Below are 57309 nucleotides of genomic sequence, written 5' to 3' on the forward strand. Positions count from 1 at the left end.
TACGCTTCAAATAAACAACCTTTTTTCCAACCGCTTCAAACATGCGTTTGACTTGATGGAATTTACCTTCTGTTATGGTGAGTTCGATTTCCGATCCATCACCATTTTTTAGAATCGTAAGCTCAGCTGGCTTTGTTACATAGCCATCATCCAAGGTGACACCTTTTTTAAAGTAAACTCGATCTTCGTCAGTTACTTTACCATCAATTTTGGCGTAGTACGTTTTCGGTACATGTTTTTTCGGTGAGAGCAGTTCATGTGCAAGTTGTCCGTCGTTCGTAAGGAGGAGTAGGCCTTCCGTGTCCTTATCCAGTCGTCCTACAGGGAAAGGTTCGAAATGGATATGCTCCTCATCAAGTAAATCAAGGACTGTATCGTGAAGATGATCTTCGGTAGCAGAAATGACACCATCAGGCTTATTCAACATGAGATAGATGTGTTCCACATAGACGACTTCCTCCCCTGCCACCATGATGACATCTCCGTCTGGAGCAACATGAGTTTTCCCATTTTTCACACGGTCACCGTTCACCGTCACCAAACCGTTTTTCAATAGCTTTTTTACATCTTTACGACTTCCATAATTCATATTGGCTAACAATTTATCTATTCTCACGAAACGACCTCCCAGCAATTGTAAATCAGTAGCTTAATTTTTGATTAAAAGTGTATAATAAGGGAAGATAGTCCAAAAGGAGGGGTACCTTTGAAACAAATGATCGGCTTGCTTGCGACAGGTAGAAAAAAATTAGGTCATTCAGCACCAGTGCTTGATTTTTATACGAGCCCATTGTTTCAGAAATCCGTTGAATATGCAAAAAGGCACTATGATCGATTTTATTTCTATAACGCAAAAGACGGATTATTACTACCAGATCAAACGTTGGAACCGTATGACCTATCCATTAAAACGTTCTCGATCATGGAGAAGAAGGTATGGGCAAGAAACGTTATTGATACCTTTCAAAAGTATGAATCTCCTGATGACATCGTTGTTTATCTTCATGGCGGGAAGGTTTACCGGGACCATCTGGAACCTCAGCTTGAGCAAAGAGGTTACGATTACGAGATACCGATGAAGGGTCTTGGAATCGGGCAGCAATTGGCATGGCTCGATGCACAGATGAAGGGCGCTTCATCAGATTAGAATTCAGCGGCATCATAATTAATCCACTATTAGTTTATCCTACAAAGAATCTCTCAAATCGCAGCTTAAAAAAAGAGAGACCTGAAAAGGCCTCTTTAATTTGCACGTAATCGACGACGGAATATCCGGTCGATCCGATCTCCAAATATGTGTTGTAGGAGCCCTGAGAAGTAGCTCATATAAAGATAAACTCCTGCTCCTGCAATTACACTCACCGATAAGACAGCTACAGAGGTCCATGTGCTGCTGTAGTCTGTACCTACTAATGATTCGACTCCCCATTTGGTCAGCAGTACCGTGATGACCATCATACCGATGAACATCCCAATCAGAGTCGCTCTCTTGATGATCGGACGGAAAGAGAACTGTGCCGCTTGTTTGATGATTAACAGATTAATCGTAATCGATAACAGGTACCCCAGGTTAGTGCTGATGATTGCACCAATGATCCCAAAAGATGAAATCAATACATAATTCAAGCTGATTTTTATGAATACACCGGCCAGTAAACTATAAACCGCGAATCGCTGCTTGTTGATCCCTTGCAGGATCGCTGCAGTAACCGTGAATAACGCAAACAAGATCGCCGTCGGTGCATACCAGCTAAGAACATAGCCACCAATCTCGATGTTGCTTGAGAAAAGGAACGAATATGCCGGCAGTCCAAGGAGTGCTAGTCCGATTCCCGCAGGCAACGTCAAAAACAGGATGATTTCAAAGGTTTTCGTGATCTGGCTTTGCATGACTTTGAAATCCTTCTTCGTATAAAGGGACGTAATCAAAGGGATGACCGTCAAAGCAAGACCCGTTGATAGCGAGACAGGAATCATGATCAACTTTTGTGAATACGTCTGCATGACAGCATAGAATGCTTCTGCTTTCGCTTGACCATACCCCAGGCCGCTCTGCAAGGCTTTATTAATCGTGAACATGTCGATGACCTGATACAAAGGAATCGCGAGCCCGACTGCTACGAAAGGGACGGCATAGCGGAGAAGCTCCATGTATATTTTCGGTAAAGAAATTTTATGATCAACACTGTCCTCCAGAAGCTTGTTCAAATGCTTCCGACGTCTTCTCCAATACCATACCAAGACCATTAGAGAGGATAATGCGCCGACGAAAGCGGCAAATGTCGCAAACCCGACAGCAGTGCTCACCTCTCCGTTGAAGACCTTCATGACGAGAAACGCACTGACTAAAATGAATCCGACACGTACAATTTGTTCAACAACCTGGGACATACCTGTAGGCCCCATCGATTGGAAGCCTTGAAAATATCCTCTGATCATACTCATCAACGGTACGATGATCAAGGCAATTGATACAAGTCGGATGACGAATGTGACATCTTCAATCGAATTTCCTTCTTTTCCATCGCTGCCTACTTGCATCTGGGCAATCCATTCAGCTGAGAAGAACAGCGCCAGAAAAGCGATAAAGCCGCTTAACGTCATAACAACGAGTCCGGATTTCAAAAGCCTCCTGCTCGTGATGTAATCGCCTAATGCATTATATTTTGATACAAATTTGGAAACGGCTAATGGTAGCCCTAAGGTCGATATGCTCAGAAAAATCGCATAAGGGATGTACGCATAGCTATAAAGTGCTCCCCCGGATGCATCGTCCGTTTCGACGAGCCATTCAAACGGAATGATGAAAATTAAGCCGAGAAATTTAGAAAAGAAAGTAGCAGCAGTCAATATAAGGGTGCCGCGAATCAACTTTGACATATATACTTCCAACTCCCAAAGACGTTACATGTAATCTTAAGTATTTTACCATAGTAACATGGCATTCGTGAAAGCTTTTCGATTCGTAACCGTACCGGCTCTCAGTCTTCTCATTGATTTCTTTTTCATATTAAACATGGTATCTTACATTGTAGTGAAGGAAAAGTAGGTGTTTTATGATCATGAAATACGATGTCATCATAATCGGAGGAGGGCCATCCGGTCTCATGTCTGCTGTAGCCAGCGCTTCCAACGGGGCTTCCGTCTTGTTAGTCGACAAGGGGAACAAACTCGGAAGGAAGCTTGCGATATCCGGCGGTGGACGATGTAATGTGACGAACCGCCTTCCGATTGAAGAAATCATCAAGCATATACCCGGTAACGGGAAATTCTTATACAGTGCCTTTAACATTTTCAATAATGAAGATATTATTGCCTTCTTCGAGGGCTTGGGTATCCAACTGAAAGAAGAAGATCACGGCAGGATGTTCCCTGTCAATGACAAAGCACAATCCGTCGTGGATGCCATGCTTAAGAAAATCAAGGAGCTGGGCGTTGATATCCGGACGAAGACGAAGGTAAAGAACGTGCTTTATGATGAGCAACGCGCGAAAGGAATTCTTCTCGAAGATGGCGAAAGAATTGACAGTGATGCTGTCATCATCGCTGTCGGCGGAAAGTCCGTTCCTCATACGGGATCAACCGGTGATGGTTATGCTTGGGCGAGGGATGCCGGGCATACGATTACTGAACTCTACCCGACTGAGGTTCCTTTGACCTCAGATGAAGATTTTATTAAAAACAAAACGCTGCAAGGACTTTCTTTACGAGATGTGGCTCTCAGTGTTTTGAAACCGAACGGTAAACCGATCGTCACCCATCGGATGGACATGATTTTCACCCATTTAGGTATTTCCGGCCCTGCCGTGCTCCGTTGCAGTCAATTTGTCGTAAAAGCACTTAAGAAAAGCAAAGACGGCAAAGTGAACATGCAAATCAATCTTATGCCAGACAAAAACCAAGAGCAAGTGTTCCAGGAACTGATGAAAATCTTGAAGGACGAGCCGAAAAAGGCGATCAAAAATGCATTAAAAGGGTGGATTCCAGAGCGGTACCTCCACTTTTTACTCGAACGGGCAGAGATTCCACTTGAAACCGTCTATTCCCAGCTCTCTCACTCTGCTCTACGTGATTTTGCAGGCCTCGTAACAAGTTTTACATTTACTGTAAACGGAACATTACCGATTGAAAAAGCCTTTGTCACAGGTGGAGGCGTTTCGACTAAAGAGGTGGAGCCTCAGACGATGCGTTCAAAATTCATTGATAACTTGTACTTTTGCGGTGAGATATTGGACATTCATGGATATACGGGAGGATATAACATCACGTGCGCATTCGTCACAGGACACCTTGCCGGCACGAATGCAGCCATGGATCGTACTTAGGAGGATCGTAGATGGTCGATTTTCAGGTTAAAGGCGATTATGCACTTACTACTGAAAAAAATGTCATGGATGTACCTCTTATTCATCACTATTTACGTCACGAATCCTATTGGGCGAATGGAATCGATTATAAAACCGTAGAAACCTCGATCCAGCATTCATTATGCTTTGGCCTTTTCTCTTATGATCATGAAAATGAGGAAATCGGGGCTCAAGTGGGATTCGCTCGCGTCATTACGGATTATGCAACGTTCGGGTATTTGGCGGACGTTTTCATCCTAAAAGAACACAGGGGAAAGGGTTTATCCAAATGGTTGATGGAGAACGTGATGACTCACCCTGATCTGCAAGGATTAAGAAGATTGATGCTCGTGACCCGGGATGCACAAGGACTCTATCGCCAGTACGGTTTTGAAGTATATGAAAACAAGGATAATGGTTTGATGGGGATCCGTCGAAAGACTGAAGAGGTATATAACAAGAGCTGATTTACTCAGCTCTTTTTTATTTGGAAATGGGATTATTCCTTATAGAGAATCAATGCAGAGAAGCTGTAGAGCGTTTCAAATTCTTCCGATTCCTCATCAGTCGCAATGGATACCTGGTATTGGATTTCGATGAATTTTGATGGTAGTAGGGTTGCAAGGAAATCATTCACTGATTCCTCAAGATCCTCTTCATGCTCTGCCTCGAAAATTTTCACCTTTAACATGCAAAAACACCCCCAGGGAATTTCACTTAACGTAAAATTCACCCAGGGGTGTGTCAAATCCTTTGACGAAAGTCTTCTACTTTTGTCAGGATATCAGGATACTGTGACGTAATAGATAAACTTCTTCGTTTTCTTTTTCAAAATGCGCGCGGCCATTGCAGCGGCGATTTTCGATTCCGCAATGACGACGATATCTTGATCACAGATGTCTTCTTCCTTCGTCGTACGAGGCAAATAAGATAATGGAATGTTCTTCGTCGTCATATGGAATGGATTCCGATGGGATAATTGGTAATCCCGGATATCAATCATGCAATATTCGTCCAACGCACCTTGCTCAAACGTTTTGAGCTTTATATAAGGAAGGATATAGGAGAAAAAGAGATACGCTGCTGCAACCAGCAAAATCATTTCCCATATCATTAGTGTCTCACTTCCCCTTTCTTTTCGGACATGTTACTTCGTGTCGCCTTCCCACTCAAGCATGCCGCCAGTCATGTTCTTCACTTTATAGCCTTGTTCCTGTAGGAAAAGGCTCGCATTTTCACTACGTCTTCCAGAACGACAAACCATGATATGCTCTTTGTCCTTCTCGATTTCATCCAAACGCTCTGGAATTTCAGAAAGACGGATATGCTTCGCTGCAGGAATTTTTCCTGCTGCAACCTCTTCGTCCTCACGCACATCTATAATTGAAACGTCATTTCCTTCTTTCAACAGCTTTTCAACTTCTTCAGGTGTAATGGTTTTAACCGTATAGTCCTCCATCCAAATCATTCCTTCCATCTATATTAAATCATTTATATCTTTGCTCTTTCGTCACTTATTTTAATAACTTCACTAAAAAAAGTAAAGGGATTGATTTTGGAAGGTGGAATTCCTGAAAATTTGAGGCGGATTCCTGAATTTCGTGGTGGAATTCCTGAAAGTTGAGGGTGAATTCCTGAAAATTGAGGATGAATTCCTGAAAAACTACATCCAATTCCTGAATTTGGTAAAAAAGACCCGCAAGAGTGATTCAATCATTTTAAAAAAGGATTGCTCCATGCAGGAGCAATCCTTCCTCATTCGTATTAATTTGCCACGATGTTGACCAATTTGCCTGGAACCGCGATGACTTTGCGGACCGTCTTTCCTTCGATGTTTTCTTTTACTTTGTCGTCGGAAAGTGCGATTTCTTCCATTTGTCCTTTATCTGCATCTGTCGGTACCAACAATTTCGCACGTACTTTTCCGTTGATCTGGACGACGATTTCCACTTCGTTTTCCGTCAACTTGGATTCATCGAATGTTGGCCACTCGGAGTATGCGATGGATCCTGTGTTCCCTAGTTTCTCCCATAGCTCTTCTGTAATATGAGGAGCAACCGGAGACAGCAATTTGACGAATCCTTCCATCAACGCTTTCGGTAATACATCCTGCTTATACGCTTCGTTGATGAAGACCATCAACTGGGAGATCCCGACGTTGAATCGCAACTCTTCATAGTCTTCGGATACTTTCTTCACGGTTTGATGATAGATGCGCTCGAAGTCCTCGGAAGCTTGAACATCCTGGATCTTACCAGAGATCGAGCCATTCTCTTCAACAAACAGTCGCCATACACGATCCAAGAATCGGCGGGAGCCGTCCAGTCCACTTTCGGACCAAGCGATGCTCGCATCCAATGGTCCCATGAACATTTCGTACAAGCGCAACGTGTCACCGCCATGTGATTTTACGATATCGTCAGGGTTCACGACATTCCCCTTCGACTTACTCATCTTCTCGTTGTTCTCCCCAAGGATCATACCCTGGTTGTACAAGCGTTGGAACGGCTCTTTCGTCGGCACAACACCTACATCATATAAAACCTTATGCCAGAAGCGCGCGTACAATAAGTGAAGGACTGCGTGCTCCGCTCCACCAATGTACAAGTCGACTGGAAGCCAATGCTTCAGCTTCTCTTCAGACGCCAACTCGTCGTTGTTCGTCGGATCAATGTAACGCAAGTAGTACCAGCAGCTTCCTGCCCATTGCGGCATTGTATTCGTTTCTCGACGACCTTTTTTACCCGTTTCCGGATCGACGACGTTCACCCACTCTTCAATGTTCGCAAGCGGTGATTCGCCTGTTCCGGAAGGCTTTATGTTGCTTGTTTTCGGAAGGGTCAACGGCAATTCTTCTTCAGGCACTGCGCTCATCGTGCCGTCTTCCCAATGGATGATCGGAATCGGCTCGCCCCAGTAGCGTTGACGGCTGAACAACCAGTCACGTAGACGATACGTAATTTTCTTCTCACCTTTGTTGTTCTGTTCTAACCACTCGATCATTTTCGAAATCGCTTGTTCCTTGTTCATTCCGTTCAAGAAATCGGAGTTGACGATTTCGCCATCTTCCGTATATGCCTCTTTCGAAAGGTCGCCACCTTTTACAACTTCAACGATTGGAAGCTCGAACTTCGTCGCGAATTCATAGTCACGCTCGTCGTGCCCAGGTACCGCCATGATGGCACCTGTTCCGTAGCTCACTAATACGTAATCCGCGATCCAAACCGGGATTTGCTCACCATTCGCAGGATTGATGGCATAAGCGCCTGTGAATACTCCGGTCTTTTCTTTCGCAAGCTCGGTACGCTCCAAGTCACTCTTCGTGCTAATTTCTTTTTTGTAAGCTTCAACCGCTTCTTTTTGCTCAGGTGACGTAATCTCGTCAACATAGGCGTGTTCTGGCGCCAATACCATGTAAGTCGCACCGAACAATGTGTCAGGACGAGTCGTAAAGACGGTCACTGTTTTGTCGGAGTTCGCGATATCAAACGTGATTTCCGCTCCTTCAGATCGGCCGATCCAGTTACGCTGCATTTCCTTCAAGCTTTCCGGCCAGTCCAATTCTTCAAGGTCTTCAAGTAAGCGATCTGCATACGCCGTAATCTTTAACATCCACTGCTTCATCGGTTTACGGATGACCGGATGTCCACCACGTTCACTTTTACCGTCGATGACTTCCTCGTTTGCAAGGACTGTTCCCAATGCAGGGCACCAGTTGACCGGAACCTCGTCGATATAAGCCAAGCCCTTTTTATAAAGCTGTAGAAAAATCCACTGCGTCCACTTGTAGTAATTCGGATCCGTCGTGTTCACTTCGCGATCCCAGTCGTAGGAGAATCCTAATTCCTTGATCTGACGGCGGAACGTGTTGATGTTCTGCTCGGTAAAATCAGCCGGGTCATTCCCTGTATCCAATGCGTATTGCTCTGCTGGAAGACCGAATGCATCCCATCCGATCGGATGAAGCACGTTGTAGCCCTGCATCCTCTTCATTCGCGCGACGATGTCTGTCGCCGTGTACCCTTCCGGATGCCCGACGTGAAGCCCCGCACCCGATGGATAAGGGAACATATCCAACGCGTAGAATTTTTTCTTTCCTGGTTCGAATTCCGTCTTGAACGTTTTGTTCTCTTCCCAAAACGATTGCCACTTGCGCTCAATTTGCTGATGATCGAAAGCCATTAGTAAGCCACTCCCATTCTTTTATATGTTTTAAGTATGATTTCATCTGGTATGTTTGTATATCTAAAGGGTGCAGGACCCTCTGATGATGTGGTAGTTGTTCCATTCCTGAATTTTCAGGTGTAATTCCTGAAAGTTTAGGGTTAATCCCTGAATTTTCAAGGTGATTTCCGGAAAAATTGCTTTCAATTCCTGAAATTCTGCCCATAATTCCTGAAATTAGTACAAGTTTACTATCGCAAACGCAGAAATCAGAAGCTCATCAACTTCCCCCTGTGGAAAGAGGAGCGATGAGGTCAAGGCGTCGCAGTCCGAGAACCGGAGTAACGAGTTAACGACGAAATTCGCCGTTCATCAATCGCCAGAGAAAATAATAAAAACCTCCCGCCACTGATCTAAAACATCAGGGACGAGAGGTTGAATAAACAATAACCTTCCCGCGGTACCACCCGCATTAGTGCATAAATGAAACGTGCACTCACTCAAGCTCCTTATCGCGGAGAAACGATAAACGCTACTTCGGATGTTCACGTTTATGGCTCGGAGGCGAGTTCAAATAGTGTTCGGGTTGGCTTTCCAGCAGCCGCCAACTCTCTAGGACCGTTGACTATTTTACTATTCCTCTTCTTCGCCTTGAATTTGTGAAGAATGTAATTTGTATTGTATGCAGGTTCTCAGAAATTGTCAAGGTTTTTTCTGAAAATAGACATCTATCAGGATAGGCGTTTTAACCCACTTTTATACATCTCCGAAAAAATCTTCTACCAGCTTTTTATATGTATAAAAGAATGGGGGAATCTCGATACCCTCCAGACCGACAAAGGCATTTTCCACGATACTCTTGTAATACCACCTTTGCTTCGTCTTGTCCCCTTTGAACTTTTCCCATATCGCATCACCCTCGGATTCGTACGCCTCGATGACACTTTTAAGATTGTCGAGTTTATCCGCGACAATGAGTGCTTTCATCTCAAATGGGGCCTCTTTTATATAATCGACCGTATGTTGTTTCCGTTCTAGCCAGGATCTGCTTTTATCTTCCGTATTTCCTTGTACGATATCCACTACTTTTCGTCCGAATTCGCGTTTGATATCCTCAAACTCAAGCGCTGTATCCTCCACTGCGTCATGCAGATACCCCGCTATAATCAGATCTTCGGATAAGCCTGCTTCCTTTAACGTTTCAGCTACAGAAATCGGATGGACTACATAGGGTTCACCAGTCAATTTACGAACTTGACCGTCATGAGCTTGCTTCGCTAATGCTTCCGCTTTCTTGCATTTTTCCATATGAACACCCCTTTATGTAGAACCGACCTTTATGTTTAATCGCTTCATGACCATTACGGTAAGAATAAGCCAAAGTCCACCTGCTGTAAAACCTCCAACGATATCACTTGGAAAATGGACCCCCAGGTACACCCTGCTGAAGCCAATCAAACCAACCAACATCCACGTCAATACAAGGATATAGCCTGCTTCCTCTCCTTGATTTCGCAAATGCTTCCAAAGGAGATAGCCGAGAAAACCGATGAAGGCGGCTGAATTCATCGAATGACCGCTTGGAAAGCTCAATCCACTTTCATGGATCAATGGAAGCTCATTCGGTCTTGTCCTGTTATAGATCGTCTTCAACCACTTATTCATTTCTCTGGCCCCGATCAAGTTGAAGATGATCAATAAGGAAAGCTTGGGGTTTCGTTTAATAAGAAAATAAATGACCAATATGTACATCAAAGGTAAGGTTACATACTTCGAGCCCAGGTCAGTGATGAAGAACATTGCTGGAGTCAGCCATTCGGTCCTGAAATACCAAACATGCTTCATCAGCCATAAATCAATGCTAGTCAGATTATTATAAGAATAGCCCAGGAAAAGAAACACACACAATAATACTACTGAAATAATGAAAAGCTTTTGCCACTCATCTGATCTTCCCTCCATTGTCCCACCCCTTTCTTCTTTTATTCTATTACTCAGCACCGATTTTATTTTTCAAAATAAAAAAACCGTCTGTGACGGTTTTCTAGGCAACTTGCGATGAAGCTTCGGGAACAATTTTCCGATCATGAATGACCGCGATAAACAAGCTGATGATCAGCAAAAAGAAGATAACGTAAAACATCGATTGAATGCCGGTCAAATCCACAATCAATCCTCCGACAATTGGGCCGAACATTCGACCTCCAGTTGCCGTGCTGTTGACCACCCCCTGGTAAAAACCCTCACGCCCCTTAGGAGCAAGTTCACCAGCAATTGTCGGTACCGCTGGCCAGACGAGCATTTCTCCGATCGTCAGTATGACCATTGCGGTCATCAGCCCAATAAAAGCATGTGACTGCGAGGCAACGAGGAAAGAAATCATGAAAATACTGATTCCCACGATAATTTGGGTTTTCGTAAATCTTAGCCAATTTTTCACGACAAACGAAAGCAACGGCTGCCCTAACACGATGAGTGCACCATTAACTGTCCATAGCAGGCTATAATGACTTAATGAAATGCCGATGTCCTGAGTAAACGAAGCAATGGTGGACTGCCATTGGACGTATGCGAGCCAGCAAATGAAATAGGCGATACAAAGCCATATGAGCGCTCGGAACCGCGACTTACTTTTGATAACGAGCCGTTCATCGAGGACACTTTTAACAACTGGCGAAGCCGAATTGTGGGTAAGGTTGCGATATCCAATCACAGCAATGACAAAAAAGATGAGATACATGACCGTATTGCCGATGAAAATCCAGGTGAAGTTGAAAGAGGCGAGCAGCCCTCCAGCTGCCGCACCAACTGCAACACCGACATTTTGTGCAACGTACATCGCATTATAAGCCTTTCGGCCGCCTTCCTTCCAAACCGTCCCTGCGTATGCGTACATCGACGGAAAAACCATTCCGCCCCCGAATCCGAGCAATATCAAGAAAATCAGATATGGAATAAAGCTGTGAAAAAACACAAGCCCTAGTGAACTGGTAAACGTGACACCGATCCCAAACAAAATGGACCGATATCCTCCAACTCGATCAAACAGTGCGCCACCTATCAAGTTACCAATGACACCTGCCCCCGCATTGCCCATCAGGACAAGCCCAGCAATCGTCAACGTCTTTCCAAGATGGTCGTGAATATATACCGTGTTAAGAGGCCAAAGAAAAGAAGCACCTGTCACATTGATGATCATACCGATTACTAACAACCAAAGAGGCTTTGGCACCTATAAACGCCCTCCGTTCAACATGCTCAACTGTAAAAATTTATGTGATTGAATCATAGAAATTGTATTCCTTTTTCACCGGAAGCACAATGTTTTTTTCACAAGTCAAACTCGGTTTGGCGTGTGTCATGGCCCCATGCTAAAATAGCCCTATCAAATCATTTTTTACTAGAAAGGGAAGCTTATGTCGATACCTTCTCATTTTGGAGATAAACGCTATTTTACTTGGAATAAACATTTAAAGGAGCATTTTGGTGAAAAGATCATCAAGGTTCCGATTGATGGTGGTTTTGATTGTCCGAATCGTGACGGTACTGTTGCATCGGGTGGTTGCACCTTTTGCTCTCAGAGTGGATCGGGTGATTTTGCAGGAGACAGGCGTGATGATCTGGTGAAGCAATTTCATACGATTAAGGAACGGATGCACAGGAAATGGAAAAACGGAAAATACATCGGGTATTTTCAAGCGTTCACCAATACACATGCCCCTGTTGAAGAATTGCGAGAGAAGTTCGAAGTGATTCTGGAGCAGGAAGGCGTCGTCGGGCTCGCTATTGCAACACGTCCCGATTGTCTGCCGGACGATGTCGTCGAATACCTAGCTGAGCTGAACGAGCGCACGTACCTTTGGATCGAGCTCGGATTACAGACGGTCCATGAAGAAACAGCACAGCTGATCAACCGTGCACACGATTATGCATGCTACGTTAAGGGAGTGAATAAGCTTCGGAAACACGGCATTCGCGTGTGCTCCCATATCATTAATGGGCTTCCACAGGAAACGCCTGAAATGATGATGGAAACCGCACGGGAAGTCGCTAAGCTCGATGTCCAAGGCATCAAAATCCATCTATTACATCTTTTAAAAAAGACGCCGATGGTCAAGCAGTATGAAAAAGGGCTTGTCGAGTTTCTTGATTTTGACACGTATATCAAGCTCGTCTGCGACCAACTTGAAATCCTCCCGCCCGACATGATGGTCCATCGCCTTACTGGCGACGGTCCAGCTGAGTTGATGATCGGACCAATGTGGAGCTTAAACAAATGGAATGTATTGAATTCGATTGAAGCTGAGCTTGAAAGCCGCGGCAGCTTTCAAGGGAAATTTTATCAGCCTACTGAGGTGACAGCTCCATGAATCTAAGCCGAGTATTGCCCTATGCGAAAGAGTTACTGGAAAAGGTTATAGAGCCTGGTGGTGTTGCAGTCGATGCAACTGTCGGAAACGGGCATGACACATTGTTTTTAGCAAAATTGGTTGGTGAAAACGGTCGTGTCTACGGCTTTGACATCCAAGAACAGGCCATTGAGAAGACGCTTGAACGGTTGAAGGATGAAGGGATGGCGGATCGCGCGGAAATCCATTTGAGAAGTCATGCAGACATCAAGCAGGTTGTGCCTCAAGAAAAGCACGGTCAAATCCATGCTGCGGTATTCAACCTCGGTTACCTACCGGGAAGCGATAAAGAAGTCATTACCAAGCCTGACTCCACTTTAAACGCGATTGAAGGATTGCTAGACATTTTAAAGCCAGGTGGATTGATTGTCCTCGTCGTCTATTACGGCCATGAAGGTGGTAACGAAGAGAAAGAGGCACTCATGACCTATTTACACGAGCTCGATCAAACGAAAGCCCACGTCCTGCAATATCAATTTCTCAATCAGAAAAACAATCCTCCGTTCCTCATCGCCATAGAAAAAAGGTAAACGGAATAAGCATAAAAATTTGTCCTTCATCATGTTGATGAAGGACTTTTCTTCTTCTCTCTTGCGCTGTTTTTAACCCCTGGAGGAAGGTTTTTTCCGTCGGGGGACGGTCGTCCATCCTCTCAAGATGTTTTTACTTTACGATAAACGTAGCTGTTCCAGTAGAAGTAGTATGCTGGGAATCCACCCGCACGCATCAGCTTTTTGAATACACTTTGTACAACTGGTTGATTTTTCACCTTTGTATCCGTTGAATACATTCCGAGCAACCCTCTCGTTATCAACGAATGAAATCTGGAATGTGGCAAAGCTTTTGCTGCTTCATCCGCTTTATTAAAAAAGTGAAGAAGGCGATTCATCATTTCTTCTTTCGTTTCATAATAGAAACAGAAGTTGAGATCTCCTCCCGCCTTGTCCTCTTCTTGATCGATCAGATAATCCATCATGATGTGAAGGCCTTGAATCCATGGGAAGTACCCGTCTTTTATATTCCTTACTAAATCTGGTGAAATGTCCTCATTCGTCGCATAGGAAACGAGGCAGAAAATGCCGATCGTTGAACCCGCACACGCAGAAAATTCATACCAGCTCATCGGAGGGAGCTGTGCTTCATTATCCTTATGCCATTGCTGCAATCGGGGAACACGTTCATCATGGACGACATGTTTATGTATTTGCAGGTTACTGTAGTGCTCCTCTAGCTCAATCAATGCATTTGCAATCTGCTCATAACTCGGAAGCTTTGATAAAGCCTGCTGACACACCTGGACAAGGTCATGGAGATATCCGCCATCATTCTGATCTTCTCGAAGAGCATAGTAATTCTCAAGAGAAGCACCAGGTGTCAGAGCATGTTCCATCGACCGGTGTAATAGCGCAAAATCCTCCGGGTCCAATGATGTACTACGATCACATAGGTTGTCCAAATAATCGCTGATCGTCTGATAAGCAACGATGAAGCGGATGACTTCACCTCTCCACTCTGCATCCGCTGCTAATAACGAATAAATTCCGCCTCCCTCACAATGGAACGTTTTCGACCCTATACTTTCTAAGGCTTGTGTCCTAAGTTCATCATTCGGAATATGCTCAGCCCTCTTTTTCCAGAAATTCAATTCCTCATGGACATATGGGAGAACCTGTTTATAAATTTTTTTCATTAACGACCAAGGTTGAGATGGGACGGTCATATTCTCACTCCTTATGACTGTTTTGTCTGATCACAAGATTCAATTCGACATACTGATGAATATATTCGAAAACGAGCTCTCTTTCTGGATCATTGAGCACTTCATGATATAATGCCGGCCATTCCTTATAAGCTTTCTCCATTATATCCAAGCTGTTGAACCATTCACGCACTTCCTGTTTATCGACAATCAGATCATTTCCACCCTGCACGACTAATAGAGGAATGTCAGGAAAACGGTGCACGGATTGGAATGCTTGTTTCATCGCATTCATCAGCTCACGGTACCAGCGGATCGACACCTTCCTAACCAGCAATGCATCTTCAGCATCGCGCTTCAATACGTCTTCTGATCTCGTCCCTTTCGGCGGACCACCTCGACTTGAACGTAAACGGAGACTCGGATAGATTTTGTTAATTACTCTAGATACCGAATCCAGCAGTACAGGTGGTTTTTCAACGATACCTAAAGCAGGAGAGGATAATAGGACAGCTGCAAGCGGCATATCCTTTTCAGTAACAGCCCGAATGACCGCCAATCCACCCATGCTATGGCCAAACAAGTAAATCGGCAGATCGAAAGCTTTTGCCGCATCCACCCAAGATTCAATGGTTTCTATATATTCGTCAAAGGAATGAATATGGCCTCTATTCCTTCTCGTTAATCCTTGACCTGGCAAATCCCCCATAACAACATGAAATCCTTTGGATACCCATTGGGAACAAAGCCATTCATATCTTCCGTGATGTTCGCCTGCCCCATGGACCATGACGATGATTGCTTTTGCATCTTCTTTCGCTTCCCATATCCACATCGCAGATCCCCCTTTCAATCTTTCAAATAATTTGCTAAACTGCTAATGATTTCATACAAGATATATCTATTCCCTAATGAAAGAGGTTGATACCTTTGATCTACCCTTATAAAGGTTCAGAGCCTGATATTGACCCTTCCGTGTACGTTGCGGATGGCGTAATGATATCTGGCGATGTGAAAATTGACGCCCAATCATCTGTCTGGTTCAATACGGTAATCCGTGGCGACGTAGCCCCGACTTTTATCGGCAAGCGCGTCAATATCCAGGATCTATCGATGCTCCACCAAAGTCCGAATGTACCCCTGATCATTGAGGATGATGTAACGGTCGGACACCAGGTTACATTACATAGCTGTACCATCAAAAAAAAGGCTTTGATCGGTATGGGCTCACTCATCCTTGATGGTGCCGAAATCGGAGAAGGTGCCTTCATCGGCGCAGGAAGCCTTGTACCCCCTGGTAAAAAAATCCCCCCTAACACTGTTGCTTTCGGACGTCCTGCAAAAGTAGTGCGGGAATTGAATGACCAGGATTTACAAGAGATGGAGCGCATCCGTACTGAATATGTAGAACGTGGTCAATATTATAAATCGCTTAAGCGTTGAATTCTATGATATTTCCATCTGGATCCTGTACAAAAACTTGATGCCAGCCGGTTTTACTGGCTGGTTTATCTAAATATGTACAACCTGCTCGTTCAAGTCGTTCAATCAGGTCATCAATCGATCGGACCCGGACTGCAAAATGAGAGCTTCTACTATTCAATGTCGGTTTCTCTTCTTCAGATAGAGATTTATTCACAATCAAGTGGAGCTGTGTTCCTCCTAGCGAATACCAAATGCCATCAAACTCGAAGTCCGGCCTTTCAGGACTGATCTCGAATTGTAGGACTTTTTCGTAAAAAGCTCTTGCCCTCTTCAGCTTTCTCACTTCTAATGATACATGGTGAATTTGCTCATACACAATGCATCCCTCCTTCTCTGTACCTATATGCCCGCTTTCAACATTTTATCATCCCTATTTTCAAATGTGTAATTTCCATACTCCACCAATCTCCATAAAGATTTTACATTGTTTTGACATTCCCCTAATAGTTCAACGTTATGATTTTGTTAAATCACGATTCAAAGGGGGAAACAGGTTGTCTAGAGTAATCGGATGGCTTCACGAACGGGAATGCTCACTTTTTCATTGGGTGAACAATAAGTGTCAGCATACCTTCTTCGGTAAATACTTCATGACAGTGACGCATGCCGGAGGTGCAACAGGATCGATCGTGATGTGCTTGCTTTTGATGAGCTTGAACGATGGAGAATTAAGGATGATCGGCTTCCAATGCTTACTTGCGCTTGCCATCAGCCACCTCCCAGTACAGGTGAGTAAAAAGCTCTATCCACGTAAACGACCATATCAGGTACTTCCGAATACGATCACGATTTCAAAGCTGTTGAAGGATCATTCATTTCCTTCTGGCCATACGACAGCAATCTTTTCGGTCGTTACACCTCTTGTCCTATGGAATCCACTTTTTGCTGTCCTTTTCATCCCGTTATCTCTGTCTGTCGCAATCTCCAGAATCTATCTCGGTCTGCATTATCCATCTGATGTGTTTGCAGGCATGCTTTTAGGTATTGGAAGTGGGCTGCTCGTCTCTTCCATTCTATGAATCATGTTCAGGGGGGATAAATACAATGAAAATCGCACTCTTTTCTGATACGTATTACCCGCAAGTCAATGGCGTTGCTAACACGTTACATCGATTGGTCAGCTATTGGGAACGACAAGGGATTGACTGTAAAGTGATCGTTCCAAAATCCGGTACCACTGAGGACCTTTATGCCTCTCAGACACATTCGTTGCCAAGCATGCGCTTCCTCTTATACAAGGAATGCCGTGTCGCACTTCCTTACAACCGCGGCGTTACCCAAGAACTGTTGGCGTTTCAGCCTGATTTAATCCATGTCGCTACTCCGTTTTCTACTGGGCTTTTTGGAATGAATCACGGTAAAAAATATGGCGTGCCTATGGTTGCTTCCTATCACACCAATTTCGATCATTACCTTTCGTATTATCACTTACAATGGGCGACGAACTGGTTATGGAAATACTTGCACTGGTTCCATTCCAATTTCGATCAGACTTATGTCCCCTCTCATGACACACTTGATCATCTGACCAAAAAAGGGTTCGACAAGCTTTCGATTTGGGGGCGAGGTGTCGATACAGCACTCTATCACCCTGGTCGTTGTTCGGATGAATTCAAAAAGAAATACAACATTCCGGGGACTCATCTCTTGCTAACTTACGTAGGCAGATTAGCGCCTGAGAAAGACATCGAAACGTTCATCAACATCATTCGAACCTTTCCTAAGGAATGGCAGGATCAGGTGAGTTGGATGATCGTCGGCGAGGGACCGAGTGAAGAAGTCATGAAGGAAACGTTACACTCCTATTCAAATGTACGATTTACAGGATATTTGAGAGGGGAGGAACTTTCACAGGCTTATCGTGCATCTGATCTATTCATCTTCCCTTCCCCTACAGAAACGTTTGGGAACGTCGTATTGGAATCCATGGCTTGTGGTACCCCTGTCATCGGTGCAGATTCCGGTGGCGTGCGAACCATCATCCAGGATGGCACGAATGGATATCTCGTGACCCCCGGCCGCTCTCAAGCCTTCATTGATCGAATCTTATTTCTATTGAAGCATCCGAAAATCTTGAAACGATTTGGGAAGATGTCTCGTGAATATGCTCTAAGTCAATCATGGAATACCATTTTTGCAAAGTTGACGAAGGAGTATATGGAGATCGCTGAACGCAAAAAGAGAATTCATTCGGCATCATAAGTGGATGAATTCGTTTTTGTAGATAATTTCTGTTTTTTGTAGATAATTTTTTATTTTCGTAGATAATTTCAAATTTTCGTAGGAAATTTGAAATTTTTGTAGATAATCACGCGTACACCCTCTTCCTAACATTCATCAAGGCAATTAATGCTCGTTTTTATCACGTTTTCTCCTAAAAACAAGGCCATTCAATAAAAAAAACGTCTTAAACTGACAATTATTCGCCTTAGCATTAAGAATGTTGTTGATTTTGAACAGCCATTAATAAAAAAAATGGCTGCCACCTTCAGGTGACAGCCATTTCATTCATTTATGCGTTGTTCTTCAGTATTTCTGCTTTGTCCGTACGCTCCCATGGAAGGTCGATATCTGTACGTCCGAAATGTCCATAAGCAGCTGTCTGCTTGTAGATTGGACGACGTAGATCTAGCATCTTGATAATACCTGCTGGGCGGAGATCAAAGTTCTCTCGAACAAGCTCAACAAGTCTTGCTTCCGCTACAGTACCAGTCTCGAATGTATCGATTGAAATGGATACAGGCTGAGCTACACCGATTGCATAAGCCAATTGAACTTCACACTTCTCAGCAAGACCAGCAGCTACGATATTCTTCGCGACATAACGAGCAGCATACGCAGCAGAACGGTCCACTTTCGTCGGATCCTTACCTGAGAATGCTCCACCGCCGTGACGTGCATATCCGCCGTACGTGTCAACGATGATCTTACGTCCAGTCAGTCCTGCATCCCCTTGTGGTCCACCGATAACGAAACGGCCAGTCGGGTTGATGAAGTATTTTGTATCTTCATCAATCAATTCAGCCGGAACGACTGGATTGATAACATGCTCTTTCAAATCACGTTTGATTTGCTCAAGTGTCACTTCTGGATGGTGTTGAGTTGAAATGACAACCGTATCTACACGGACAGGCTTATCATCTTCATCATATTCAACAGTGACCTGTGTCTTTCCGTCAGGACGAAGGTATGGTACGACTTCGTTCTTACGTACCTCAGTCAGACGACGACTCAACTTATGGGATAAAGAAATTGGTAACGGCATGAGTTCAGATGTTTCGTTACAAGCAAATCCGAACATCAACCCTTGGTCACCAGCACCGATTGCTTCAATCTCTTCATCAGAGATTGTTCCTTCACGAGCTTCGAGTGCTTGGTTGACACCTTGTGCGATATCAGCAGACTGTTCATCAATGGATGTCAAGACCGCACAAGTTTCATAGTCGAAGCCGTACTTCGCCCGCGTATATCCGATTCCTTTTACCGTTTCACGAACGATCTTCGGAATATCGACGTAAGTAGAAGTGGTAATTTCACCTGCAACAAGGACAAGACCTGTGTTGACAGATGTTTCACACGCAACCCGGGCATTCGGGTCACTTGATAGAATTTCGTCCAAGATCGCATCCGAAATCTGGTCACAGATTTTATCCGGATGGCCTTCTGTAACGGACTCAGAAGTAAATAGACGTCTGCTTTTTGACATTACGGAACCTCCTCGGCGATACACGAAAAATATCGCTGATAATTGATACGGTACTCATTCCGTACGGAAAAGTGCAATAAAAACCCAAGATTTTATAATTCGGATGAAGGATGAACTCATATCTTGAGTTGTTTAAAGTCCACTTTGGACAGAACGTTCATCAATCGGCGAGGATGGTTAAACACCCCTCGTTCTTACCATTCCGGGATTACGTTGCACTAATACTGATGAAAGTATTCGAATTTTCGTTGATTGCGAAAAAAAAACCTTTCCCTTTTTAGAGGAAAGGTGGTTCGTTGTAAACCTTTCACCCTCTTATTTTTCAGGTTAGCACCTTTTCACCTATTGGTGTCGGTTGCTGGGTTTCATTGGGCCTGTCCCTCCACCTACTCGGAATAAGAGTAGCCGTTCTCGCAATATCATATCGCAGTACACCTGCTATGTCAACGAATTTGAACATACAAACACCCTTCAGATGATTATTCTTTTTCCTTATTAAATATGAAAATTCCGAATACTTTTAAGAAAATCCTCTATGGCCGCCTATTTCATTTGACTTCATGTTTCGTTTGTCACAAATAAGGAAAAATAGTATACATTATTAAAATAAATATGTTATACTAATTCAGACGATAATGGATGTCTTGGAATTATTAAATATTATCTTGAAAAGGATGGGTTTACATGAATACGGCACAATTTACATCTTTAACTGATGAACTTATAAGTAAATCTACAACTCATAAGAACTTACCTACACCAACATTGGTCGAAAAAGCGATCTTTCGTGGAGAAGGTGTCCTATCCTCAACTGGTGCTCTCCAAGTTGAGACAGGAAAATATACAGGACGTTCCCCGAAAGACAAATATATCGTCATGGAACCTTCAGTAAAAGATAAGATTGACTGGGGATCTGTCAATCAACCGATTGAAGAAGAGAAATTCAATAATTTATATAAAAAAGTGATCGAATACTTAACAAAAAAGGATGAGACTTTCGTATTTGAAGGATTTGCGGGAGCAGATAAGGCATACCAGCTTCCTTTACAAGTCATCAACGAATACGCTTGGCACAACCTTTTTGCCAGACAGCTTTTCATACGCCCAAATGAAAGCGATTTAAATGGCTTCACACCAGAATTCCAGGTCATTTCTGCACCAGGATTCCAGGCTGATCCGGCTGTTGATGGAACAAACTCAGAAACCTTCATCATCATCTCATTCGAAAAGCGTGTCGTCTTGATCGGTGGTACAGAATATGCTGGAGAAATCAAGAAGTCAATCTTTTCAGTCATGAACTACATCCTGCCTGAAAAAGACATCCTATCCATGCACTGTTCAGCTAATGTCGGGCAAGAAGGCGATGTGGCTTTATTCTTCGGTTTAAGCGGAACAGGTAAAACGACACTTTCTGCTGATCCTAACCGACGTCTGATCGGTGACGACGAACACGGTTGGGCAAACAACGGTGTCTTCAACATTGAAGGCGGCTGCTATGCTAAGTGCATCAACCTCTCTAAAGAAAAAGAACCACAAATCTGGAATGCAATCAAATTCGGCACTGTTCTCGAGAACGTCGTATCAGATGAAGAAACGAGAGTCGTTGATTATGATAATACGACTTTGACGGAGAATACCCGTGCCGCTTATCCGATTGATGCGATTCCAAATGTAATCATGCCGAGTGTGGCAGGAAACCCGAACACGATTATTTTCTTGACTGCAGATGCTTTCGGTGTCCTTCCTCCAATCAGCAAACTTACGAAGGAACAAGCAATGTACCACTTCCTATCTGGATATACAAGTAAGCTTGCAGGTACGGAGCGAGGCGTCACAAGCCCGCAGGCAACATTCTCAACATGCTTCGGTTCACCATTCCTTCCGCTGCATGCTGAACGTTATGCAAAAATGCTTGGTGAAAAGATCGCCCAGCATGATGTCGACGTTTATCTCGTGAACACTGGCTGGTCTGGCGGTGAGTATGGTGTGGGTAAACGTATGAATTTATCCTACACGCGTGCAATGGTCCAGGCTGCTCTTGAAGGGGAGCTACGCTCTACGGAAACGGTGAAGGATCCATTCTTCGGATTGCATATTCCGACTCGTTGTCCGGGTGTCCCTGGTGAAGTCCTTCAACCGAGAAAAACATGGACAGATCAGAATGCTTATGACGAAAAAGCGAAAGAACTCGCATTGAAGTTCAAAGAAAACTTCAACAAGTTCCCGAATGTTAGCGAAGAAATCAAAAAGGCTGGACCACTCGTATAATCGAAAATGCAAGAAGCGACCCAAATTTGGGTCGCTTCTTTTTGTCATGCTCCATTTATCGTTGTTTTTTCATCCAGCTGCACAGATCCCGGGTTACTTGAAGCTTCTTTTCAGGGGTGAAATGATGGTCGTCTTCGATGTACCAGGTTTCATACCGTTTATCATGCTCGTACAGCTTCCTTTCCAGCAAACGCGCGTGTTCAAAGGACACATTTTCATCATAGATGCCATGAATGATCAGAACCGGAGCTTCAAATCGTGGCACTTCGCTAAGTGGTGTACGCCATTCATATCGATCTGGATACTTGTAAACGGACCCTCCGACAACCCGCTTCAACATTTTTCGTAGTCCTTTCCGTTCCTCATACGTAAGCTTCATATCCGAAACACCGCCCCATACGACAACTGAACGGATAATGTCAGGGTAATATCCCGCGGTGAAAAGCGCCATTGCGCCTCCCCTCGAAAAACCGAATACATGTAAAGAGGATGAATCCACGAAAGGAAGATCATCCAAAATACGCAGTGCCGAAAAAGCATCATGCCGATCCTCGCCGCAAAAATCCTCCTGCCCTTCCCCTCCCTCATTCCCCCTGTAATGAGGGGCGAAGACGACAAAGCCCTGGGAGGCAAATTGGATGATCCGCGCTATCCTCACCTTCCCAACCTGCTTGATCCCTCCTCTGAGATACAAAAGTCCTGGTAGAGCTTCTTCTGAAACAGGTTGAGCCAGTAAACCCTTCACAAGAAAATCCTGGCTTTTATACGTGATTACATATAATTTTATTCCAGGATGTGGTGACGGAAAACGTTGCACATCCTCGATCCGATTCGACTCAAACATAGACACACCTCACAGTATTTCTAGGCGAACACACATTATAAGCATCAATCATACACTATCCCATCTAAGTTTGTGGAGGGATAGGAATGTTCAAGAAAATAAAACGTCATATCGCTGGAGCTGCTTCCTTCATACTTGCATTCACATTACTGGCAGCAGGCTGCTCAAACAGCTCCTCAAATGATAAAGTGCGAGTTGCAGAGGTTACTCGATCCATCTTTTATGCACCACAATATGTGGCGATTGAGAAAGGCTTTTTTAAAGAAGAGGGGATCGACCTGGAGTTGACCACGACCTGGGGCGGAGATAAGACGATGACCACGCTGTTATCGGATGGAGCGGATATCGCCCTTGTCGGTTCAGAGACGACCATTTATGTCTATGCTCAAGGAACGACAGACCCTGTTATCAATTTTGCCCAGCTCACTCAAACAGACGGTACATTCCTTGTCGCGCGTGAAAAGCCGGATACTTTTTCTTGGGATCAGCTGAAGGGAAGTACCTTCCTTGGCCAACGGAAGGGCGGCATGCCTCAAATGGCAGGTGAATATGGCCTGAAAAAGCACGGGATCGATCCTCATAAGGATTTGAACCTTATCCAGAATATCGAATTCGCAAATATTGCGAACTCCTTCGCATCCGGCACAGGGGATTATGTACAATTGTTTGAACCGACTGCCAGCATATTTGAAAAAGAAGGCATTGGTCATATCGTTGCATCGTTCGGTAAAGAATCCGGTAAGATTCCGTATACCACCTATATGGCCAAACAGAGCTACATGGATGAAAATAACGATGTCATCGAACGATTCACCCGTGCTCTATACAAAGCGCAGCAATGGGTTGATACTCACTCCGCTAAGGAAATCGCTCAAGTTATCAAGCCTTATTTTGATGATACCCCGCTTGATTTAATTGAAACTGTGACAGAACGGTATAAGAATCAACACAGTTATGCCACCAATCCGATCCTTGATGAAGAAGAATGGAACAACTTGCAGACGATCATGGAAGAAGCGGGTGAACTTCCTAAACAAATCGATCATGCGATACTTGTAAATACCGAAATCGCTGAAAAAGTTGCAAAGTAAGGAGTGATGGAGGTTGTCATTCTTAACCGTTCATCAATTGACCCATGCCTACTTTTCAACCCAATCGAGTACAACAGCCGTAGAGGATATAAATATTGATATTGAGGAAGGAGAGTTTGTTTCCTTCCTCGGCCCAAGCGGCTGCGGAAAAACGACTTTATTGTCCTTGATTGCAGGTCTGTTCAAGCCTACACTCGGCACGGTGAATATGAAAGGGAAAGAAGTGCGGAATGTCAAAAATCAAATCGGATATATGTTCCAGCAGGACTATCTCTTCCCCTGGAAAACGATTGAAGAGAACATCTTGCTAGGCTTGAAAATCCAGCGAAAGTTGAATGATACGAGCAGGACCTTTGCATTGGAGCTATTGGAACAAATGAATCTCAGTCATACCCGTACGAAATATCCTCATGAGCTTTCAGGTGGAATGCGTCAAAGGATTGCACTCGTCCGGACATTAGCGACCCAGCCTGTCCTGCTTTTATTAGATGAACCATTTTCAGCGTTAGACTATCAAACGAAGCTGAAATTAGAAAACCTTGTCTTCAGGACGTTGAAGGATCACGATAAAACAGCTTTACTCGTGACCCATGACATTGGTGAAGCCATTGCGATGTCAGATCGGGTCATCGTTTTATCAGCAAATCCAGGTAGAGTTAAATCGATACACACCATACCTGATCAGCTTAAAAAGCTGGATCCCTTTGATGCAAGAGCTCATGCAGACTTCCATGATATCTTCCAGTTGATCTGGGAGGAGTTGAATGAACTTGAAAACGAAAGTTGAACTTGCATATGAACAATTCAAAAATCAAGTGAAACGCAGGAAAAGGCAGGTCATCGTCACCCAATTTACCTTATTCCTTTTATTCATCGCTTTATGGGAAATTGCTTCATCGATGGCATGGGTCAACCCCTTGTTGTTTAGTTCACCAAGTAAAATCGTTCACTTGTTCATCGATAAGATCGGGGATGGGACCTTGTTCGTCCATATTGTCGCGACCACAGGAGAAACGCTCGTCAGCTTCGTCATTGCAACCATTTTAGGTACCGCATGTGCTGCACTATTATGGTGGTTCCCGTTTGTTTCGAATGTGTCTGACCCATACTTGGTCGTTTTGAACGCAATGCCGAAAGTCGCGCTTGGCCCCATTCTGATTGTCGCCCTCGGTCCAGGATACGTTTCGATCATTGCCATGGGTGTGTTGATCTCCTTCATCATTACAACACTTGTCGTTTACACCGCTTTCCATGAGACCGATCAGAACTATATCAAAGTTATTGAAACTTTCGGGGGAAACAAAAAACAGACCTTTAAAGAAGTCACTCTGCCTGCAGCCATTCCGACCATCATCTCTACCTTGAAGGTGAATGTCGGGTTGTCCTGGGTCGGCGTCATCGTCGGTGAATTCCTCGTCTCCAAAAAAGGTCTAGGTTATATGATTATATATGGATTCCAGGTGTTCAACTTTACACTCGTCTTACTAAGCTTGTTCATCATCGCTGTTTTGGCCACAATCATGTATTCCGGTGTAGGCTTTCTCGAGACGAAGCTCCTTAGGCGTTAATTGGTCGAGATTTGATTTTCATGGATGAATTGCAAGCTTCGCTCAAGCACTTGGTCTTTCATCATAAAACTGAATTTACCGTTCTCTTTTAACGATTCGGGTAATTCCTTCATCAATAAAGGTCCGTTCGTTTCAAAGTAATGGGCCTTTATATCCATCTTTTCAATCGTAGCAAAATAGATGTTTTTGATGATCGTACCACCCTTGCCTTTGACCCGGTATTGCCCAAGATAAGTAAGTTCGTTCACCGTTGCACCCGTTTCTTCATACACTTCCCTCACGGCTGCTTCCTCAGCCGATTCGCCCTTTTCCACTTTCCCCCCTGGGAATTCAATCCCTCTTCTCGGATGTTCCGTGAGCAGCCACTGATCCTTAAAGCGGCAAATGATCCAAACATGCTTTGGTGTCGGGGAATAGGGTTGTTCAGTGAACGATAACTCGACCGTGTTCTTATAATAATCTTCAAAAGTATATTGATTCATATTCAAAACTCCAATTTGTCTGCCGTAATATACAAATTCTCCTTATTCATATTTTACATGAAGTTGTTCGAAATTACAGTGCCACGCATATATTCGTAAAACTCGATTAATCGACAAAAGGAAAGACTTTTCCCATTTAACATTGTGTACCACATTTAAAGCTTAGTAGCAACAATGTTAAGCAGAAAAAGTCAGACATTGTACGAGCCAATCGTCATTACTATTTAACGTTGACGGAGGTAATGATCCACTTGCTATCTTTTTTTGAATAGTCGATTTGAATGGTATAGGTACCATAGAGATCTGTTTCGTTTACTTGTTTCAGCTGATAATGTTCATCATCCAATTTCTTCAGCTCCGAAGGTTCTCCAGTGACGATCCATGGCGGTAGCTCGGTAGGGATAATATACAAGCCTTCTGACTTTTCCTCATACAAACCATCCACATAGTATTCCGTCACTTCCGAAGAAGCATAATCTTTCATATGCTCAATTAATTGATCTTTCGTTTCGAAGCTTGTTACTTTACCATCTTCGTTCGTTGACTGAATCATTTCGGTCATGAATGAATCCGCAAGCTTTATAAAGTCTCCTTTGGTAGGGTTTTCATGGTCTGTCTTAGCCTCTGTCGTAATCGTTTTCACTTTCGTGTCACTTGAAACTTGCGAAGCAGCAGTTGAATGAATGTCTGAAACATTTATATGGCTTTTCGCAAAGGACTTCTTTGGCAGATCATTGACTTGATATGTAGATGTACCTGCAGGGTGACTGAACCAAAATATACTAAACGCGATAATGAAGCCTGTAACCAGTGGTAGTATACCCTTTCTCATTTTCCTAACGCCCCTTTTTGAAAAGTTGAGATTCACTATTATTATTGTGAACTAGTTTTACTTATGCTATACCTTTTTCAACCACCACTCAAACATGCGTAAAGGATGCTAACTAGAAAAAGCTTATTAAACAATTCAATACGGGATTCAATTAACCTTCCGTGTTTTTCCTATTTATGCCACAAGGCCCGTGAAAATCGTTCGCCATGGTTTTCACGTTTCTGTTCGGTTTTGTTGAACTCTATTTATTTTCAAAGAATAATGTTTAGATTTGACGAAAAATAAAAAACCATCACCTTTTAAAGGTAATGATTTCTTATCCACTCTTTAGTTCCTTGATGATATTCTCACAGTTCTCCGTAAAATCCTCGAAGCCTAATCGATCGACTCTGAAGATCGGGGATTCTACCTTGACATGCGCATCGAGTATTTCAATTTGTTGATAAACTTTGAACAATCGATCGGCTAGATGTGTATCAAGTTTTGCGATCTCGAACTTCACCTTATCCCATTCATCCAGATGGAACATGTAGATGTTTTTCCTTAGCTTTTCATGTCCTTGTATCTCAATTGTACCCAGTTCCAGAAACTCCTGCAGGCTGCCGCCATTTTCTGTATCTTTACGAAGATATAACTTCAAGTTTTCTTGCAGTTCTTGTAACAAAACGGTCTTCGCAAGTTCTCGCGCTGTTTGCTGGTTTTGTCTTGATTCCATTCTGACTTTCAATTTCTGCCTTAAATAAACCGCTGCTAATGTGGTCAACACACTGACAACCATGGACACGACGAAATATGTCCATTCCATATGAATAACCTCCAGCTTGTACTTCCCTACTCTATTATATGAACTTTTTGCTGAAGGCTCTCCTTTTTGTCTCGTTTATTGCACCCATTTTTTCATTTTTGACGCGGTGGAACACGGTATTTGCCTACTTCGTATAAACCAGTCGCAGCCAATCCTGCCATTGTTCCTGCCCATGTTCTAAGAGTCCAATCCAAATCAGTCAAAGGAAAAGCTAAGAGTCCAACCACAAGCCCGATCATTAAGCTGAAAATATTAACAAAGCGTTTTGGAATAAGGAAGGTACGTTTTGCCACTTCTGTCAAACCAGTGACAATCGGAGTCATGACCGATGCAAACATGATAACCTGTTCCATCATACTCTCGTCCCCCTACAAGTAAAATATCAGTACTCATAAATTCCCTGCCCGTATGCCTTTCGCCTTCCACTTTTCATTAAATAGGGCGTTGGGAGCATTTCGTTCTTTCCGGTTCACTCCTTCTCATTTTATGAATATGAAATAACAAAAATAGCTAAGCCATAAATAAAGCCAAAAATTTTTTGAAAGGTGAATAGTTGGCAAGAAGATTAGAAAAAATGATGATAGCAGATGAATTTATGGAAATAGGAGTGTAAACATGAATAAGGAATACGATCATTATCTCATCCTCTTAGAAAATCAAAAGTTGAACTGGTGGGGTTACGCGAGAAGAGTACCAGCCGAGTTCCGCCCACCGAACTACACCAATTATTGGTCGTATTTACGCACACGGAATACTGCCTCCAAACGTTATATTAAAGAAGCCGAATGGCGTATGGAAGCCAGACGAAAAGGATTACTTGATAATTAATGAAAAATGAAAGGGGCTGACGAAATGTCAACCCCTTTCAATCTTATACACCTGCTTTATGTAATCGTAACAACAGTTGGTTTAATTCTCTTACCCGTTCCTCTTCACAAGACTTTTGACCTGTCTCGATGTCAGTTATTTCACTGCTTACCAGTTCAGATGCATAGCGTTGCTCCATTACGACATCCAACAACAATTGTTTCTCTTCACTTGATAATCTAACATTGGTTACAGCCCCCATAACCATCCCCCTTTAAAAGTTATAAGTCCTTACTCGATATTATAACTGTATATAATTCATGCAGGAAGGGGTTTTCCGAAATTCTTCGAGGCTCTAAATATTGGTAATGTTGAAATTCATTGATATTACTAGACTTAGGGTCGATTTTCATGTTAAGAATAGTTTGAAAAAAGTTTAATTCCACCTATTCCTATCAGAGAAACATTATTTTCCAAAAACATACATAGAGAATGAAGTCATGGGTCCATCATCCTATTTAACCGTAATTATTTATTCAGATTGCTTGAAAGTTTCTTTCTATGGTGAAATGGATACATAACGTGTACATCATAAAAATCTATAAAAACAGGTGAATGCCAGATGGTGAATAAGGACTTTTTTAAACAGCCAACATTGGAGGTTGCAAGACAGCTCCTAGGTATGGAACTCGTTCATGAAACGGGAAATGGGAGACTCGCAGGAAAAATTGTAGAAGTAGAGGCGTACAAAGGACCTGAAGACAAGGCTGCTCATTCGTACGGCGGCAGAAGGACTGCACGTACTGAGGTGATGTATGGCGAACCAGGTCATGTTTACATGTTCCTCATATATGGGATGCATCACTGTTTCAACATCGTCACAGGCCCTCTTCATAAACCCGAAGCAATCTTACTTCGAGCGCTTGAACCGACAGAAGGCGTGGAATTGATGCTGGAAAATCGATACGGTGTGAAAGAGAGCTACACGCGAAATCACGAACGAAATTTAACGAACGGCCCAGGTAAGCTCTCTAAGGCGATGGGATTCAATATGAACCATTACGGCCTTCCGCTGCAGACCTCAGAAATAAAGCTACAAGAATATGATAATATTAAGGATGAATTCGTAGAAATCGGACCACGTATCAATATTGATTATGCAGAGGAACATGTATCTCTCCCCTACCGCTTTTCAATCAAAAACCATGCATATATTTCCAAATAAAAAGAAGAAGGTGACCTCAAAGCATCACGTCCGACACTTTCGAGTCACCTTCTCATTTTCAATGAGATGGATTCAATTCTTTCAGTTCCAGCTCATCTTCTGTTTGCAGATTTTTCTCTTTCCAGCTGGTTGAGATGAGCCCGACCATCTGCGCAACCTTCTTCTTCCGATTCGTATAACGGAACAGTGTAATCAAGTACCAGAAGGCGATGATCGTTGCTGTTTTCAATATGGTTTCAAAATTCCATGTGAGACGCTCGAACTGGATGATACCGAGGAAGTACGCGGTTGCTACACCGAATAAAAATGCCATCACCCAAACGCCAGGTCTCAAATCCCTATATCCTTTTTGTAAGGTGGTTATAAATGAAGCAAGCAGCCTTAATTCTGTCTGGTTGTATTGATGAAGTCGGTTCTTTGTATATTTTAAATCAGGGACAATTCCATTCGACCTTTTGTTGTCCGTTACTTGCTTGAAAAATAACTCGAAATCTATGAAACTTGAAAGACTATTTTCAACCTTCCGATGCATGTAATTGTGATACATATACCAAAAGTAGATTCTTTCAGCCACCCTCAAAACCGTATACAAGAGAAGGGTGACAAGAACGAACTGGACCCAGAAATTTTCCAAGAAAAAATCAATGAAAGCCCATATGGCTAAAGCCAAAGTCTTAAATTTTGTAATGAACAAAGATGAAACAAGCAAAATAAGATCGGTTGCTTTTTCCACAAGAACAGCCTCCTGTTTCCCTATTATCTCCATCATATCATTTTTGCTTCAAGATAAGACAATCTTTTACAAAATCACGAAATATTTCTCATTTCACATAAGACCTCATACCCCCTATCTCCGCTACATGACAGCGAAAACTGTAGGTAGAATCTAGTTTTTTGGAGGTTGGACATATGCGAATCGTGTTTTTCGAAAAAGGAGAATTAATGATAATCGTAGGTTCTTCAAAGCTTAAAGGGGAACTCACCATAGAGCAGATCAAATCCGAGAGTGAAAAGAAGGCAAAAGAACTAACTCAGCTACTTGGAAGAGAGATCGGCTTCATGATTGATATGAATGGAAAGCTCGATGCAGAAATGGGAGTCAAATAAGACTAAAAAGAGGCTGACCTAATGAGGTCAGCCTCTTTTTCTTTGGAAGAACTAGTTTATCAATCCGTAACGCTTCATATCCTGCATGACCCTTTGGGAGATCAGTTCGTACCCTCTAGGGTTCGGATGTATGACATCTTTAAAATACCGATCTCTATCCTTATTGAGGAAGAGATCAATTGTTGATACATAGTAGGTATTCGGAAATTCGTGGACCATCCCTTTCGTAACGCTGTTCCAATTCTCTAGAATACCATGCAGCTCATCATGATTGATCAAATTGGTGTAAGGATCGAACATCCCAATCAGAATCATAGGTGCAAATTGATTATCCGTTCGAATTTGGGCAATCAATTGGGTCAAATTTTCCTTAAATAACGCCCGCTTCTCTTCCATTTCCTGAGCGTTGATGGAGTTTAGATCCCTTCTTGCGGCCTGGATGAAATCGTTCGTTCCGATGAACACGAATAAGTAATTGGCTTGGCTGATCTTCTGTTTGGCTTCGATGTCCTGGATATGGATCATGATTTGATCGGTTCGAAAGCCTCTCACACCATAACGATCCAACACGACATGATTGCCGACTGTGTTCATCATTTGCTTGTGGACGCGACCGATATACCCGACACGCTTAGGGTCCCCACTTCCATATGTCAACGAATCTCCAATTGCGACAACTCTTATTGCATCATCATCTTCTGCCACAGTTGTTTGGGAATCAAGATCATCAACCATATTGATGCCGATGATCGAAACCACAATCAATAATATTCTGGATGTATATTTGATGATTTTCTGTAACAACAACATTTACGCCTCAAATCCATAAGCTTCTTTTTCTTACCTACAGTATCTATCAAAAGGGCTAGTGCAAATCGTAGTCCTCTTTTTTTAAACCAAACTCTTCCCATAAATGATAGACATCATAGTCTGTCGTGTCAATCTTGATAAAACGATTTACCAGTCCACATACCCCGATTGTCCCAACCATAAACCCGACAAATGAAAGTAAAAAATAGGTCATCAGATCCCGCCTCTCCCTATCATTTACTTCCATTCTATTTGTGAGGACTGCCAGCTAGAACTGACAAGTAATCATTCGCCCAAAACGACAATTACATCGGTAAAGCCCGATGTTCTTGAAGGACGGCATCCAGTTTCACCCTATCCAGTGGTGGATAGAAGTGAAAGCCTTGTACCTCGTTGCAGTGCTGGCTTCTCAGGAATGAGAATTGTTCAGCTGTCTCGACACCCTCTGCTACAACACGCATTTTCATACTATGACCAAGAGAAATGACTGCTCTAGCAATGGCAGCTTCATCTGAGCTGTTTCCAATCCCTTTGATGAAGGACTGATCGATTTTCAATGCATGCACGTGGAATTTCTTCAAATAGTTCAAGGAAGAATATCCTGTGCCGAAATCATCGATCGCAATTGTGATTCCCATCTGTTCGAGCTCTTCCAGGCTTTGAACGATGCTTTCTTCATACTTCATCAACGTGCTTTCTGTAATTTCAATCTCCAGCCATTTGCCATCCATTCCATAAGCATCAAGGACTTTCTGGATCGAGGCTGGTAAGTTCCTTTGGAGGAATTGCCTCGCTGAAAAGTTGACCGCCATACGGACCGGCGGGTATCCTTTTTCTTGCCAAAGCTTGTTCTGTCTACATGCCGTTTCCAAAACCCAATTATCAATTTGAACAATTAATCCTGATTCTTCAGCTAGAGGGATAAATTCTCCCGGGGGAATCAACCCCCATTGGGGATGCTCCCATCTCACTAGCGCTTCCAGTCCGATAATTGCATTCGTCTCTACATCCAGACGGGGTTGATAATGCAGGAGCAGTTCATCGTTTTCAATTGCTTTGTGTAGATCATTTTCCAAGAGGAGCCGCTCATAATTATTCGTACTCATGGAAGGCTGATAGAATTCATAGGAATTCCTTCCCTTCTCTTTCGCTCGATACATTGCCACATCTGAATGAACAAGCAATGATTCTACATCCCCACCATCATCCGGATAAAGGGATATACCAATACTGAAAGAAAGGTGGAATTCATGATCCTCGACCACGATTGGACTCTCAAAGGTCTTGAGTACCTCCTTTGCAAGCTCTGATAGATCGGATATATGAACGACGTTCTGAATCAGAATCGTAAATTCATCACCGCTCATCCGATATACCTTGCCCTTCCCATCGATGAAGGATTTCAATCTCGTGGCAACTAAGGAAAGAACACGGTCTCCAAAAGCATGGCCCATGGAATCATTTATGACCTTGAAGCGATCCATATCGAGAAAGAGCACACCAGCTATTTGTTTACTGATTCTGCTTTGGATGATAACCTGATCCAGGTCCTCCTGAAACTTCCGCCGATTTGGAAGATGTGTCAACGAATCATGGTAAGCCATATGCTTGATCGTTTCTTCCGTTTTTTTGCGTTCTGTGATGTCCCGGGCGACGACCACCACTTGTTTAACTTCCTCATTTTCATCTAGAACCGGCATTGCACGTGCCTCAATTACGACATATTCCCCTCGTTCATGTCGATAGCGGCATTCGACATCCTGCCTTTCCTTTACATTGAAGATCCTTGCGAATGTCTTTTTGACAATCTCCTGGTCATCTTCGTGAATATGGTCAAGGAAGGATTTCGTGAAATTTGGCGTTCTTCCAAATACCCTCTTGTACGCAGGCGAGACATAATTTACACTTCCCTTTCGATCAAAAAGGACGATTAGATCTGACATATTATCCGTCATGAGTTTGAGCCTTAATTCACTTTCTTTCAAGGCCTGTTTCGTATGTTTTTGTTCGATGGCGAGTAAAGCCAAGTCGGCATACATTTTGATCAGACGTTCGTCATTTCGACTCGGCAACCGATTCTTCAAGCTGTATATGGTCGATATTCCCAGCAATTCCTGATCACTTGATAAGATTGGCATGACCCAGTAAGCCCGTATGGAATAATCTAAAAAGAATTGATGAAGGTGAAGACTCAAGGGGTCATCTTCAATATCAGAAACGATGACTGGGCGTTTAAGCGAAGCAGCTCTTCCACAGCCGCTAACATCGTCACCGATCAGCATCTCCGAAAGCTGTGAGGTATGTTCTTCTTTAATGGAAGGTGATGCAACAAGCTGGAGCGTTTCTTTTTCTTTCGAGTAAAGATGGACAGTACATAGGGTGTCGTCGATATGCCCCTCCAGCGTTTTCGCGGTAACCTCTAAAATTTCTTCAAGCATCGTATCCGTTGCAATCAGTTCGAAAATCCGCTTTTGTCCCTTCAGTTGTGCCTCGGTTTCCTTTTGATCTTGAATCTCATAGCTGACACAAACGATCTCCGATTCGCCATCCTTCGGAGAGACGATGTTCATCCGTTGTGAAACCCAAAATGATGGGTGGTCCTTATGTAAAAGTCTGACTTCAATACTCTTGTCGTTGCCAGGCTGCAGGTGACGTATGAATTGACGGAACTTGCTCCTGTCACGCGGATCCACGAAATCAACAAATGGTTTTCCGATTAATTCTTGGTTACAGAAGCCGAGTCGAGATGCCCCCGTCTGATTGAAGGACAGCAACATCCCTTTTTGGTTCAAAGTGAAATACATGACCGGTGTGTTCTCATATAGATATTTGTAACGTTCTTTACTAGATTGAAGCTCACTTTCAATTCTTTTCTTATTCGTAATATCACGTACAGAAGCTAGAATATGCGTACAGTTTCCACTAGCATCCAAAATCGGGGTCAATATCGTTTCTCCGACCATCGATTGTCCCATCACCATCGTCGTTCGTTCATAGTGATACGGTTTCTTTGTGAAATAGGCTATTTCATAGGCTTTCTGAATACTCTCGAATACCTCGTCCGGTAAAACATCCTGCATGCTTTTCCCGAATGACCTTTCATCAACCCCTGAATATTTTAAGGCGGATTCGTTCGCCGTAACATATCGGAATGTCGGCCCCTCATCCACTGCCATCAGAAAGACCATATCCATAAATCCATTGAATATTGCCCGTAGATGTTCTTCTTGAATTCGATTAAACATGAAACGGTCCCCTAATCTCTATTTTTTGTCCATATTTCTTCTATCGTTTCTCTTACTTTGTATATCGGTCAGTCCTCTCTTATTTTCGAGTACTGATTGGGTAGAGTTTGGTATTTTTACATAATTATCCTTGTCATGCGAAAAATAAGAGTAAAACGATGGAAGGGATTGAAACTAGGATGTATAGATGGAAAAGAAGCAGCATTGCATTATTGTTCGCAGCCTCCACCTTGACTGCATGCGGCTATCAGAACGAGCCGACTGCGGACAGGTCTGTGGAAGCTGAACCCGTACAAGCAAGTCGGTCAGTCAACAAAAGCTATAAAACTGTAGAAATGTATAATCAGAAGGAAGAAAAGATCGGGGAAGCTCAAATTTCTGAAACACCAAAAGGCGTCATGATTCAGTTGAAGGTGTCCAACCTTTCCCCTGGCGTGCATGGATACCATATCCATGAAACAGGAAAATGTGATGCCCCTGATTTCAAATCAGCGGGTGAGCATTATAACCCTGTCAGTAAAGAACACGGGTTTCACAATCCAAAAGGGTATCATGCTGGTGATCTTCCCAACCTTGAGGTTGATGAAGACGGAATGGTCGCTAAAACAACCTACACCAAGCACGTGACGTTACAAAAAGGAGCAGCGAATACCCTTCTTGATGAAGATGGTAGCGCTCTAGTCATCCATGCAAAAGCCGATGATTATAAGACCAATCCTTCAGGAGATTCAGGTGAGCGTATCGCCTGTGGTGTAATCAAGTAAATGATGAAAAGGCGGTTTATTGAGGTGAATCCCTCGATAAGGCCGCCTTAATTGTTCAAGTCCAAATCTAGCTTTGACTTACTTCATGTTTATTTATCGTGTATTTTTCCAATACGGTTCGATTGATTTCGTATCCGATCCCTGCTTTTTCAGAAATGTTGACTTTACCGTCCTCGATCTGTATTGGAGGCGTGATAAGATCTTCATACCAGAAGTTTGAGGAAGCGGTAATATCGCCAGGAAAAACAAATCGATCAAAGGAAGCAAGCGCGATGTTGTGAGCCTTGCCAATACCAGACTCGACCATCCCTCCTGCCCATACGTCAACGTTCCGATCTTTACAATAATCATGAATCCTTATCGCCTCTGATAACCCGCCGACCCGACTATGCTTTATGGCAATGATTCGGCAGCTATTCATGGAAATCGCTGTTTTTGCTGCCTCAAAAGAAGTGATGCTCTCATCTAGACAGAGCGGAGTGGTTAGCTTTTCCTGCAAAGTGGCATGATCGACAAAATCCCTATGACCAAGGGGCTGTTCAATCATCAATAAATTATAGTGATCCAGTTCCGTTAACCTGTCGAGGTCCTTCAGGGTATAACTTGAATTGGCATCAACCATAAGTGGGAGATCTGGAAAAGCTCTACGAACAGCCCTAACGGGTTCAATATCATGACCAGGCTTCACTTTCAGCTTGATCCGTTTGTACCCGTGTTGAACAGCTTCGTCTATTTTTTGGATTAGTTTCTCTTGATTGGCTTGTATTCCAACAGCTGTGCCCACTTCGATACTTTTTTTCGAGCCACCTAATACATGATACAAAGGCTGATTCAAATGCTTCGCATATCCGTCCCAAAGTGCCGTTTCAATACTTGATTTCGCCATATGATGACCTCGAATCGGTTGAAAAAGCTTCATTGCTTCATCTGGATGTTGAACTTCGTTATGATCCATCAAGGCAGGGAGGAGATAAGTAAGAAGGGCATGATAACAAGAATCAGTTGTTTCTTCTGTATACCATGGCGTTTCAAACGCTGAACACTCCCCCCATCCGGTTACGCCACTTTTAAATTTCACTTCCAAGATTAAGAGTTTTCTTTCCTCAATGAGGCTTAATGCTGTTTTAAAAGGCTCCCTCAAAGGAAGCTTCACGGTATGAATGATGACTTTCTCAACCTTCAACGTCATCACCATCCTCTAAATACCGATATAACTCCCTGCGTAACAGCTTATTGGAAGCGTTCCGGGGTAGATCGTCGATAAACGAAACCTTCTTTGGAACTTTATATCCCGCTAATCTTGTCGTGCAATATGCGATCAAATCATCTTCAGTGACAGATTTTCCTTTTTTGATGACAACAAAGGCTGCTGGGACCTTCCCCCATTTTTCATGAGCAATCCCAATGACACCGGCCTCGGAAACTGCTTCATGACCGAGGAGACATGCTTCGATTTCGGCCGGATAGACGTTCTCTCCTCCCGAGATGAACATATCTTTTCTACGATCTAATACATAAAGGAATCCTTCTTCATCCAAATAACCGACATCTCCGGTTGCGAGCCAGCCATCTTTGATTTTTTCGGCGTTTTCTTTTTCCTTTTTATAATAGCCTTGAGTCACGTTCGGGCCTTTGATCAGAATTTCTCCTGCTGGACTAGGACTGTCAGCCTCCGATGATTTGATTTTAATTTGTGATGGGAAAAGCGGCTTCCCTGCAGAACCTAATTTCCTCATGCTATCTTCAGGCGAGAGGGTCACGATTTGAGAAGCGGACTCACTTAAACCATATGTTTGAAAAACAGGTATGCCTGTTTTTTCGCATCGCTTCAGAAGCGGGTAAGGTGCAGGACCGCCACCTAGAAGCATACAACGGAAGGTAGCAGGAAACGACTCAAATTCATCTGAGTCAAGGATATTTGATAGCATGACACTGACAACCGATGCAATGCTGACCTTATCTTCATGTACCGACCGGATGAAACGATCTGCTTCAAATTGCTGATGAAGAACCATTGTCATGCCGTAAATGACACTCCGCATTAAGATGGATAGACCGCTGACATGGAATAGGGGTACCGCACACAGCCACCGATCTTCTTCATGAATACCTAAATTGAGTGCTGATCCCGTTGCGCTCCACCAGTGATTTCCGTATGTAAGCTGGACACCTTTCGGATGACCCGTTGTGCCAGATGTAAAAATGATCGTATGGAGATCCTCTAAGTTAATTGTGCTTCCATCAAATTTCATATCTACTTGTTCTTGTTTACTCAATTTGGTCATGGTAATTACTGAGTTGAAGGTTAAGTCTTCTGCTTTTGATTCATGTTGCGTATCCACAATCAACCAATCCACATCGGCATCTTCAAGCTGATAATCCAGCTCTGATGGAGATAAGCGTTTGTTGAGTGGGACAATAACAACCTTCAAGTAATGTAGGGCATGGATAAGAAAGACCGTCTGAGGATGGTTTTCCATAAGAAAACCAACATGGTCACCACTTTCAATCCCCAGCGTCGTCAACTTCCGTGCCATTCGTTCCGCTTCCCTATTCAACTGTTCATAGGTCCATGTATGCTCTTCAAACGTCAGCGCAAGGCGTTCCGGTGTTATATACGCTCTTTGCTGAAGCCAATTTTTCATTTCCATACGTACCACTCCACAATGTAAAGATCGTTCAGGTAAAAAAGGAGATTCATAAGTAGTAGCTACTTACAAATCTCCCCGGCATATATGAATCATGGGAAACGAGGGAATTGCTTAAAGTCCGGCTTGCGCTTTTCTTTAAACGCGTCGCGTCCTTCCTTCGCTTCATCGGTTGTGTAATAAAGCAATGTTGCGTCTCCACCCATTTGCTGCAATCCAGCAAGTCCGTCTGTATCCGCATTGAAAGAGGCTTTCAAGAAACGAAGGGCAGTCGGTGACTTCTCAAGCATTTCACTGCACCATTGAACCGTCTCTTCTTCCAGCTTTTCCAATGGAACGACTGTGTTAACAAGTCCCATTTCCTTCGCTTCTTCTGCGTTGTATTGACGGCAAAGGAACCAGATTTCACGGGCTTTCTTATGTCCGACGATACGTGCAAGGTAACCTGCACCATAACCAGCGTCAAAGCTTCCGACTTTCGGCCCTGTTTGACCAAAGATTGCGTTGTCCGCTGCAATCGTCAAGTCACAAACGACATGAAGCACGTGTCCACCGCCGATTGCATATCCAGAAACCATTGCTACGACCGGCTTCGGAATAACACGGATCAAACGTTGTAAGTCAAGGACATTCAAACGAGGAATTTGGTCGTCTCCCACATATCCACCATGTCCACGTACTTTTTGATCTCCGCCTGCACAGAATGCATCGTCTCCAGCTCCTGCTAATACGATGACACCGATATCGGAATCGTCACGTGCATAAGCGAATGCATCAATTAGTTCATGAACAGTTTTCGGACGGAATGAATTCCGTACTTCGGGACGGTTGATCGTAATCTTCGCGATCCCATTATATGTTTCATACAGAATATCATCATATTTTCTTTCAGCAATCCATTCAAATGTTGCCATTTCCTTCATCCTTTCTGTTATGTAAAATCATTTGTACCTTTTTTGAAAATTCTTCTGGCTGCTCAAGGTGTATAGCATGCCCTGCATCCTCGATGATGATCAGTTCACCATCCGGAAGCAATTGAAGCATCTCTTTTGCAATCCTGACAAATTTAGAATCCAGTGCACCAACAAGTAATGTCGTGGGAATGACCAAACTGTCCAACTGATTCCACCAGGACGGTTGGACGCCTGTCCCAATTCCACGCAGACTGTTAGCTAAACCGACTTCCGTATTCGTCAATCGTCTTTTCCGTAAACGGGTGCGCTCTTCGTTAGACATATACCTCAACTGGCTGTGAAACAATGGAATGGTCTCCCAGTAATTAACGAAAGTCTCCACTCCTTCTTGCAGAATCCACTCTGCCAATTGATCGTCTTTTTGTTTACGCTCCAGACGTTCCTGTATGGTCTGCAACCCTGGCGAGCTGCTTTCAAGAATCAATCTTTTTACCCGTTCAGGAAATGTCATTGCAAAAGATAATGCAACTCTACCACCTAGAGAATACCCTAAAACGAACGCGCTTTCAATCTTCAGCTCATCAAGAATTTTTTCCAGTGCCTCTACAGTCTCTTTTGTTGCGTACTTTTTGACATCTTCAGGAGAATCCGTTTTGCCATGTCCAGGCAAATCGATTGTTATGAGTTTGAACTCTTTTTTCCATACGTGAACGAATGAGCGCCAATCCTCTCTAGAGCCAGTAAAGCCATGAAGGAGAAGAACCGGTTCACCTTCCCCTTCAACCTCAACATGATATTGGACATTATTGACGTTAATCCGCATGGGGTGATCCCAACCTATCTCTTAAAGCTGAATCAACCTGGTCCCAATACTCACGATGGAGACGAACATTCTCATCTCGGTTCGTCTGGATTTCGAGCACATGCAGGCCTTTTCCATTGATGCTCTCCATAAAAGCGTAATCGAAATCGTTCCAGGATTTTACCAGATGATAGTGTCCATCATAGAGATTCGTCGATTGCTCAAATGAAATGTCGATGGGTGTGCCGAAAAGCTGTTCAAAATGATCAGGGTGTTCGTACTGTGGTAGAAATGAGAAGATGCCCCCGCCATTGTTATTTACGAGTACCACTGTTAGATCGAGTTCATGCATTTTTGAGGCGAGCAAACCGTTCATATCATGATAAAAGGAAAGATCACCAATCACGAGTACGGTTTTCTGGCCTGTTGCTGCTACTCCCAGTGCAGTAGAAATCACCCCATCAATTCCATTTGCCCCTCGATTAGCGGATAGTTGAATTTCTTTTTGAGTCGTACTGAAAAAGGAATCCAAATCGCGAATCGGCATGCTATTTCCGACGAAAAGAGTCGTCCCATCTGGGATCAACTGCTCTAATCGGGAAAAGATCTTCCCTTCAAAAAAGGCGTCGGAAGTTACAAAAGCATGCTTTTCATCGCCTGCAATCGCATTCGCTCTTCGCCAATGACGCGTCCACTCGGTAGGTGTATCCGTACTTTCAATGGCGTGTCCTAAAGCTTCGGCAAACTGTTGAGTATCAGCGTAGATCATCCTTCCGGAAGAATGGGCAGGATCACGCCACTCTTCACCTTCTTCAATAATCCAGTAATCGGCATCTTTATGCTTTTGTACATATTTATAAAAAGCCTTTGAAACAGGCATTGCCCCGAATCGAATGATCACATCGGGCTTCTCGTTGTTGATGACCTCACTTTTTAAAAGAGCATCATAATTGTCGATGACTAGCTCCTTTGAATGCTCACCGGTGCGTAACGGTGAGAGGGGGTCAGCAAGAATCGGAAAATCCAATGCTTCAGCCAATTCAGTAATCGCCTGGACAGCATGACGATATTGTCCTGGACCACAGACAATCAAGCCTTTTTCTACACCCTTCAGAATGTTCGCCAGCTCTCCATATTGCCTTTCAGTAAGATTCCGTGACCCAGCTTCAAAAGAGCGGTAGGCCTTCTGCTCAAGCTTTCCATATTGGAAGGCTTCGGAGGAACGATATTCAGGGACAAGAGGTTCTCTGAACGGTAAATTCAAATGCACTGGTCCCTTTTTACCGTGATTGGCAATAGCACAGGCTCTACCTGCATTCGATCTGACATACCGGAGCATCCCTTCCTCCATCTCTGGAAGAGCCATCTCATGAAACCATTTTACATACTTCCCGTACATCCCGATTTGATCAATCGACTGGGGTGCTCCCACATCCCTCAGTTCATGAGGGCGGTCCGCTGTCAAAATTATGAGCGGAATATGGGAAATCGATGCTTCAATGATAGCTGGATAATAATTGGCGGCAGCCGTTCCGGACGTACATACGAGAGCCACCGGCTTTTCTTTCGATTTGGCGATTCCAAGTGCAAAGAAAGCTGCCGACCGTTCGTCAACGCTCAGCCAAACTTTTATTTGCGGATGCTGGGCAAACATCATGGCGAGAGGTGTCGACCTTGACCCCGGACTGATGACGACGTCCTCGATATCCGCATTATTCAATTCATCTACGAAAGCTCCGACATAAGCTGTCAATGGATCTACAGTCATTCAAAGGATCCTCCTAGTGCAGAAAGCATCGGCTTCAACTTGATCTTTGTTTCCTCATATTCACTCTCGGGATCCGATTCTGCAACGATACCACAGCCGGCAAACAGTGAAGCATGATTTTCATTTATGAGACCAGATCGAATCGCAACAGCGAATTCACCTTGATCATGGTGGTCAATCCATCCGACAGGTGATGAATACCAGCCTCGGTCAAGCTTTTCGACATCCCTTATTATTTTCACAGATTCTTTCTGAGGGAAACCACCTAAAGCAGGAGTCGGGTGAAGCCGTTCTACCACATCAAGCAAGGAAACACGATTGGCTTGTTTGACAACGACCGGCGTGTAAAGGTGCTGGATATCCCGTCCTTTATATAAGGTCGGAGCATCTGGAATCTGAACAGATCCAGCTACTTCTTCCAATGCTTCCCGAATCATTTCCACAACAAAAGCATGTTCTTCCCTGTTTTTTTGATCTGCTAGAAGCTGCTCTCCCAAGTGATCATCTTCCTCCAGGAATGTACCTCTCTTGATAGATCCCGCTAAACACGTCGATAGCACTTCTCCGTTACTTTTTTGAACAAGCCGTTCTGGTGAAGCACCTAAGAAACATTTATGTCCACGCTCTATCGCAAAAATGAAGCTATTCGGCTGTTCATGAATCAACCGTTGTAGCGTAGTCGTTACCGAAATCGTTTCATCTGTTTCTGCAATCACTTCACGTGCAAGAACGACCTTTTCAATCTTCCCCTCTTTAATCATTGATGTGGTATCCGCCACAGATTCTTTCCACTGTTCAGGATCGATTTCAGTCAATGTGTATGCTCGATCTTCAGTCGCCTCAATCGAAGTCTTTTTCAATAGTACCGTTTTTTCAGTCATGCTCTCTTCGAACAATTTGGCAACATCTGCATCTGGGTGTACGAACAGATTCGTCGTCAAGTAGGCTTTGTCCCCAAAGAATGAATAGAGGTGGATTGGCAAAACAAAGCTTGCATCTGAATAATTCGTCCATAAAGGGGTCTTGTCTTTCTTTGTATCAAATGAGAAACCACCGAGCACCATCGGTCCCGTACCATAAATGTAAGGTGTATGATAATCCTCCAACTGATGGGTTACGATCGATTGCCACTTCTCTTGTATGCCAGAAAAACGGTCATCGCCATCTATATCAAACCTTCGAGCTTCTCCCATTCCAACAAGCGTCAACTCATTCGATGCGTCTGACCAGAATGATCGTTGTCCTTCATATATACGTTGGCTGTTTGAAAATACAATGAGCGGATCAACTGTATCGACTTGCACTCTGTGACTGACAAGTATCTCTTTTTGAAGTTTTTGTGCTTTTTGCTTTGCACTTTCTAATCGCTCAAGTAATTCATGTTGTGTTACAGCTGCCAAAGCAATCCCCTCCAACATCCTCTGACGTCTAATCTCTATCTATATAAACTCTTTTTATTTCAATTAATTGATAACGGAAATAACCTCATTATCGATACTATTATAAAGGAAAAAAGCTTGTTTTTCCATTGTACACCATTCACATGTATTCCCATCTATTGAAGTTGACACCAATACACCCATTGCATACACTTAGATTGGACTAAAATAAGTAGGAATGATGAGTGAATCAGCATTCTGACGTAAAGGTGAACAATGATGGAACAACACTTCTCAGACAACACGAAATCAGTGAATATCAACGGAAATCGGGAGTCCAAGCTCAAAATATGGTACAGACAGCTTCGGCCGCATACTTTGACAGCTTCCTTCATACCGGTATTCATTGGTACCGCACTTGCACTATTTTATACACCACTTGATTGGTTATTATTGCTCGCTATGTTACTTGCATCAATCCTGATACAGGCAGCAACAAACTTATTCAATGAGTATTATGACTTCAAAAGAGGTCTTGATACCTCTGAATCCGTGGGGATCGGTGGAGGTATCGTCCGAGATGGGATTTCTCCCAAAACGGTATTGCGCGTCGGCTTGATTTTCTTTATGCTTGCCATTCTCCTTGGTGCCTATATTAGCGCCATGACGACCTGGTGGATTGCAGTCATCGGTTCTCTTTGCATGGCTGCCGGATACTTTTACACTGGCGGTCCGTATCCGATTGCCTATACACCTCTGGGAGAGGTTGTTGCAGGTTTCTTCATGGGGTTTGTCATCATCTTGATATCTTTTTACATTCAAACCGACTTCATTACCGTAAATAGTATGCTCATCTCCATCCCGATTTCAATTCTCATCGGTGCGATCTTGATGGCGAATAACATCCGTGATCTAGAAGGGGATAAGGAAAAAGGCAGAAAAACGTTAGCCATCCTATTAGGACATAAGAATGCAGTACGTTTCTTAGGTGGCATGTTCGCCTTTTCCATCGCATGGATTCTAACGATGATCGTCGTGGGTAAAGCCTCCTTTTGGCTTCTCCTCGTTCTATTAAGTGTCCCTAAGGCAGTGGAAGCCGTTAAACGTTTCCAAGGGGAACGTAAACCGACTTCAATGATGCCTGCTATGAAAGCGACAGCAGAGATGCACACTGTATTCGGCTTTGCGTTGACGGTTGGACTGCTGATCAGTTATTTGATCCAATTTTAATGAAGGAGCTGTACGTATGGACTTTTCCAATACACTCATCGACTCGTTAGGTATGGAAATTATTGAAGCAGGTGCTGAAAAAGTCATCATGACGATGCCGGTTGATGAAAGAACGAAACAACCATTCGGCTTTTTACATGGTGGTGCATCTGTCGCACTGGCAGAATCAGCGGCCAGCATCGGTAGCGCACTTAATGTGGACTTGAAGAAGCAAACGGTGTTTGGTATTGAAATCAACGCCAACCATTTGAAAAGCAAACGAGATGGAATTGTGACAGCCACTGCCCAGCCCGTTCATAAAGGAAGAACCACGATGGTTTGGGAAATCAAAATAACCGATGAAGAGGATGCGATGATTTGTATCTCTCGCTGTACAACAGGCATTATCGATAAAAAAGCCTAACTAAGAAAAAGAGGGTGACAAAGTCACCCTCTTTTTTCAATTGATTGAAAACACTTCTTTACTTAACAGTTCTTCAGGCTTCTTTCCAATTTCATCTTGATGGAAGTAATCACGGATTACCCCGTCCCTTAAATAATTTGTAATGGAAACCATGATCATTCCCTGGTCTAAAGCTAAATAAGCTTGCGTTACTTCCCCCGTCTCAACATGAATGGAATCAAAAAAACCATATTCACCATACGCATTCATTTCCTTCAAGAGTTCAAGATTGTCCATTACCTCTTCAGGAGCGTATTCCAGTGCCAAAAAGGAAGCATGTGGGGTAACAACATCGTTTCTTTCATACCCCTTCATACCGAGTGGAGTCGCAGCAAATTCGGAATATCCATCAGGTGTTGCTGCAGGAGACATTCCCCACACCTTATAACCCTGTTCTTCTGCAAACGTAATTTGCAGATCCACGTGACGCTGGTTATTTAAGCCGAGTGCATCCTTCCCTAGTTCCTTCTCTTTCAAAACAAGTGATGGCATTAATGCTTCAAACATGCTCCCACCCCAGCTAGGCACATACTTTTTCCCTTCGTATGTATAGTGGCCTTCAAAAACTTCTACACCATCATAGGTCTTTGTATGACCTTCGGGTGTCTGAGTTTGCCAATCATATTCTGGTGGCAATACACGGTCCATTTCCCACCAGTGGGTATTTGGTGCCTCACCTTTTCCGATCGCAATATAACTCGCTACTCGAGGCTCTGTGTAAAAGGCGCCATAATGGTGGGCTGTTGTTTCTCCAGCTTGAACATCGTATCCTCCCCACATTTGTCCGACCTCGGGATCGTATAGATGCGAATAATCCATTGATTTTACAAGTTCGTTGGTCCGTTTATGAAGGTCCGGATAGGCTTGACCGACTGTCATCAATCCTGCTGACAACCACCCGTTATCAACCGTAGAGATGAATTGCCCCCAATCCGTTTTCAATGACCCATCTTCCGTGTAATACCAATTGTAAAACAGGCCGTTCCATTTCTTTAATGAATCAAGCGTATCCAGTGTCTTTGTAATTGCTTCAATCGCTTCTTGTTCTGAAATCATGTCCAATTCGTCGGCTGAGATCGTACTCATCAAATACATCCCAATATTAGTCGGAGATGTATAGGTTTTAGGGTCTATTCCCTCTTGGGTACGGACCGCATCAAAAGGGAGCCCCGTTTTTTCATCTGTAAAATCCTCGAAATAGCGATACGTCTTTTTGGCGATTTCTCTTAGTTCATGAGCTTCTGGCGGTTCTTGTTTATCATTTGATATACTCTCTTTATTACCTTTAAATACGTAAAACCACGTAAAAAGAACAACAACAATCAGCACAATGGAAAAAAGTTTTTTCATATTCCTCTCCTTTACACGTAAGTAGGTGAAACGTTTCGAATGATATCGTTATGGTAATTTTCTAACAATTGGAATACAAAGTAAAGTACTTTCTAGTGAAATCATGTTTGTGGTGAAACGATTCAATAATCACTATAAAAAAGGATGATCCATCTAGGATCATCCTCTAGTTCTTTGATTTTTTTATACTTCTCTTCTCATTGCCTTCAAAACGTCCACTTTGGTCGCACGACGCGCAGGACGCAGCCCTGAAATGATGGTAACAATCATACAGATTGTAATACATATGATTGTCAAAGCTAATGGGATGCTCGAAAACATGAACCCATCTGGAGGTTGCTCTCCAAATGCACTCCCTAAGATCATCGGCAGGAAGAGGTTTACAAGATAACTGATTCCATACGCGACGGCCGTTCCAAAAAGGGCGCCCAACAAGCCGATATAACTACTTTCAATAAGGAAAATACGTTTTATCGTACTTGGGTTTGCCCCGATCGCCTTCATGATTCCAATATCCGGTGCTCTTTCGGTCACTGCCATCGTCATTGTATTATAAATTCCGATCGATGCGATGATTATGGCAATCGTCCCTATGAAGATCAATCCACTTTTAGCGATCAAGAAAATCAAGTTTATTTGTTCCATTTCATTGACGACGGAGTAAGTATAATACTTTTTATCTTTTAAAGTATCTGAAATACCCTTTACGTCTTCAGCATGCTTTGCGAAGATATTTACTTCATCATACGTCTTTTTAGTTGAATTTTGTCCATCATTGTTTTCTCCTTCAGGTGTATCTGGTGCAACCGTCATACCATTCTGCGTGCCAGTAAAGGCTTCAATTTTACTCATAACACCTTCAGAAATATATACGTTCCGTTCAACCATCCAATCTCGGCTCGGTTTTTTCCCAATACCAACGATTTTAAGTGTAAATTGTTTTGATTCTTCTTTTTCCCCGTCCATCTTTTTAACTTCCATTTGAAGGGTTTTATTTAATATTGCTCCCTCGTATTCATATCCCTCCTTTACGGTACCTTCCTCCCCATAAGGCGGATCCCCTTCGCCGTCCCACTCAGCTAAAGTTCTTCCAAAATCATAACCGACGACGATTTCATCCTCAGCTTCAGGTAGGCGTCCTTCTGAAAGTTCAAAGCCTGCTTTGACTTCTGAAGGATAATTAACGACCAATGTACCTGCATGACTTCGATAATCGTCAAGAAAATATGTAGCGCCTTGGCGTAAATAATTCCTTCGAGTGACAGCATCTACATTTTCAAGAGACTCGAAGTATTCGATATCATCGTCTGTAATTCTTCCGCCCTCTTCTTTTCCATGTACATTGATTTCCGTCATCAAACGCCCTTGCGTCACATCGTCTACAACAGACTCCTGTATTCCGAAGGCTACCGAAGCCAACACAATCAAGAATGCACAGCCCATAGCAGTTGCTAGTATGGTCATGAAAATCCTGCTCTTGTTCTTCTTCATATTTGCACGGACGAACTTGAATTGATCTCTGAACTTCATGATGCATAAGCCTCCTCTTTCAATGTTCCATCCGCAATTTCAATGGTACGATTCCCAATCCGAGCTACTGTTTCATCGTGTGTAATGATCAGGAATGTAATCCCCAGCTCTTTGTTCAGTTGTTTGATGAAGGATAACAGGTCTCCCTCTGTATCACTGTCAAGGCTCCCTGTCGGTTCGTCTGCAAGAATGAGGGGAGGATTCAGGATCAGTGCTCTTGCAATGCTGACACGCTGCTGTTGACCACCTGAGAGTTCACTCGGATAATGTTCCATGAATTTTTCAAGTCCGACTTTCTTGAACATTTTTTCGGTTTGGCTTCTTCTTTCCTTCTCATTGACACCTTTTAATGTGAGTGCCAGCTCTACATTTTCAAAAGCTGTCATACTCGGAATCAACTGAAAGCTTTGGAAGATGAACCCGAGGTTATTCAACCTGAAATCTGCCCATTTACTTTCGTTGAAATCGGTCACTTTCTCCCCGTTTATGAATATTTCGCCTTCAGATGGCTCCATATATCCACTGATTAAATTCAGTAGTGTTGATTTTCCTGACCCACTCCTACCTACGATCGATACGATTTCGCCTTTATCCACTTTGAAATTTATATTGTTCAACACAGGAACAATCGTTTCACGTCCCTTTTTTCCGATTTTGAATTGATGACTTAGATTTTTGACTTCAATCACTTTGAACCCTCCTCATTGTTTCCTACACCACTTAAGACGAACGATTTTGAGGAAAGTTCATGTATTTATTTAAAAATTTTTCTTTCCTAATCAAAAACCCCCTCAATCTATAATTGAGGGGGTGTACGTTATTTGCTTATTTTACAGTTGGGAAACCAAAGCCTGAAGCATAGTCATCTCCAGCAGCTGCTCCGGATCCTCCAAGAATGTCATTCGCTTTTGCACGATTTTGCAGTTCTGTACGAAGAGCTGCATTTGACATTGTAGGATTTGCCGCCCAAATTTTAGCCGCTAAACCTGACACATGCGGTGTTGCCATAGAAGTTCCGCTGATTGTATTGTATCCGCCATCCTTCCATGTGGACTCGATCGCCCGACCTGGTGCAGACACTTCAACGTCTCTCTCTTGGATGGTGAAGTCGCCATCTGTGCTTGGATTTCCTCTAGAAGAGAAGTCCGCCACACGATACGTACCATTTTCTTGGACATTTTCAAGTGCAGCAACAGCTACTGCATCAACTAATGCACCAGGGTAGCCAATCGTATCAGCACTAGGTCCATCATTTCCGGCAGCCGCAATAACTAACGCGCCATTGTTCATCGCATATGTGACAGCATCAGAAATCAACGTGTTTTTCGAGCTTGATCCTAGTGACATGGAAATGACAACATTCACTCCTAGAGCATTCCCTTGATCTGCCGCATGTTCGATAGCTGCAGCAATATCATCTGAGTAACCGAATCCGCTGTTACCCAGTACTTTGTATGCCCAAAGCTTCGCTTCAGGTGCAACACCGTATACGCCCTGTCCATCAGCGCCACCATCTGCAAGGACTGTACCTGCAACATGTGTCCCATGTCCATTCTTATCCGTACATTGACCGTCTAAGATCGGTGCACGATTTTGACTGAAATCTTTACATTGTTCTACATTGGATACCAAGTCGACATGCTCGATGTAAGTACCTGTATCCAATACAGCAACACGTACACCATTACCACCGCTTGTTGCTGTCAAGTTCGCGTCATTATACATCGCTTCCATCCCCCAAGGTGTTTGATCGGATGGAGTAGCTGTTCGAGTCGCCGTTTGAGAAACTTTATTTATCGAAACCTTTTCAACCAAGGATACATTCAAATTTTTATTCTTCTTCAATGCCTCATATTGTATTGCAGTTACATTTGTTGTAAATCCTTTTTCGTTGAAGTCCCAACGCTTTCCGTAGTTTGCTTTCGCATTTTTCAATACTTGATTGTTTGAAGAAGAAATCAAAACACGTAGCTTTTCATTTGCTTGTTCTTGTACGTTCCCTGCTGCAAATACACCCGATGCGAAAATTGAAACCATCATGATTGCTGTTAACGCAATAGACAAAAGTCGTTTCATCTTTTCTACTCTCCCCTGAATTTGAATTCATCAATCTAACTATTGATGTTTATGAAGGATTCTTGATGTATGTAAGGTCGTGCAGCTCGCCTATAACTTTACACTTAAAGTTTTAAGTTAAAATCATAGACTACGGATTATGTCACCTCCTATCAGGTTATGTTTTCTGAATATTGCATCTTTTATCATATCATAGGGCTTTATCGCTTTGTATTGGGAAAACGAGACCAAAATACATCTATTTAATGGCTCCTTTTTGGGTCCATTTTCCCAACATAGAAATGTTTTGCAACAATAATAACACTCCATGTATAAAACAAACGTAAGTATGAAAACTATGGAAAGCGAAGAATGGAAGGAGAATCACAAATGAATGCAGGCAGAGCGAAGCAGATATACGAATCGCCAAATGAAATTACAGTCCATTATAGAGGGAATCCCATTTGGATCCAGCAAGTTGATGAAGCAGGAAATTCTGCTAGAATCTATCCTCTCAATGAACCTGAGAACGAAATAACTGTAAATGTAACGTTATTGGAAGAAATGTAATCACCACAAAGAAAGACCCAAAAATACCTGATAAGGTACCTTTTGGGTCTTCTTGATTTTACAACGTCAACTTATTTCGATTTGCATAAATGGCAGCCTGGGTGCGATCTGCGACTTCAAGCTTGCTCAATATATTACTAACATGGGTTTTCACCGTTTTAATGCCAATGAATAAGGCTTCTCCTATTTCCTGATTCGTCTTCCCCTCCCCAATCAATGCCAGAACCTCTCGCTCACGTTTTGTCAGCTCATGATGAGGTAACGTCTCTTTATCTCTAAAGCGGTTCATCATTTTTTGCGCAACTTTTGATTCGATGACTGATTCACCTTTATAAGCTTTCTTGATTGTACTAGAAATTTCTTCAGCTGAAGCTGTTTTCAATACATAACTGAAAGCTCCCGCCTCTATCGCTGGAAAGACTTGCTCATCATCATAAAAGCTAGTCAAAATGATGATCTTACATTGAGGATGTGATTTCATGACTTCTTTCGTGGTTTCAATTCCATTACCGTTTTCCATTATCAAATCCATAAGAATAACATCTGGTTGCAATTGAGCTAACTGCGTCACAGCCTCATTCCCACTTGATGCCTCGCCAATGATTTCAAATATCGGGTCCGTCATCAAATAGGAGCTAAGCCCTCTCCGGACCATTTCATGATCATCCACCAAAAAAACTTTAATCACATCACTCATCCATTACATCCCCTTTACCGATCGGTACACGTATATCCAAGGCTGTCCCTTTGCCTTGAGCAGAAGTTATGGAAAGTGTACCTCCGATTTCATTACATCTTTCCTGCATCGTTTTCAAACCATATGATGTTTTCTTCGGTTCATTGGAAACAAAGCCTACTCCATTATCACGCAGATGAACTCTGATATGCTGTCCCGTGTGGTCTAATCGAATCGTCAACCTACTTGCTTGTGAATGGCGTAACGCATTGGCTAATCCTTCCTGAATCATTCTGAACAAATGATCCTCAATACCCTTTGGAAGCTCTGGAATCGATTGGATGTCAGACTCGATTTCGATTCCGGATTTGAGTTTCAGCTCCTCTACAAGTCCTTTGATCCCGGTGTACAAGTTCTCACCAGACAGTTGGACGGGACGTAAGTGAAGGAGGAGTGCACGCATCTCCCCTTGTGCCTTGTTCGCCATATCAACCACCTGCTCTAACTGTTGTTTGGCACGTTCTGGATGGGTATTGAATAATTTCATCGCAGCTGATGACATCATATTCAATGCAAAGAGTTGTTGACTTACCGCATCATGAAGGTCTCTTGCTAGACGTTGTCTTTCTTCAATCGTAGCTGCAGTATGGGCTTTCTCAACCAGTTCGGCCTTATCATTCACAAGCTTCTGGAGAGATCGCACTTGTTCTTCCACCTTTTTAGTCAGTTCATTCAATTCGTGACAGATGGTACCTACTTCATCGCTTCCGTTATCCTGAATGCGATAGTCATAGTTTCCTCTCGATAGCTTTGTAATTGCCACGTAAATTCCATTTAATCGATCAATTAATTGCTGGCCTTTGAGAAAGCTGAAATAGAGACCGATGAGAAGCGAAAGGACGAATACAGCTATGGATATCACCAGGCTTACAACGATACGGTCAACTGATGGATTAAAATAAAAGAGGATCTGAAAAAGGAAGAAGATGAAGATGGTCGTATAAAATGAGTTCAACAGATGTGTTCGATATAGGATTGTACGAACACTATTGTGCTTCTTAATCATGTCTATTCTCCCCTAAACCCGATCGATTCTTAAATCGAGAACCTGAAAATCGATATTGAAAGTCAGCTTACGAGTTGCCTCATCATATCCATCCGTCTTATAATTCGCATTCTTCATAATGCCATCTCTACTGTAATGTCCTATTTTGACGTCCCCTACCTTTGATGAAGCGATAAGGGAAAATTCCACATCCTCAGGAATCAGAATTTTTATGTCCCCTACCCAGCCTGCCAATTTGATTTTCGTATCCCGGTCTGGTATGAAGGCTTTCGTGTAATCGAAGTCGTAATCCGCGACCCCATTCCACTCGTCTAAATCTTCAACCTGCCAATTGTTTTCTTTCATAGAAACGTCTGTTACAAATCCATTTTTAGAAGATTTGGCCGTCACCTTGATGATCGGCCGTTTCCCCATTAAAATCCTCAGGCCGATATAGACGAACAACAAAGGCCAATAATTTACGATTTCACGAAATGAAAATTCCCAATAACCTAATCGATCAGCCGCTAACATGACACCAATTAACGTCAAAAAGGTGCCAAAAAACCAATTCCCATGCTTCCCCTTCGTTGCTAGCAGATCGAACAATAACTTTAGACCTATTATAGTCAGGACAAAAGGGTACAAAAAATGAATCGCTTCGTCTATTTCCATGGAAATAAGACCTAAATTGACAAGAAGCAGCACCACTCCACCTAAAATAAATAAGAGTGCTATAAAGAATTGACAGCCAGAATATACCTTCATTCGAATACACCTCTAGTTTTAAGCCTTTATTTATAAGGCTGTTTTTTACAATTTGACACTTGGGACGCATTCCCTTCTTTTTCTCTTGCATACTTCTATTTTATGAAGTGTACGGATAACGAAAAACTGGCTCAGGCATGTTTTAATCTCCGCCTTGAGACGGAGATTGCTTTAACAGAACATAAAAAAAAGATAACCATGAATGGTTATCTTCCAGCAGCATCTTGTTCTTCCTGGATCTGCTCAATCGTGTCGGATGGATCTTCTCTTTTCGCTTCTACTCGTTCATCAGGTAACACTTTCTTCTTATCATACTTTCTTTGCGCATCTATCGTTCGCTTTGCATAGGGTACGGCTTTCAGACGCTCATATGAAATCTCTTCTCCTGTATCTACACATTTCCCATAGGTTCCATTCTCGATACGTTGTAAGGCTTGATTGATTTCATCGAGCAATTCTTCATCACTTTCTTTGAGAGTAAGCTCTTTTTCATGTTCATATTCTGCTGTTGCTGCATCGCCCATATGATTTTCCAAGCTACGAGATTCGTCTTCATCTACGCTCTCATCCCGGTGCTTATCGCGTTTAAGAACATCTTTTTTCATTTCTTCAAGCTTAGACTTAAACTCTTCCAATTGTTTATCCGTTAGTGGCATTCTATCTCTCCTCCTTATTCACGTGTTTTCCCAGCGATGTGATGAGATAAACACTTCTCCGCACTTCTCCGTCAGAAGAGAACAAGCCAAACAAAGGGAGATACTAGTGAAAGACCAAGCCAAAACCAGAACCATATCTTCAACCACTTGTTTCGACTCGCGTTGACATAAAGAAAAATGCCAGGAAAAGCAATCCATGCGACATATAAAAACAATCCAAGAATAAATTGAATGATTGATGTAAAATTAAAGTGATCGAATGAAGCTAAAAATAAATAGCCGGGCACCGCCATTATAAAAGGGGTGAAAATACTCCAAATAATTGCACGACGGTTATACATTTCATAATATCTTCGGTTCCTGTTCACCATATTCTGAATCCAATCCATCATGTTTTGAACAGGTAATTGTACTTTTCTAGCCATTTCCATTGAAAGAATCCTTCCTTTCTTTATAAAGGTTGGAACGCTGTTTTTTAGAAATTTTTGGCACATTGGAAACGTGTTATCTATATTTCAATACGAAATGGGGTATAATAAGATTATTAAGATAAAGAGGGTGGAAGCATATGGCATTTTTCTCGAAGAATCAGCAGGAACCAATTCCTGAAGTAGAGACGAAAGTCTGGAGTTGTACAAACCAGGATTGTTCTGGTTGGATGAGAGACGGTTTATCGTTCGAAAGCGAACCAGTTTGTCCACTCTGCCAATCATCGATGGAATCGGAAGTAAGGATCTTACCTCAGTTATCATAACCATTTGAGAATCAAGACATAGTAGAGTGTCGTCGCCTTAACCATTATTGTGGTGTTAAGTCGGCTGACACTCTTTTTGTCTGTCAGATACTTTTTATACAGCTTAATCATTAAATTTCTGAAAAATGACTAATAAATGTATATTTTCAAGTAATCCGGTAAGAATGGTAGATACATAATGTTCCAACGAACAAAATTCCAAGGAGGAATACTCATGAACAAACGTGATTTAATCCAACATGTTGCTGAACAAACTGGTCTTTCCAAGAAACATTCCACGACAGCTGTCAATGCGGTTATCGATGCGATTACACAAAAACTAACAGATGGTGAGAATGTCCAATTGATCGGGTTTGGTAGTTTTGAAGTACGCCACCGCCAGGCTCGAAAAGGACGAAATCCACAGACAGGTGAAGTCATTCAAATCGAAGCGACTCGTACACCAGCTTTCAAACCTGGTAAACAGCTTAAAGAAGCTGTACGTGCCTAGCTGATTGGATTGGCAAAAGGGCTGACCATATGGTCAGTCCTTTTTACCGTACTCACCGTAATACGGTTCCCCCCGATATTTTTACTGATTCACCAATAATATTCGGAGCTGCATCTGTCATCAAATAGACGATTGTATTCGCTACCTCTTCAGGTTCAATCAGCTTACCTGAAGGATACTCACTGGTTATGAGGGCTAGCTGATCCTCAAAACTCCTGTTGTTCCGTTTTGCACGCTTTTCGATTGCCCTTATCCCCATTTGTGTATTGACGTACCCGGGACAAACCGCATTTACTCGAACCCCATGATGAATCGCTTCCAAAGCAAACGAGTGCGTAAAACCAATCAGAGCGAATTTCGAACCTGCATAAGCGGTATTGCCATACGTTCCCCTCAGTCCAGATAGTGACGACACATTAACGATGACACCCTTTTGATGCTTTTTCATATGTTGATAGACAAGCTTGGTCAGCATCACAGCCGAGGTATAATTCAATTCCATGATGTACTCTAATTCGTCTTTCGTGGTATCTTCTACAATCGTGCCACCGGAGATTCCAGCACAATTGACTAAACCGTAAATTGGGCCGAGCTCTTCTTCTGCTATATGAACAAGGTGTTTCAATGCTTCTTCATCGGTTAAGTCAGCTGTATGTACGTATATATTATCTGGAGGGGTGAATTCACTTAGTTCTTGTTTAAGTAAATCCAACTTTTTGGTATCTCGTGCTGTAATGGTAACTGTACCACCCATCTTCACGACAGCCCTTGCAGTTTCGCTTCCAATTCCGCCGCTTGCACCCGTAATGATAATATGTCGATTTTCAAGTGCATCAATTGAAAAAACGCTCATCGTCCATACTCCTTTACCTCGTTCTGACTCACACTTGTGTCATACTGGAAAATGGGACCAACTCATTCGTACTTTCCGTTCTCGACTTGTACAACCTTTGCAGTAATCCTGCAAATTTTGTTAAGTAGAGAAAAGGTCCGCATTTCTCTGAGTCAATCCCTTTTCCTGAAAACAAACGCTGGTATTTACTAAACAGTAACACTTTACCCTAAGCAACATTGTTGTAAACCGATAAACCTCATTTATTGCGAAAAAAATATCCATTAGAGCACTAATGGATATCAACCCAATTCCATAATCTTGTTTCTCCCTAGGTTTAATTTTTTCATCCGTCAGCTGCTCAATTTCTAAATAGGCACGATAAAAGGTTTCCTGCATGATATCTTCTGCTATTCCATCATCCCTTGATAGTGAGAACAGATAGCGAAAAACATCATGAGCATATTCTTCATAAAGTCGATCCAATGAATCTTTCCGCATCTGTCTCCCCTTTCTAATCTAAACACTTTTCAAAATGGAAAACGTTACATACAAATTGAATTTTTTTCAGTTGAATGTGAGCGTAGAAACAAAAAAAGGTGCAAGCCGATTCGGCTTGCACATAAGTAAGGTATGGGCGGTGTCAGAGTTTTAAGGGGATTGTCTACTTCAGTATAGCATGGGTGGACGTGGTTGTTTATTGGGAAAGTCACGGCATTTCTAGACGAAAAAACTCTCACTGTCATAATGAATTTTCCCAACTGTTCCGTTTTTGTTCCACCCCCAAAAACCCGATTTGCAAATATGGTTATTTACACCTTAAGGAGTATAGGAATGATTATGAATAAAAAATAATGCGCAAGCCGGGGGAGGCTTGCGCACAAAAAAAGGGTTGGGTGGTGTCAATATCCATTATTAAGGGGGTTGTCCACTTAAGTATAGCACGCCATCATGGTGTTGTTTATTGGGAAAACCTTTGAATTGTTGAAGGACTATATGCATTGAATCATGTGTGATTTTCCCAACTTTCATTACATGAACTAGAACATACTTCCAGACCCCACACGATTGGTTGTACTATAAAACCTCGTTGTTCACCGCTCTTGGCTTCAGATTCTTCTTTTTCACTGCAGTCCTCCATCCCATTCCGCTAATCATATCATCCACACTAGTGTAAATACGTTATACTGTAGAAAGAATAATAGATTCAACAGGAGACGAGGAATGCATGATGGATGAACAGATCACTTCTACTCGAAAAATTATTGCCTTTGAGAAAGGTGAAAGAATAGAAAAAGAGGATGTCATCGTGACCGAGTTTCCCCTGACCATTGTACTGAACGGTCATGAATTTGCTACAATGGTATGTACACCAACATATTTAAACGAGATGGTCATCGGTTTCCTGGCTTCTGAAGGGGTTATCCGTTTTTATGATCGTGATATCACTTCCATTACGATTGATGAGAACAAGGGATTTGCTTATGTTGAAACATCTTCTCAAATAACCCCTTCGATCAGTAACCAGACTAAACGGTTTATCGGTTCTTGCTGTGGGAAGAGCAGACAATCGTTTTATTTTCAAAACGATGTCAAAACAGCAAAGACCTCGATGAGTAAACAGACGATTACCTATCAACAATGCATACAGCTTATGAAGGAACTGCAGTCATCCAGTAGAACCTTTCAAGCTACTGGAGGCGTACACAATGCTGCGATCTGTACACCAGATACGATTATTCA

At 42.9% G+C, this 57309-nt stretch carries 62 protein-coding genes, 1 riboswitch and 1 other annotated feature (2 of these 64 cut by a window edge); of the genes, 22 read left to right on the top strand and 40 right to left on the bottom strand.

The window, feature by feature from the left end; genetic code table 11:
* A protein-coding gene (locus tag V1497_RS14370) for a pseudouridine synthase (protein WP_349410832.1) crosses the window boundary here: on the bottom strand, nucleotides 1-589 show its 5' portion. Its footprint begins 95 nt before the window's first position; only the first 589 of its 684 coding nucleotides appear in the window; the start codon lies at nucleotides 587-589; its stop codon lies off the left edge, out of view.
* A 126-nt stretch (nucleotides 590-715) separates the two neighbouring features.
* On the opposite strand from V1497_RS14370, the gene V1497_RS14375 reads away from it, so the two are divergent.
* Complete coding sequence (locus V1497_RS14375; protein WP_349410833.1) at nucleotides 716-1147, top strand: DUF6884 domain-containing protein; 432 nt, start codon at nucleotides 716-718, stop codon at nucleotides 1145-1147.
* Between the two features lie 95 nt (nucleotides 1148-1242).
* Here V1497_RS14375 and V1497_RS14380 read toward each other — a convergent pair whose 3' ends face one another.
* Nucleotides 1243-2880: a polysaccharide biosynthesis protein gene (locus V1497_RS14380; RefSeq protein WP_349408218.1), complete on the bottom strand. Its 1638-nt coding sequence runs from the start codon at nucleotides 2878-2880 to the stop codon at nucleotides 1243-1245.
* Nucleotides 2881-3062: 182 nt separating this feature from the next.
* Here V1497_RS14380 and V1497_RS14385 point away from each other — a divergent pair, with 182 nt between their 5' ends.
* Complete coding sequence (locus tag V1497_RS14385; protein WP_349408219.1) at nucleotides 3063-4325, top strand: NAD(P)/FAD-dependent oxidoreductase; 1263 nt, start codon at nucleotides 3063-3065, stop codon at nucleotides 4323-4325.
* 11 nt (nucleotides 4326-4336) lie between these two features.
* Entirely contained in the window at nucleotides 4337-4813 is a 477-nt protein-coding gene (locus tag V1497_RS14390; protein WP_349408220.1) for a GNAT family N-acetyltransferase, read from the top strand.
* 32 nt (nucleotides 4814-4845) lie between these two features.
* On the opposite strand, the gene V1497_RS14395 is transcribed toward V1497_RS14390, so the two are convergent.
* From V1497_RS14395 to V1497_RS14425, 7 genes are all read right to left on the bottom strand, one after another.
* Nucleotides 4846-5037, bottom strand: coding sequence for a sporulation protein Cse60 (locus V1497_RS14395; RefSeq protein WP_349408221.1), 192 nt, complete (start codon nucleotides 5035-5037; stop codon nucleotides 4846-4848).
* A 93-nt stretch (nucleotides 5038-5130) separates the two neighbouring features.
* The gene (locus V1497_RS14400) at nucleotides 5131-5460 is read right to left on the bottom strand and encodes a rhodanese-like domain-containing protein (RefSeq protein WP_349408222.1); all 330 of its coding nucleotides are present in this window, start codon (nucleotides 5458-5460) and stop codon (nucleotides 5131-5133) included.
* A 33-nt stretch (nucleotides 5461-5493) separates the two neighbouring features.
* On the bottom strand, nucleotides 5494-5823 hold the full coding sequence (locus V1497_RS14405; RefSeq protein ID WP_414703566.1) for a rhodanese-like domain-containing protein: 330 nt from the start codon (nucleotides 5821-5823) through the stop codon (nucleotides 5494-5496).
* A gap of 287 nt (nucleotides 5824-6110) precedes the next feature.
* Nucleotides 6111-8528 (bottom strand): leucine--tRNA ligase, encoded by a 2418-nt coding sequence (gene leuS, locus V1497_RS14410; RefSeq protein WP_349408223.1) that lies wholly within the window; start codon nucleotides 8526-8528, stop codon nucleotides 6111-6113.
* Between the two features lie 402 nt (nucleotides 8529-8930).
* Nucleotides 8931-9166, bottom strand: a binding site (T-box leader).
* 100 nt (nucleotides 9167-9266) lie between these two features.
* A complete protein-coding gene (locus tag V1497_RS14415; RefSeq protein ID WP_349408224.1) occupies nucleotides 9267-9818 on the bottom strand; it encodes an HD domain-containing protein in 552 nt (183 codons plus the stop codon).
* Between the two features lie 12 nt (nucleotides 9819-9830).
* Nucleotides 9831-10472: a phosphatase PAP2 family protein gene (locus tag V1497_RS14420; RefSeq protein ID WP_349408225.1), complete on the bottom strand. Its 642-nt coding sequence runs from the start codon at nucleotides 10470-10472 to the stop codon at nucleotides 9831-9833.
* A gap of 82 nt (nucleotides 10473-10554) precedes the next feature.
* The gene (locus V1497_RS14425) at nucleotides 10555-11742 is read right to left on the bottom strand and encodes an MFS transporter (RefSeq protein WP_349408226.1); all 1188 of its coding nucleotides are present in this window, start codon (nucleotides 11740-11742) and stop codon (nucleotides 10555-10557) included.
* A gap of 184 nt (nucleotides 11743-11926) precedes the next feature.
* Here V1497_RS14425 and V1497_RS14430 point away from each other — a divergent pair, with 184 nt between their 5' ends.
* Nucleotides 11927-12880 (top strand): TIGR01212 family radical SAM protein, encoded by a 954-nt coding sequence (locus V1497_RS14430; RefSeq protein WP_349408227.1) that lies wholly within the window; start codon nucleotides 11927-11929, stop codon nucleotides 12878-12880.
* On the top strand, nucleotides 12877-13449 hold the full coding sequence (locus V1497_RS14435) for a class I SAM-dependent methyltransferase (RefSeq protein WP_349408228.1): 573 nt from the start codon (nucleotides 12877-12879) through the stop codon (nucleotides 13447-13449). The genes V1497_RS14430 and V1497_RS14435 overlap by 4 nt, the downstream gene beginning before the upstream one ends.
* A 122-nt stretch (nucleotides 13450-13571) precedes the next feature.
* Here the strand turns inward: V1497_RS14435 and V1497_RS14440 are convergent, their stop codons facing one another.
* Together V1497_RS14440 and V1497_RS14445 are read right to left on the bottom strand one after the other, a co-directional pair.
* Nucleotides 13572-14639 carry a tetraprenyl-beta-curcumene synthase family protein gene (locus tag V1497_RS14440; RefSeq protein WP_349408229.1) on the bottom strand — a complete coding sequence of 356 codons (1068 nt, stop codon included), beginning with the start codon at nucleotides 14637-14639 and terminating at the stop codon, nucleotides 13572-13574.
* Between the two features lie 4 nt (nucleotides 14640-14643).
* Nucleotides 14644-15453 (bottom strand): alpha/beta hydrolase, encoded by an 810-nt coding sequence (locus V1497_RS14445; RefSeq protein ID WP_349408230.1) that lies wholly within the window; start codon nucleotides 15451-15453, stop codon nucleotides 14644-14646.
* 95 nt (nucleotides 15454-15548) lie between these two features.
* Here V1497_RS14445 and V1497_RS14450 point away from each other — a divergent pair, with 95 nt between their 5' ends.
* Nucleotides 15549-16061 carry a gamma carbonic anhydrase family protein gene (locus tag V1497_RS14450; protein WP_349408231.1) on the top strand — a complete coding sequence of 171 codons (513 nt, stop codon included), beginning with the start codon at nucleotides 15549-15551 and terminating at the stop codon, nucleotides 16059-16061.
* Here V1497_RS14450 and V1497_RS14455 read toward each other — a convergent pair.
* Nucleotides 16051-16419: a VOC family protein gene (locus V1497_RS14455; protein ID WP_349408232.1), complete on the bottom strand. Its 369-nt coding sequence runs from the start codon at nucleotides 16417-16419 to the stop codon at nucleotides 16051-16053. The genes V1497_RS14450 and V1497_RS14455 overlap by 11 nt on opposite strands.
* A 178-nt stretch (nucleotides 16420-16597) precedes the next feature.
* Between V1497_RS14455 and V1497_RS14460 the strand changes: the two genes are divergently transcribed.
* The gene (locus V1497_RS14460; protein ID WP_349408233.1) at nucleotides 16598-17122 is read left to right on the top strand and encodes a phosphatase PAP2 family protein; all 525 of its coding nucleotides are present in this window, start codon (nucleotides 16598-16600) and stop codon (nucleotides 17120-17122) included.
* Between the two features lie 25 nt (nucleotides 17123-17147).
* Nucleotides 17148-18305 (top strand): glycosyltransferase family 1 protein, encoded by a 1158-nt coding sequence (locus V1497_RS14465; protein ID WP_349408234.1) that lies wholly within the window; start codon nucleotides 17148-17150, stop codon nucleotides 18303-18305.
* Nucleotides 18306-18615: 310 nt separating this feature from the next.
* Here V1497_RS14465 and metK read toward each other — a convergent pair whose 3' ends face one another.
* Nucleotides 18616-19809: a methionine adenosyltransferase gene (gene metK, locus V1497_RS14470; protein WP_349408235.1), complete on the bottom strand. Its 1194-nt coding sequence runs from the start codon at nucleotides 19807-19809 to the stop codon at nucleotides 18616-18618.
* Nucleotides 19810-20121: 312 nt separating this feature from the next.
* Nucleotides 20122-20211, bottom strand: a riboswitch (SAM riboswitch).
* A 282-nt stretch (nucleotides 20212-20493) separates the two neighbouring features.
* On the opposite strand from metK, the gene pckA reads away from it, so the two are divergent.
* Nucleotides 20494-22077 carry a phosphoenolpyruvate carboxykinase (ATP) gene (gene pckA, locus V1497_RS14475; protein WP_349408236.1) on the top strand — a complete coding sequence of 528 codons (1584 nt, stop codon included), beginning with the start codon at nucleotides 20494-20496 and terminating at the stop codon, nucleotides 22075-22077.
* Between the two features lie 55 nt (nucleotides 22078-22132).
* On the opposite strand, the gene V1497_RS14480 is transcribed toward pckA, so the two are convergent.
* A complete protein-coding gene (locus tag V1497_RS14480; RefSeq protein WP_349408237.1) occupies nucleotides 22133-22921 on the bottom strand; it encodes an alpha/beta hydrolase family protein in 789 nt (262 codons plus the stop codon).
* Between the two features lie 86 nt (nucleotides 22922-23007).
* Between V1497_RS14480 and V1497_RS14485 the strand changes: the two genes are divergently transcribed.
* From V1497_RS14485 to V1497_RS14495, 3 genes are read left to right on the top strand one after another with little or no spacing between them, the layout of a single operon-like run.
* Nucleotides 23008-24012, top strand: coding sequence for an ABC transporter substrate-binding protein (locus tag V1497_RS14485; RefSeq protein ID WP_349408238.1), 1005 nt, complete (start codon nucleotides 23008-23010; stop codon nucleotides 24010-24012).
* Between the two features lie 13 nt (nucleotides 24013-24025).
* Complete coding sequence (locus V1497_RS14490; RefSeq protein ID WP_349408239.1) at nucleotides 24026-24799, top strand: ABC transporter ATP-binding protein; 774 nt, start codon at nucleotides 24026-24028, stop codon at nucleotides 24797-24799.
* The gene (locus V1497_RS14495; protein ID WP_349408240.1) at nucleotides 24777-25580 is read left to right on the top strand and encodes an ABC transporter permease; all 804 of its coding nucleotides are present in this window, start codon (nucleotides 24777-24779) and stop codon (nucleotides 25578-25580) included. The genes V1497_RS14490 and V1497_RS14495 overlap by 23 nt, the downstream gene beginning before the upstream one ends.
* Here V1497_RS14495 and ytkD read toward each other — a convergent pair.
* The 4 genes from ytkD to V1497_RS14515 all read right to left on the bottom strand — a co-directional run bounded on the left by ytkD (nucleotide 25577) and on the right by V1497_RS14515 (nucleotide 28055).
* On the bottom strand, nucleotides 25577-26062 hold the full coding sequence (ytkD, locus tag V1497_RS14500) for an RNA deprotection pyrophosphohydrolase (protein ID WP_349408241.1): 486 nt from the start codon (nucleotides 26060-26062) through the stop codon (nucleotides 25577-25579). The two genes, V1497_RS14495 and ytkD, sit on opposite strands and share 4 nt — an antisense overlap.
* Before the next feature lie 220 nt (nucleotides 26063-26282).
* Nucleotides 26283-26894, bottom strand: a complete 612-nt coding sequence (locus V1497_RS14505; protein ID WP_349408242.1) for a hypothetical protein — start codon at nucleotides 26892-26894, stop codon at nucleotides 26283-26285.
* A 316-nt stretch (nucleotides 26895-27210) separates the two neighbouring features.
* Complete coding sequence (locus V1497_RS14510; protein WP_349408243.1) at nucleotides 27211-27699, bottom strand: hypothetical protein; 489 nt, start codon at nucleotides 27697-27699, stop codon at nucleotides 27211-27213.
* A gap of 92 nt (nucleotides 27700-27791) precedes the next feature.
* On the bottom strand, nucleotides 27792-28055 hold the full coding sequence (locus V1497_RS14515) for a holin (protein WP_349408244.1): 264 nt from the start codon (nucleotides 28053-28055) through the stop codon (nucleotides 27792-27794).
* Nucleotides 28056-28314: 259 nt separating this feature from the next.
* On the opposite strand from V1497_RS14515, the gene V1497_RS14520 reads away from it, so the two are divergent.
* The gene (locus V1497_RS14520; protein ID WP_349408245.1) at nucleotides 28315-28527 is read left to right on the top strand and encodes a hypothetical protein; all 213 of its coding nucleotides are present in this window, start codon (nucleotides 28315-28317) and stop codon (nucleotides 28525-28527) included.
* 43 nt (nucleotides 28528-28570) lie between these two features.
* On the opposite strand, the gene abbA is transcribed toward V1497_RS14520, so the two are convergent.
* Nucleotides 28571-28768: an antirepressor AbbA gene (abbA, locus tag V1497_RS14525; RefSeq protein WP_349408246.1), complete on the bottom strand. Its 198-nt coding sequence runs from the start codon at nucleotides 28766-28768 to the stop codon at nucleotides 28571-28573.
* Nucleotides 28769-29128: 360 nt separating this feature from the next.
* Here abbA and V1497_RS14530 point away from each other — a divergent pair, with 360 nt between their 5' ends.
* Nucleotides 29129-29731, top strand: coding sequence for a DNA-3-methyladenine glycosylase (locus V1497_RS14530; RefSeq protein ID WP_349408247.1), 603 nt, complete (start codon nucleotides 29129-29131; stop codon nucleotides 29729-29731).
* Nucleotides 29732-29789: 58 nt separating this feature from the next.
* Here V1497_RS14530 and V1497_RS14535 read toward each other — a convergent pair whose 3' ends face one another.
* Nucleotides 29790-30464, bottom strand: coding sequence for a hypothetical protein (locus V1497_RS14535; RefSeq protein ID WP_349408248.1), 675 nt, complete (start codon nucleotides 30462-30464; stop codon nucleotides 29790-29792).
* Between the two features lie 176 nt (nucleotides 30465-30640).
* Between V1497_RS14535 and V1497_RS14540 the strand changes: the two genes are divergently transcribed.
* Nucleotides 30641-30838 (top strand): hypothetical protein, encoded by a 198-nt coding sequence (locus V1497_RS14540; RefSeq protein ID WP_349408249.1) that lies wholly within the window; start codon nucleotides 30641-30643, stop codon nucleotides 30836-30838.
* Between the two features lie 51 nt (nucleotides 30839-30889).
* On the opposite strand, the gene V1497_RS14545 is transcribed toward V1497_RS14540, so the two are convergent.
* From V1497_RS14545 to V1497_RS14555, 3 genes are all read right to left on the bottom strand, one after another.
* A complete protein-coding gene (locus tag V1497_RS14545; protein WP_349408250.1) occupies nucleotides 30890-31648 on the bottom strand; it encodes a GDSL-type esterase/lipase family protein in 759 nt (252 codons plus the stop codon).
* A gap of 55 nt (nucleotides 31649-31703) precedes the next feature.
* Nucleotides 31704-31862, bottom strand: coding sequence for a hypothetical protein (locus V1497_RS14550; RefSeq protein ID WP_349408251.1), 159 nt, complete (start codon nucleotides 31860-31862; stop codon nucleotides 31704-31706).
* Between the two features lie 91 nt (nucleotides 31863-31953).
* Nucleotides 31954-34893, bottom strand: coding sequence for an EAL domain-containing protein (locus V1497_RS14555; RefSeq protein ID WP_349408252.1), 2940 nt, complete (start codon nucleotides 34891-34893; stop codon nucleotides 31954-31956).
* A 179-nt stretch (nucleotides 34894-35072) separates the two neighbouring features.
* Between V1497_RS14555 and V1497_RS14560 the strand changes: the two genes are divergently transcribed.
* Nucleotides 35073-35657, top strand: a complete 585-nt coding sequence (locus V1497_RS14560) for a superoxide dismutase family protein (protein ID WP_349408253.1) — start codon at nucleotides 35073-35075, stop codon at nucleotides 35655-35657.
* 67 nt (nucleotides 35658-35724) lie between these two features.
* Here the strand turns inward: V1497_RS14560 and menC are convergent, their stop codons facing one another.
* The 6 genes from menC to V1497_RS14590 all read right to left on the bottom strand — a co-directional run bounded on the left by menC (nucleotide 35725) and on the right by V1497_RS14590 (nucleotide 43189).
* Nucleotides 35725-36846 carry an o-succinylbenzoate synthase gene (gene menC / locus V1497_RS14565; protein ID WP_349408254.1) on the bottom strand — a complete coding sequence of 374 codons (1122 nt, stop codon included), beginning with the start codon at nucleotides 36844-36846 and terminating at the stop codon, nucleotides 35725-35727.
* Nucleotides 36830-38308: an o-succinylbenzoate--CoA ligase gene (locus V1497_RS14570; protein WP_349408255.1), complete on the bottom strand. Its 1479-nt coding sequence runs from the start codon at nucleotides 38306-38308 to the stop codon at nucleotides 36830-36832. Before V1497_RS14570 ends, menC begins: the two co-directional genes overlap by 17 nt.
* Before the next feature lie 89 nt (nucleotides 38309-38397).
* Entirely contained in the window at nucleotides 38398-39219 is an 822-nt protein-coding gene (gene menB / locus V1497_RS14575; protein WP_349408256.1) for a 1,4-dihydroxy-2-naphthoyl-CoA synthase, read from the bottom strand.
* Nucleotides 39206-40042, bottom strand: coding sequence for a 2-succinyl-6-hydroxy-2,4-cyclohexadiene-1-carboxylate synthase (gene menH / locus V1497_RS14580; RefSeq protein WP_349408257.1), 837 nt, complete (start codon nucleotides 40040-40042; stop codon nucleotides 39206-39208). Before menH ends, menB begins: the two co-directional genes overlap by 14 nt.
* Entirely contained in the window at nucleotides 40032-41789 is a 1758-nt protein-coding gene (menD, locus tag V1497_RS14585) for a 2-succinyl-5-enolpyruvyl-6-hydroxy-3-cyclohexene-1-carboxylic-acid synthase (RefSeq protein WP_349408258.1), read from the bottom strand. Before menD ends, menH begins: the two co-directional genes overlap by 11 nt.
* Nucleotides 41786-43189, bottom strand: coding sequence for an isochorismate synthase (locus V1497_RS14590; protein ID WP_349408259.1), 1404 nt, complete (start codon nucleotides 43187-43189; stop codon nucleotides 41786-41788). Before V1497_RS14590 ends, menD begins: the two co-directional genes overlap by 4 nt.
* A 255-nt stretch (nucleotides 43190-43444) precedes the next feature.
* Here V1497_RS14590 and V1497_RS14595 point away from each other — a divergent pair, with 255 nt between their 5' ends.
* A complete protein-coding gene (locus tag V1497_RS14595) occupies nucleotides 43445-44398 on the top strand; it encodes a 1,4-dihydroxy-2-naphthoate polyprenyltransferase (protein WP_414703567.1) in 954 nt (317 codons plus the stop codon).
* A 16-nt stretch (nucleotides 44399-44414) separates the two neighbouring features.
* Nucleotides 44415-44801 (top strand): hotdog fold thioesterase, encoded by a 387-nt coding sequence (locus V1497_RS14600; RefSeq protein WP_349408260.1) that lies wholly within the window; start codon nucleotides 44415-44417, stop codon nucleotides 44799-44801.
* 36 nt (nucleotides 44802-44837) lie between these two features.
* Here V1497_RS14600 and V1497_RS14605 read toward each other — a convergent pair whose 3' ends face one another.
* The 4 genes from V1497_RS14605 to V1497_RS14620 all read right to left on the bottom strand — a co-directional run bounded on the left by V1497_RS14605 (nucleotide 44838) and on the right by V1497_RS14620 (nucleotide 49796).
* On the bottom strand, nucleotides 44838-46190 hold the full coding sequence (locus V1497_RS14605) for a glucoamylase family protein (protein ID WP_349408261.1): 1353 nt from the start codon (nucleotides 46188-46190) through the stop codon (nucleotides 44838-44840).
* Between the two features lie 183 nt (nucleotides 46191-46373).
* Entirely contained in the window at nucleotides 46374-47720 is a 1347-nt protein-coding gene (locus V1497_RS14610) for an ABC transporter permease (RefSeq protein WP_349408262.1), read from the bottom strand.
* Nucleotides 47717-48409 (bottom strand): ABC transporter ATP-binding protein, encoded by a 693-nt coding sequence (locus tag V1497_RS14615; RefSeq protein ID WP_349408263.1) that lies wholly within the window; start codon nucleotides 48407-48409, stop codon nucleotides 47717-47719. The genes V1497_RS14610 and V1497_RS14615 overlap by 4 nt, the downstream gene beginning before the upstream one ends.
* Before the next feature lie 136 nt (nucleotides 48410-48545).
* Nucleotides 48546-49796: a S8 family peptidase gene (locus V1497_RS14620; protein WP_349408264.1), complete on the bottom strand. Its 1251-nt coding sequence runs from the start codon at nucleotides 49794-49796 to the stop codon at nucleotides 48546-48548.
* 369 nt (nucleotides 49797-50165) lie between these two features.
* On the opposite strand from V1497_RS14620, the gene V1497_RS14625 reads away from it, so the two are divergent.
* Nucleotides 50166-50345: an H-type small acid-soluble spore protein gene (locus tag V1497_RS14625; RefSeq protein WP_349408265.1), complete on the top strand. Its 180-nt coding sequence runs from the start codon at nucleotides 50166-50168 to the stop codon at nucleotides 50343-50345.
* Between the two features lie 58 nt (nucleotides 50346-50403).
* Here the strand turns inward: V1497_RS14625 and V1497_RS14630 are convergent, their stop codons facing one another.
* From V1497_RS14630 to V1497_RS14650, 5 genes are all read right to left on the bottom strand, one after another.
* Complete coding sequence (locus V1497_RS14630) at nucleotides 50404-51033, bottom strand: response regulator transcription factor (RefSeq protein WP_349410836.1); 630 nt, start codon at nucleotides 51031-51033, stop codon at nucleotides 50404-50406.
* 1 nt (nucleotide 51034) lies between these two features.
* A complete protein-coding gene (locus tag V1497_RS14635) occupies nucleotides 51035-52087 on the bottom strand; it encodes a HAMP domain-containing sensor histidine kinase (RefSeq protein WP_349408266.1) in 1053 nt (350 codons plus the stop codon).
* A gap of 12 nt (nucleotides 52088-52099) precedes the next feature.
* Entirely contained in the window at nucleotides 52100-52834 is a 735-nt protein-coding gene (gene liaF, locus V1497_RS14640) for a cell wall-active antibiotics response protein LiaF (RefSeq protein WP_349408267.1), read from the bottom strand.
* 206 nt (nucleotides 52835-53040) lie between these two features.
* On the bottom strand, nucleotides 53041-53490 hold the full coding sequence (locus V1497_RS14645) for a TraR/DksA family transcriptional regulator (protein WP_349408268.1): 450 nt from the start codon (nucleotides 53488-53490) through the stop codon (nucleotides 53041-53043).
* Nucleotides 53491-53561: 71 nt separating this feature from the next.
* The gene (locus V1497_RS14650) at nucleotides 53562-53915 is read right to left on the bottom strand and encodes a hypothetical protein (protein WP_349408269.1); all 354 of its coding nucleotides are present in this window, start codon (nucleotides 53913-53915) and stop codon (nucleotides 53562-53564) included.
* 143 nt (nucleotides 53916-54058) lie between these two features.
* On the opposite strand from V1497_RS14650, the gene V1497_RS14655 reads away from it, so the two are divergent.
* Both V1497_RS14655 and V1497_RS14660 read left to right on the top strand, forming a co-directional pair.
* Nucleotides 54059-54244 (top strand): cold-shock protein, encoded by a 186-nt coding sequence (locus V1497_RS14655; RefSeq protein WP_349408270.1) that lies wholly within the window; start codon nucleotides 54059-54061, stop codon nucleotides 54242-54244.
* A gap of 214 nt (nucleotides 54245-54458) precedes the next feature.
* Nucleotides 54459-54734, top strand: coding sequence for an HU family DNA-binding protein (locus tag V1497_RS14660; protein WP_349408271.1), 276 nt, complete (start codon nucleotides 54459-54461; stop codon nucleotides 54732-54734).
* A 52-nt stretch (nucleotides 54735-54786) separates the two neighbouring features.
* Here the strand turns inward: V1497_RS14660 and V1497_RS14665 are convergent, their stop codons facing one another.
* Together V1497_RS14665 and V1497_RS14670 are read right to left on the bottom strand one after the other, a co-directional pair.
* Nucleotides 54787-55587 (bottom strand): SDR family oxidoreductase, encoded by an 801-nt coding sequence (locus tag V1497_RS14665; RefSeq protein WP_349408272.1) that lies wholly within the window; start codon nucleotides 55585-55587, stop codon nucleotides 54787-54789.
* 120 nt (nucleotides 55588-55707) lie between these two features.
* Complete coding sequence (locus tag V1497_RS14670) at nucleotides 55708-56067, bottom strand: sigma factor (protein WP_349408273.1); 360 nt, start codon at nucleotides 56065-56067, stop codon at nucleotides 55708-55710.
* Nucleotides 56068-56797: 730 nt separating this feature from the next.
* Between V1497_RS14670 and fdhD the strand changes: the two genes are divergently transcribed.
* On the top strand, nucleotides 56798-57309 hold the 5' portion of the coding sequence (gene fdhD / locus V1497_RS14675; protein ID WP_349410837.1) for a formate dehydrogenase accessory sulfurtransferase FdhD. It continues 283 nt past the right edge of the window; the window shows 512 of its 795 coding nt (coding positions 1-512); its start codon is at nucleotides 56798-56800; its stop codon lies beyond the right edge, outside the window.

This window comes from Pseudalkalibacillus sp. SCS-8 (assembly GCF_040126055.1).
Lineage (GTDB): Bacteria > Bacillota > Bacilli > Bacillales > Fictibacillaceae > Pseudalkalibacillus > Pseudalkalibacillus nanhaiensis.

Bases quoted from the DNA above. Each gene is read 5' to 3' on its own strand.
- V1497_RS14375 (WP_349410833.1), top strand. From the start codon at position 716: ATGATCGGCTTGCTTGCGACAGGTAGAAAAAAATTAGGTCATTCAGCA.
- V1497_RS14380 (WP_349408218.1), bottom strand. From the start codon at position 2,880: ATGTCAAAGTTGATTCGCGGCACCCTTATATTGACTGCTGCTACTTTC.
- V1497_RS14385 (WP_349408219.1), top strand. From the start codon at position 3,063: ATGAAATACGATGTCATCATAATCGGAGGAGGGCCATCCGGTCTCATG.
- V1497_RS14390 (WP_349408220.1), top strand. From the start codon at position 4,337: ATGGTCGATTTTCAGGTTAAAGGCGATTATGCACTTACTACTGAAAAA.
- V1497_RS14395 (WP_349408221.1), bottom strand. From the start codon at position 5,037: ATGTTAAAGGTGAAAATTTTCGAGGCAGAGCATGAAGAGGATCTTGAG.
- V1497_RS14400 (WP_349408222.1), bottom strand. From the start codon at position 5,460: ATGATATGGGAAATGATTTTGCTGGTTGCAGCAGCGTATCTCTTTTTC.
- V1497_RS14405 (WP_414703566.1), bottom strand. From the start codon at position 5,823: ATGGAAGGAATGATTTGGATGGAGGACTATACGGTTAAAACCATTACA.
- leuS (WP_349408223.1), bottom strand. From the start codon at position 8,528: ATGGCTTTCGATCATCAGCAAATTGAGCGCAAGTGGCAATCGTTTTGG.
- V1497_RS14415 (WP_349408224.1), bottom strand. From the start codon at position 9,818: ATGGAAAAATGCAAGAAAGCGGAAGCATTAGCGAAGCAAGCTCATGAC.
- V1497_RS14420 (WP_349408225.1), bottom strand. From the start codon at position 10,472: ATGGAGGGAAGATCAGATGAGTGGCAAAAGCTTTTCATTATTTCAGTA.
- V1497_RS14430 (WP_349408227.1), top strand. From the start codon at position 11,927: ATGTCGATACCTTCTCATTTTGGAGATAAACGCTATTTTACTTGGAAT.
- V1497_RS14435 (WP_349408228.1), top strand. From the start codon at position 12,877: ATGAATCTAAGCCGAGTATTGCCCTATGCGAAAGAGTTACTGGAAAAG.
- V1497_RS14440 (WP_349408229.1), bottom strand. From the start codon at position 14,639: ATGACCGTCCCATCTCAACCTTGGTCGTTAATGAAAAAAATTTATAAA.
- V1497_RS14445 (WP_349408230.1), bottom strand. From the start codon at position 15,453: ATGTGGATATGGGAAGCGAAAGAAGATGCAAAAGCAATCATCGTCATG.
- V1497_RS14465 (WP_349408234.1), top strand. From the start codon at position 17,148: ATGAAAATCGCACTCTTTTCTGATACGTATTACCCGCAAGTCAATGGC.
- metK (WP_349408235.1), bottom strand. From the start codon at position 19,809: ATGTCAAAAAGCAGACGTCTATTTACTTCTGAGTCCGTTACAGAAGGC.
- pckA (WP_349408236.1), top strand. From the start codon at position 20,494: ATGAATACGGCACAATTTACATCTTTAACTGATGAACTTATAAGTAAA.
- V1497_RS14480 (WP_349408237.1), bottom strand. From the start codon at position 22,921: ATGTTTGAGTCGAATCGGATCGAGGATGTGCAACGTTTTCCGTCACCA.
- V1497_RS14485 (WP_349408238.1), top strand. From the start codon at position 23,008: ATGTTCAAGAAAATAAAACGTCATATCGCTGGAGCTGCTTCCTTCATA.
- V1497_RS14495 (WP_349408240.1), top strand. From the start codon at position 24,777: ATGAACTTGAAAACGAAAGTTGAACTTGCATATGAACAATTCAAAAAT.
- ytkD (WP_349408241.1), bottom strand. From the start codon at position 26,062: ATGAATCAATATACTTTTGAAGATTATTATAAGAACACGGTCGAGTTA.
- V1497_RS14505 (WP_349408242.1), bottom strand. From the start codon at position 26,894: ATGAGAAAGGGTATACTACCACTGGTTACAGGCTTCATTATCGCGTTT.
- V1497_RS14510 (WP_349408243.1), bottom strand. From the start codon at position 27,699: ATGGAATGGACATATTTCGTCGTGTCCATGGTTGTCAGTGTGTTGACC.
- V1497_RS14515 (WP_349408244.1), bottom strand. From the start codon at position 28,055: ATGATGGAACAGGTTATCATGTTTGCATCGGTCATGACTCCGATTGTC.
- V1497_RS14520 (WP_349408245.1), top strand. From the start codon at position 28,315: ATGAATAAGGAATACGATCATTATCTCATCCTCTTAGAAAATCAAAAG.
- abbA (WP_349408246.1), bottom strand. From the start codon at position 28,768: ATGGGGGCTGTAACCAATGTTAGATTATCAAGTGAAGAGAAACAATTG.
- V1497_RS14530 (WP_349408247.1), top strand. From the start codon at position 29,129: ATGGTGAATAAGGACTTTTTTAAACAGCCAACATTGGAGGTTGCAAGA.
- V1497_RS14540 (WP_349408249.1), top strand. From the start codon at position 30,641: ATGCGAATCGTGTTTTTCGAAAAAGGAGAATTAATGATAATCGTAGGT.
- V1497_RS14545 (WP_349408250.1), bottom strand. From the start codon at position 31,648: ATGTTGTTGTTACAGAAAATCATCAAATATACATCCAGAATATTATTG.
- V1497_RS14550 (WP_349408251.1), bottom strand. From the start codon at position 31,862: ATGACCTATTTTTTACTTTCATTTGTCGGGTTTATGGTTGGGACAATC.
- V1497_RS14555 (WP_349408252.1), bottom strand. From the start codon at position 34,893: ATGTTTAATCGAATTCAAGAAGAACATCTACGGGCAATATTCAATGGA.
- V1497_RS14560 (WP_349408253.1), top strand. From the start codon at position 35,073: ATGTATAGATGGAAAAGAAGCAGCATTGCATTATTGTTCGCAGCCTCC.
- menC (WP_349408254.1), bottom strand. From the start codon at position 36,846: ATGACGTTGAAGGTTGAGAAAGTCATCATTCATACCGTGAAGCTTCCT.
- V1497_RS14570 (WP_349408255.1), bottom strand. From the start codon at position 38,308: ATGGAAATGAAAAATTGGCTTCAGCAAAGAGCGTATATAACACCGGAA.
- menB (WP_349408256.1), bottom strand. From the start codon at position 39,219: ATGGCAACATTTGAATGGATTGCTGAAAGAAAATATGATGATATTCTG.
- menH (WP_349408257.1), bottom strand. From the start codon at position 40,042: ATGCGGATTAACGTCAATAATGTCCAATATCATGTTGAGGTTGAAGGG.
- menD (WP_349408258.1), bottom strand. From the start codon at position 41,789: ATGACTGTAGATCCATTGACAGCTTATGTCGGAGCTTTCGTAGATGAA.
- V1497_RS14595 (WP_414703567.1), top strand. From the start codon at position 43,445: ATGATGGAACAACACTTCTCAGACAACACGAAATCAGTGAATATCAAC.
- V1497_RS14600 (WP_349408260.1), top strand. From the start codon at position 44,415: ATGGACTTTTCCAATACACTCATCGACTCGTTAGGTATGGAAATTATT.
- V1497_RS14605 (WP_349408261.1), bottom strand. From the start codon at position 46,190: ATGAAAAAACTTTTTTCCATTGTGCTGATTGTTGTTGTTCTTTTTACG.
- V1497_RS14610 (WP_349408262.1), bottom strand. From the start codon at position 47,720: ATGAAGTTCAGAGATCAATTCAAGTTCGTCCGTGCAAATATGAAGAAG.
- V1497_RS14620 (WP_349408264.1), bottom strand. From the start codon at position 49,796: ATGAAACGACTTTTGTCTATTGCGTTAACAGCAATCATGATGGTTTCA.
- V1497_RS14625 (WP_349408265.1), top strand. From the start codon at position 50,166: ATGAATGCAGGCAGAGCGAAGCAGATATACGAATCGCCAAATGAAATT.
- V1497_RS14635 (WP_349408266.1), bottom strand. From the start codon at position 52,087: ATGATTAAGAAGCACAATAGTGTTCGTACAATCCTATATCGAACACAT.
- liaF (WP_349408267.1), bottom strand. From the start codon at position 52,834: ATGAAGGTATATTCTGGCTGTCAATTCTTTATAGCACTCTTATTTATT.
- V1497_RS14645 (WP_349408268.1), bottom strand. From the start codon at position 53,490: ATGCCACTAACGGATAAACAATTGGAAGAGTTTAAGTCTAAGCTTGAA.
- V1497_RS14650 (WP_349408269.1), bottom strand. From the start codon at position 53,915: ATGGCTAGAAAAGTACAATTACCTGTTCAAAACATGATGGATTGGATT.
- V1497_RS14655 (WP_349408270.1), top strand. From the start codon at position 54,059: ATGGCATTTTTCTCGAAGAATCAGCAGGAACCAATTCCTGAAGTAGAG.
- V1497_RS14660 (WP_349408271.1), top strand. From the start codon at position 54,459: ATGAACAAACGTGATTTAATCCAACATGTTGCTGAACAAACTGGTCTT.
- V1497_RS14665 (WP_349408272.1), bottom strand. From the start codon at position 55,587: ATGAGCGTTTTTTCAATTGATGCACTTGAAAATCGACATATTATCATT.
- V1497_RS14670 (WP_349408273.1), bottom strand. From the start codon at position 56,067: ATGCGGAAAGATTCATTGGATCGACTTTATGAAGAATATGCTCATGAT.